The 55,744-nt window shown below is 67.8% G+C and carries 49 protein-coding genes and 1 tRNA gene (2 of these 50 cut by a window edge); 25 read left to right on the forward strand and 25 right to left on the reverse strand.

The genetic code is table 11. The features are described from left to right. From ACP7AB_RS04550 to odhB, 6 genes are all read left to right on the forward strand, one after another. Window positions 1-1,475: the 3' portion of a TonB-dependent receptor gene (locus ACP7AB_RS04550; protein ID WP_425992098.1), read on the forward strand. It extends 733 nt beyond the left edge of the window; 1,475 of the gene's 2,208 nt are visible here — the last part of the coding sequence; its start codon lies off the left edge, out of view; its stop codon occupies window positions 1,473-1,475. Window positions 1,476-1,592: 117 nt separating this feature from the next. Further along, window positions 1,593-3,101, forward strand: a complete 1,509-nt coding sequence (locus ACP7AB_RS04555) for a spinster family MFS transporter (RefSeq protein WP_425992100.1) — start codon at window positions 1,593-1,595, stop codon at window positions 3,099-3,101. A 249-nt stretch (window positions 3,102-3,350) separates the two neighbouring features. Beyond that, the gene (gene sucC, locus ACP7AB_RS04560) at window positions 3,351-4,541 is read left to right on the forward strand and encodes an ADP-forming succinate--CoA ligase subunit beta (protein ID WP_425992102.1); all 1,191 of its coding nucleotides are present in this window, start codon (window positions 3,351-3,353) and stop codon (window positions 4,539-4,541) included. Between the two features lie 53 nt (window positions 4,542-4,594). Further along, window positions 4,595-5,497: a succinate--CoA ligase subunit alpha gene (gene sucD, locus ACP7AB_RS04565; RefSeq protein ID WP_425992104.1), complete on the forward strand. Its 903-nt coding sequence runs from the start codon at window positions 4,595-4,597 to the stop codon at window positions 5,495-5,497. Window positions 5,498-5,853: 356 nt separating this feature from the next. Then, window positions 5,854-8,865: a 2-oxoglutarate dehydrogenase E1 component gene (locus ACP7AB_RS04570; RefSeq protein WP_425992105.1), complete on the forward strand. Its 3,012-nt coding sequence runs from the start codon at window positions 5,854-5,856 to the stop codon at window positions 8,863-8,865. Between the two features lie 81 nt (window positions 8,866-8,946). Next, complete coding sequence (odhB, locus tag ACP7AB_RS04575) at window positions 8,947-10,494, forward strand: 2-oxoglutarate dehydrogenase complex dihydrolipoyllysine-residue succinyltransferase (protein WP_425992107.1); 1,548 nt, start codon at window positions 8,947-8,949, stop codon at window positions 10,492-10,494. 503 nt (window positions 10,495-10,997) lie between these two features. Here odhB and ACP7AB_RS04580 read toward each other — a convergent pair. Further along, window positions 10,998-12,212 carry a CaiB/BaiF CoA transferase family protein gene (locus ACP7AB_RS04580; protein ID WP_425992109.1) on the reverse strand — a complete coding sequence of 405 codons (1,215 nt, stop codon included), beginning with the start codon at window positions 12,210-12,212 and terminating at the stop codon, window positions 10,998-11,000. 2 nt (window positions 12,213-12,214) lie between these two features. Further along, window positions 12,215-12,481, reverse strand: a complete 267-nt coding sequence (locus tag ACP7AB_RS04585) for a DUF6356 family protein (protein WP_425992110.1) — start codon at window positions 12,479-12,481, stop codon at window positions 12,215-12,217. Between the two features lie 141 nt (window positions 12,482-12,622). On the opposite strand from ACP7AB_RS04585, the gene ACP7AB_RS04590 reads away from it, so the two are divergent. Then, window positions 12,623-13,813 carry an acyl-CoA dehydrogenase gene (locus ACP7AB_RS04590; RefSeq protein WP_425992112.1) on the forward strand — a complete coding sequence of 397 codons (1,191 nt, stop codon included), beginning with the start codon at window positions 12,623-12,625 and terminating at the stop codon, window positions 13,811-13,813. Here the strand turns inward: ACP7AB_RS04590 and ACP7AB_RS04595 are convergent. Together ACP7AB_RS04595 and ACP7AB_RS04600 are read right to left on the reverse strand one after the other, a co-directional pair. After that, window positions 13,810-14,922, reverse strand: coding sequence for a 2OG-Fe(II) oxygenase (locus tag ACP7AB_RS04595; protein WP_425992114.1), 1,113 nt, complete (start codon window positions 14,920-14,922; stop codon window positions 13,810-13,812). The two genes, ACP7AB_RS04590 and ACP7AB_RS04595, sit on opposite strands and share 4 nt — an antisense overlap. 106 nt (window positions 14,923-15,028) lie before the next feature. After that, a complete protein-coding gene (locus ACP7AB_RS04600) occupies window positions 15,029-15,490 on the reverse strand; it encodes a nuclear transport factor 2 family protein (protein WP_425992115.1) in 462 nt (153 codons plus the stop codon). A 209-nt stretch (window positions 15,491-15,699) separates the two neighbouring features. On the opposite strand from ACP7AB_RS04600, the gene ACP7AB_RS04605 reads away from it, so the two are divergent. From ACP7AB_RS04605 to ACP7AB_RS04620, 4 genes are all read left to right on the forward strand, one after another. Then, window positions 15,700-16,512, forward strand: coding sequence for a response regulator transcription factor (locus ACP7AB_RS04605; protein ID WP_425992117.1), 813 nt, complete (start codon window positions 15,700-15,702; stop codon window positions 16,510-16,512). 58 nt (window positions 16,513-16,570) lie between these two features. Continuing rightward, entirely contained in the window at window positions 16,571-18,016 is a 1,446-nt protein-coding gene (locus ACP7AB_RS04610; protein WP_425992119.1) for an ATP-binding protein, read from the forward strand. A 30-nt stretch (window positions 18,017-18,046) separates the two neighbouring features. Continuing rightward, window positions 18,047-19,390: a trypsin-like peptidase domain-containing protein gene (locus tag ACP7AB_RS04615; protein ID WP_425992121.1), complete on the forward strand. Its 1,344-nt coding sequence runs from the start codon at window positions 18,047-18,049 to the stop codon at window positions 19,388-19,390. Between the two features lie 519 nt (window positions 19,391-19,909). Beyond that, the gene (locus tag ACP7AB_RS04620; protein WP_425992123.1) at window positions 19,910-20,251 is read left to right on the forward strand and encodes a DUF2794 domain-containing protein; all 342 of its coding nucleotides are present in this window, start codon (window positions 19,910-19,912) and stop codon (window positions 20,249-20,251) included. A 77-nt stretch (window positions 20,252-20,328) separates the two neighbouring features. Here ACP7AB_RS04620 and ACP7AB_RS04625 read toward each other — a convergent pair whose 3' ends face one another. Continuing rightward, complete coding sequence (locus ACP7AB_RS04625; protein ID WP_425992125.1) at window positions 20,329-21,078, reverse strand: Bax inhibitor-1/YccA family protein; 750 nt, start codon at window positions 21,076-21,078, stop codon at window positions 20,329-20,331. A 149-nt stretch (window positions 21,079-21,227) separates the two neighbouring features. Between ACP7AB_RS04625 and thpR the strand changes: the two genes are divergently transcribed. From thpR to mmcB, 3 genes are read left to right on the forward strand one after another with little or no spacing between them, the layout of a single operon-like run. Beyond that, window positions 21,228-21,764 (forward strand): RNA 2',3'-cyclic phosphodiesterase, encoded by a 537-nt coding sequence (thpR, locus tag ACP7AB_RS04630; protein WP_425992127.1) that lies wholly within the window; start codon window positions 21,228-21,230, stop codon window positions 21,762-21,764. A gap of 53 nt (window positions 21,765-21,817) precedes the next feature. Then, window positions 21,818-22,315, forward strand: coding sequence for a GNAT family N-acetyltransferase (locus ACP7AB_RS04635; RefSeq protein WP_425992191.1), 498 nt, complete (start codon window positions 21,818-21,820; stop codon window positions 22,313-22,315). 31 nt (window positions 22,316-22,346) lie between these two features. Continuing rightward, window positions 22,347-22,802 (forward strand): DNA repair putative endonuclease MmcB, encoded by a 456-nt coding sequence (gene mmcB / locus ACP7AB_RS04640; protein WP_425992129.1) that lies wholly within the window; start codon window positions 22,347-22,349, stop codon window positions 22,800-22,802. 273 nt (window positions 22,803-23,075) lie between these two features. Here mmcB and ACP7AB_RS04645 read toward each other — a convergent pair whose 3' ends face one another. Together ACP7AB_RS04645 and ACP7AB_RS04650 are read right to left on the reverse strand one after the other, a co-directional pair. Further along, complete coding sequence (locus ACP7AB_RS04645; RefSeq protein WP_425992193.1) at window positions 23,076-23,621, reverse strand: ActR/PrrA/RegA family redox response regulator transcription factor; 546 nt, start codon at window positions 23,619-23,621, stop codon at window positions 23,076-23,078. A gap of 122 nt (window positions 23,622-23,743) precedes the next feature. Then, complete coding sequence (locus tag ACP7AB_RS04650; protein ID WP_425992131.1) at window positions 23,744-25,222, reverse strand: ActS/PrrB/RegB family redox-sensitive histidine kinase; 1,479 nt, start codon at window positions 25,220-25,222, stop codon at window positions 23,744-23,746. A gap of 49 nt (window positions 25,223-25,271) precedes the next feature. Between ACP7AB_RS04650 and ACP7AB_RS04655 the strand changes: the two genes are divergently transcribed. From ACP7AB_RS04655 to ACP7AB_RS04665, 3 genes are all read left to right on the forward strand, one after another. Beyond that, on the forward strand, window positions 25,272-25,895 hold the full coding sequence (locus tag ACP7AB_RS04655) for an SCO family protein (protein ID WP_425992133.1): 624 nt from the start codon (window positions 25,272-25,274) through the stop codon (window positions 25,893-25,895). Window positions 25,896-26,108: 213 nt separating this feature from the next. Next, window positions 26,109-27,389, forward strand: a complete 1,281-nt coding sequence (locus ACP7AB_RS04660; protein WP_425992135.1) for a polyhydroxyalkanoate depolymerase — start codon at window positions 26,109-26,111, stop codon at window positions 27,387-27,389. Further along, window positions 27,343-28,068: a M48 family metallopeptidase gene (locus tag ACP7AB_RS04665; RefSeq protein WP_425992137.1), complete on the forward strand. Its 726-nt coding sequence runs from the start codon at window positions 27,343-27,345 to the stop codon at window positions 28,066-28,068. Before ACP7AB_RS04660 ends, ACP7AB_RS04665 begins: the two co-directional genes overlap by 47 nt. A 177-nt stretch (window positions 28,069-28,245) precedes the next feature. Here the strand turns inward: ACP7AB_RS04665 and ACP7AB_RS04670 are convergent, their stop codons facing one another. The 3 genes from ACP7AB_RS04670 to ACP7AB_RS04680 form a co-directional block, all read right to left on the reverse strand. Next, entirely contained in the window at window positions 28,246-30,345 is a 2,100-nt protein-coding gene (locus tag ACP7AB_RS04670; RefSeq protein WP_425992139.1) for a transglycosylase domain-containing protein, read from the reverse strand. A gap of 135 nt (window positions 30,346-30,480) precedes the next feature. Continuing rightward, a complete protein-coding gene (locus tag ACP7AB_RS04675) occupies window positions 30,481-31,104 on the reverse strand; it encodes a class I SAM-dependent DNA methyltransferase (protein ID WP_425992141.1) in 624 nt (207 codons plus the stop codon). Next, window positions 31,101-32,075 (reverse strand): alpha/beta fold hydrolase, encoded by a 975-nt coding sequence (locus ACP7AB_RS04680; protein ID WP_425992143.1) that lies wholly within the window; start codon window positions 32,073-32,075, stop codon window positions 31,101-31,103. Before ACP7AB_RS04680 ends, ACP7AB_RS04675 begins: the two co-directional genes overlap by 4 nt. A 132-nt stretch (window positions 32,076-32,207) precedes the next feature. Here ACP7AB_RS04680 and ACP7AB_RS04685 point away from each other — a divergent pair, with 132 nt between their 5' ends. Next, window positions 32,208-33,320: a Rieske 2Fe-2S domain-containing protein gene (locus ACP7AB_RS04685; protein ID WP_425992145.1), complete on the forward strand. Its 1,113-nt coding sequence runs from the start codon at window positions 32,208-32,210 to the stop codon at window positions 33,318-33,320. A 15-nt stretch (window positions 33,321-33,335) separates the two neighbouring features. Here the strand turns inward: ACP7AB_RS04685 and ACP7AB_RS04690 are convergent, their stop codons facing one another. Continuing rightward, a complete protein-coding gene (locus tag ACP7AB_RS04690; RefSeq protein ID WP_425992147.1) occupies window positions 33,336-33,986 on the reverse strand; it encodes a TetR/AcrR family transcriptional regulator in 651 nt (216 codons plus the stop codon). A 185-nt stretch (window positions 33,987-34,171) separates the two neighbouring features. Next, a complete protein-coding gene (locus ACP7AB_RS04695) occupies window positions 34,172-36,019 on the reverse strand; it encodes a cation:proton antiporter (RefSeq protein ID WP_425992149.1) in 1,848 nt (615 codons plus the stop codon). Window positions 36,020-36,184: 165 nt separating this feature from the next. On the opposite strand from ACP7AB_RS04695, the gene ACP7AB_RS04700 reads away from it, so the two are divergent. Continuing rightward, complete coding sequence (locus ACP7AB_RS04700) at window positions 36,185-38,305, forward strand: M13 family metallopeptidase (protein ID WP_425992151.1); 2,121 nt, start codon at window positions 36,185-36,187, stop codon at window positions 38,303-38,305. Window positions 38,306-38,769: 464 nt separating this feature from the next. Here ACP7AB_RS04700 and hisS read toward each other — a convergent pair whose 3' ends face one another. From hisS to ACP7AB_RS04725, 5 genes are all read right to left on the reverse strand, one after another. Next, window positions 38,770-40,287 (reverse strand): histidine--tRNA ligase, encoded by a 1,518-nt coding sequence (hisS, locus tag ACP7AB_RS04705; RefSeq protein ID WP_426046106.1) that lies wholly within the window; start codon window positions 40,285-40,287, stop codon window positions 38,770-38,772. Between the two features lie 136 nt (window positions 40,288-40,423). Then, entirely contained in the window at window positions 40,424-41,668 is a 1,245-nt protein-coding gene (locus ACP7AB_RS04710) for a DUF418 domain-containing protein (protein WP_425992155.1), read from the reverse strand. Window positions 41,669-41,744: 76 nt separating this feature from the next. Next, window positions 41,745-42,302, reverse strand: a complete 558-nt coding sequence (locus ACP7AB_RS04715) for a DUF5671 domain-containing protein (protein ID WP_425992157.1) — start codon at window positions 42,300-42,302, stop codon at window positions 41,745-41,747. Then, window positions 42,302-43,183: a 3-hydroxybutyryl-CoA dehydrogenase gene (locus ACP7AB_RS04720; protein WP_425992159.1), complete on the reverse strand. Its 882-nt coding sequence runs from the start codon at window positions 43,181-43,183 to the stop codon at window positions 42,302-42,304. The genes ACP7AB_RS04715 and ACP7AB_RS04720 overlap by 1 nt, the downstream gene beginning before the upstream one ends. Window positions 43,184-43,303: 120 nt before the next feature. Further along, the gene (locus ACP7AB_RS04725; protein ID WP_425992160.1) at window positions 43,304-43,609 is read right to left on the reverse strand and encodes a YggT family protein; all 306 of its coding nucleotides are present in this window, start codon (window positions 43,607-43,609) and stop codon (window positions 43,304-43,306) included. A gap of 145 nt (window positions 43,610-43,754) precedes the next feature. On the opposite strand from ACP7AB_RS04725, the gene ACP7AB_RS04730 reads away from it, so the two are divergent. The 3 genes from ACP7AB_RS04730 to ACP7AB_RS04740 all read left to right on the forward strand — a co-directional run bounded on the left by ACP7AB_RS04730 (window position 43,755) and on the right by ACP7AB_RS04740 (window position 45,124). Further along, window positions 43,755-43,830, forward strand: a tRNA-Ala gene (locus tag ACP7AB_RS04730). Window positions 43,831-43,928: 98 nt separating this feature from the next. Beyond that, window positions 43,929-44,171 carry a GIY-YIG nuclease family protein gene (locus tag ACP7AB_RS04735; protein WP_425992162.1) on the forward strand — a complete coding sequence of 81 codons (243 nt, stop codon included), beginning with the start codon at window positions 43,929-43,931 and terminating at the stop codon, window positions 44,169-44,171. Beyond that, the gene (locus ACP7AB_RS04740; RefSeq protein ID WP_425992164.1) at window positions 44,168-45,124 is read left to right on the forward strand and encodes a rhodanese-related sulfurtransferase; all 957 of its coding nucleotides are present in this window, start codon (window positions 44,168-44,170) and stop codon (window positions 45,122-45,124) included. The genes ACP7AB_RS04735 and ACP7AB_RS04740 overlap by 4 nt, the downstream gene beginning before the upstream one ends. Before the next feature lie 60 nt (window positions 45,125-45,184). Here ACP7AB_RS04740 and ACP7AB_RS04745 read toward each other — a convergent pair whose 3' ends face one another. The 5 genes from ACP7AB_RS04745 to ACP7AB_RS04765 all read right to left on the reverse strand — a co-directional run bounded on the left by ACP7AB_RS04745 (window position 45,185) and on the right by ACP7AB_RS04765 (window position 48,708). Next, window positions 45,185-45,460 (reverse strand): HPr family phosphocarrier protein, encoded by a 276-nt coding sequence (locus tag ACP7AB_RS04745; protein ID WP_425992166.1) that lies wholly within the window; start codon window positions 45,458-45,460, stop codon window positions 45,185-45,187. Window positions 45,461-45,474: 14 nt separating this feature from the next. Continuing rightward, window positions 45,475-45,879, reverse strand: a complete 405-nt coding sequence (locus ACP7AB_RS04750) for a PTS sugar transporter subunit IIA (RefSeq protein WP_271084494.1) — start codon at window positions 45,877-45,879, stop codon at window positions 45,475-45,477. Window positions 45,880-45,987: 108 nt separating this feature from the next. Next, window positions 45,988-46,410, reverse strand: coding sequence for an HPr kinase/phosphorylase (locus ACP7AB_RS04755; RefSeq protein WP_425992168.1), 423 nt, complete (start codon window positions 46,408-46,410; stop codon window positions 45,988-45,990). Next, window positions 46,407-48,035, reverse strand: a complete 1,629-nt coding sequence (locus ACP7AB_RS04760; RefSeq protein WP_425992170.1) for a stimulus-sensing domain-containing protein — start codon at window positions 48,033-48,035, stop codon at window positions 46,407-46,409. Before ACP7AB_RS04760 ends, ACP7AB_RS04755 begins: the two co-directional genes overlap by 4 nt. Beyond that, window positions 48,004-48,708, reverse strand: coding sequence for a response regulator transcription factor (locus tag ACP7AB_RS04765; RefSeq protein WP_303694605.1), 705 nt, complete (start codon window positions 48,706-48,708; stop codon window positions 48,004-48,006). The genes ACP7AB_RS04760 and ACP7AB_RS04765 overlap by 32 nt, the downstream gene beginning before the upstream one ends. Before the next feature lie 187 nt (window positions 48,709-48,895). On the opposite strand from ACP7AB_RS04765, the gene ACP7AB_RS04770 reads away from it, so the two are divergent. Then, entirely contained in the window at window positions 48,896-50,608 is a 1,713-nt protein-coding gene (locus ACP7AB_RS04770) for a hypothetical protein (RefSeq protein ID WP_425992172.1), read from the forward strand. A 164-nt stretch (window positions 50,609-50,772) separates the two neighbouring features. Here the strand turns inward: ACP7AB_RS04770 and ACP7AB_RS04775 are convergent, their stop codons facing one another. After that, window positions 50,773-51,105: a zf-TFIIB domain-containing protein gene (locus tag ACP7AB_RS04775; RefSeq protein WP_425992174.1), complete on the reverse strand. Its 333-nt coding sequence runs from the start codon at window positions 51,103-51,105 to the stop codon at window positions 50,773-50,775. 99 nt (window positions 51,106-51,204) lie between these two features. Beyond that, window positions 51,205-53,190: a CASTOR/POLLUX-related putative ion channel gene (locus ACP7AB_RS04780; protein ID WP_425992176.1), complete on the reverse strand. Its 1,986-nt coding sequence runs from the start codon at window positions 53,188-53,190 to the stop codon at window positions 51,205-51,207. A gap of 174 nt (window positions 53,191-53,364) precedes the next feature. Between ACP7AB_RS04780 and ACP7AB_RS04785 the strand changes: the two genes are divergently transcribed. After that, window positions 53,365-53,805, forward strand: a complete 441-nt coding sequence (locus ACP7AB_RS04785) for a VOC family protein (protein WP_425992178.1) — start codon at window positions 53,365-53,367, stop codon at window positions 53,803-53,805. A gap of 5 nt (window positions 53,806-53,810) precedes the next feature. Here ACP7AB_RS04785 and ACP7AB_RS04790 read toward each other — a convergent pair whose 3' ends face one another. Next, a complete protein-coding gene (locus ACP7AB_RS04790; RefSeq protein ID WP_425992179.1) occupies window positions 53,811-54,239 on the reverse strand; it encodes a hypothetical protein in 429 nt (142 codons plus the stop codon). 124 nt (window positions 54,240-54,363) lie between these two features. Between ACP7AB_RS04790 and polA the strand changes: the two genes are divergently transcribed. Beyond that, window positions 54,364-55,744, forward strand: the 5' portion of a protein-coding gene (gene polA, locus ACP7AB_RS04795; RefSeq protein ID WP_425992181.1) for a DNA polymerase I. It continues 1,538 nt past the right edge of the window; only the first 1,381 of its 2,919 coding nucleotides appear in the window; its start codon is at window positions 54,364-54,366; its stop codon lies off the right edge, out of view.

Here is a 55,744-nt window from a genome sequence, read left to right on the forward strand (position 1 = left end):
TTCGCTTCGCCTGGGATCGCGTCGAGGATGACTCGGCCCCTCGCCACGGCCACCGCGAAGTGAACTCGACCACCGGCGGCTTCACGCCTCCGGCCGGAATCTATGACACCAATGCCGGCATCCAGGGCAACCAGGAGGTCGAGACCGAGGGCACGTCCGTCACCGTCGAGTACACGGTCAACGACATGCTGACCCTGAAGTCGATCTCGGCCTGGCGCAGTGGTGATACATCCACCGTCATCGACTTCGACCAGTCGCCCCTGCCGACCCTGGACGTTCCGGCCGTCTACGCCGACGAACAGTTCACCCAGGAGTTCCAGGCCCTGATGCAGGGCGACAACTGGTCCGGCGTCGCCGGGCTGTTCTATCTGGACGGCGAATCCTCCGGGGCCTTCGATACGATCGCCGGAAACCTCGGCCTGGTCATCGCGGCTGCGGGTTACGTCAATACGCAGTCGTTCTCGGCCTTCGCCGACTTCAGCTATGATTTCTCCGATCGCCTGCACGCCTCCATCGGCGGCCGCTACACCAAGGACGAAAAAGACGCCCAGGTTCAGCGGTTCTTCTACCTCGGAGCGGCCCGCTCGCCGTTCCAGGGCGGCGCGGTGCGTCCGATCTTCGCCACCCGCACGAACTACATGGCCTCGGACACCTTCGAGAAGTTCACGCCGCGGGTCAGCGTCTCCTACGATCTGACCGAAGAGCTCACCGGCTATGCCTCGATCGGCCAGGGCTTCAAGTCCGGCGGCTGGGACATGCGCGGCGACGCGGCCTTGGTGCCCTCGACCGTCAACGGCTATCAGCCCGAGACCGTCACCACCTATGAGCTGGGCCTGAAAGGCACTGCGTTCGACAACCGCCTGTCGTTCGCCTCGGCGGCCTTCTACTCGGACTACACGGACCAGCAGATCACGACCCAGCAGGTGGCGACGCTTCCGGCTGTCGGCGTGGCCTCGGTCGTCGACAACGCCGGCGCCTCGACCATCTACGGCTTCGAGTTCGAAGGTCGCGCCTTCATCACCGACAGCATCACGTCCAACGTGTCGGTCGGCTATCTGAAGAATGAGTTCGATCAGTTCATCACCCGGATCAGCGGCGCGCCGGTCGACATTTCCAACCTGCGCGAGCCGCAGAACTCACCGGAATGGTCGGCCTTCTGGGGCGTCACCTGGACCGGCGATGTGGCCGGCGGCGAGCTGAACATCACTCCGTCGATCTCCTACCGCTCGGACTATCACCTGTTCGACGCGCCGGATCCGATCCTCGACCAGGACGCCTACACCCTGGTCGACCTGGCCGCGGTCTGGACCGCTCCGAACGGTCACTACCAGGTCGCCCTGACCGGAAAGAACCTGACGGACGAGGAGTACAAGGTCGGCGGCTACAACTTCGCCGGCGCCACCTTCAACAACTCGATCTCGGCCTTCTACGGCCCGCCGCGCACCTTCTCGGCGTCGGTCACCGTCCGGTATTGATCCCCGAATGACGAAACTGGGGCGGCGGTTCGACAGAGCCGCCGCCCTTTTTCTTTTGCAGCCTGCGCAGCCACGGCTACGGTTCGCGCAAGGAACGAGAGTCCACAGGAAACCCAGATGACGGATACGGTCGCAGCAGTCCCGGCGAAGCCCGGCTATCGCTACTACGTGCTGGCGGTCCTGATTCTGGTCTACATGCTGAACTTCCTGGACCGGCAGATCATCGGCATCCTGGCCGCCCCGCTGAAGGCCGAGTTCGGCCTGTCGGACAGCCAGTTCGGCCTGCTGGGCGGCATCGCCTTCGCCTCGGTCTATTCGACCCTCGCCATTCCGCTGGCGGCGCTCGCGGACCGGGCCAGCCGGGTGTGGATCATGACCGGCGCCCTGGCCGTCTGGTCCAGCTTCACCGCCCTGTGCGGCGTCGCCGGGTCGTTCAGCCAGCTTTTCCTGTTCCGCATGGGCGTCGGCGTCGGCGAGGCGGGTGGCGTGGCCCCGGCCTATTCCCTGATTTCCGACTATTTCCCCCCGAACCAGCGGGCGCGCGCCCTGGCCGGCTTCGCCTTCGGCATTCCGCTCGGCACTGCCGCCGGCACCCTGGTCGGAGGCCTGCTGGCCGCGAGCTACGGCTGGCGCACCGCCTTTATCGTGGTGGGCCTTCTGGGCCTCCTGGTCGCCCCCCTGCTGCGCCTGACCGTGAAGGACCCGGTCCGTGGCGGCACGGACGCGGCCCGTCCGCCGCAGACCGCCGCCGAGGCCGCGGCCCCGCCCGTGGTCGTGTCCGACAAGGTCGGTCGCACAGCCTCCCTGATCCTGCTGGGCCTCGGCGCCGGCTGTCTGATCCTGGCCGCGCTCAACCAGTTCGCCGGTCTCGCCGTCGGCAATGCCCTGGTCCTCGCCTTCGGCGGACTGCTGGCCATGGTGATCGGCGTGTCCTTCTGGATCGCCAAGAAGACCGCCTCCATCGTCCTGCCCAAGCGCAGCTTCTGGCTGCTGGCTCTCGGCGCCGCCTCGTCCTCGGTGTGCGGCTACGGCGTCGCGGGCTGGCTGCCGCTCTTCTTCATGCGCAGCTTCGGCCTGACCCTGGCCCAGACCAGCTGGTACTATGCCGGCATCGCCCTAATCGGCGGCATGCTCGGCATCTGGCTGGGCGGCTCCATCGCCGACAAGCTGGCGAAGCGCGGCAAGGGCGCCTACCCGCTGACCCCCGCCATCGCCTTCATCATCTCGGCGCCCTGTTTCATCGCGGCGATGAACTCGCCCTGGCTGATCGGCCTCGTCCTGCCTGGCGGCGGGTCGAACGCCCAACAGCTGATCCTGGCCTTCCTGATCTTCCTGATCCCCACGGGGCTGAACCTGGCCTGGCTGGGCCCGATCACGGCGGCGATCCAGCATATCGCCCCCGCCCCCATGCGCTCGACCGCCTCGGCCATCTTCCTGCTGTTCAACAACCTGCTCGGGATCGCGGTCGGCTTCTATTATTTCGGCTGGATGAGCGACCTGCTGGCGCCGCGGTTCGGCGAGGAGAGCCTGCGCTGGGCTATCTATACCGGCATGGGCTTCTATCTGATGGCGGCTGTTCTGCTGTTCGGCGCCTCGCGCACTCTGAAGCGCGATTGGGTCGACTAGTCCGCCGGTGATTTCGGCTACGGATTCCCTGCCAATTCCGGTGAGTTCGGCTACGCATTGACTGCTGTTTTCGGCGATTTCGGTTACGGCAAACGTCGCAGACCGTGTGAAGACCGCAGTCCCGAACCGCAGAAACCGCAATTCCGATCGGGCCGACGGCGTGGCTTGCTCCGTCAGACGGTTGCACCTGCGAAGCGGCCACGCCTATAAGCGCGGCCAATCCTTCCCAGCGATCGCGGCGGTCTCCCCATGAACATTCACGAATACCAGGCCAAGCAGGTCCTGAAGGGCTTTGGCGCGCCGGTCGCCGAGGGCGTCGCCGTGACCTCGGTCGATCAGGTCGAGGCCGCCGCGCGGTCGCTGCCCGGCCCGCTGTATGTCGTGAAGTCGCAGATCCACGCCGGCGGGCGCGGCAAGGGCAAGTTCAAGGAACTGGGCCCCGACGCCAAGGGCGGCGTTCGCCTGGCCTTCTCGGTCGAGGAAGCCGTGGCGCATGCGAAAGAGATGCTGGGCAACACCCTGGTCACCGCCCAGACCGGCGAGGCGGGCAAACAGGTCAACCGCCTGTACATCGAGGACGGCGCCGACATCGAGCGCGAGCTGTACTGCTCGCTGCTGGTCGACCGCGCGCATGGCCGCATCGCCTATGTCGTCTCGACCGAGGGCGGCATGGACATCGAGGCCGTCGCCCATGACACGCCCGAGAAGATCCAGACCATCGTCATCGACCCGGAAACGGGCGTGACCGAGGCCGACGTCGCCGCCATCAACGCCGCCTATGGCCTGACCGGCGCGGCCGCCGAGGACGGCAAGTCGCTGTTCCCCATTCTCTACAAGGCCTTCGTCGAGACCGACATGGCGATGCTGGAGGTCAATCCGCTGATCGTCATGAAGGACGGCCATCTGCGCGTCCTCGACGCCAAGGTCAGCTTCGACGGCAACGCCCTGTTCCGCCACGACGACATGAAGGCGCTGCGCGACGAGACCGAGGAAGACGCCAAGGAGATCGAGGCGTCCAAATGGGACCTCGCCTATGTCTCGCTGGACGGCAACATCGGCTGCATGGTCAACGGCGCGGGCCTGGCCATGGCGACGATGGACATCATCAAGCTGTACGGCAAGGAGCCCGCCAACTTCTGCGACGTCGGCGGCGGCGCCGGCAAGGAGAAGGTCGCGGCGGCCTTCAAGATCATCACTGCCGACCCGGCCGTCCAGGGCATCCTGGTCAATATCTTCGGCGGGATCATGAAATGCGACGTCATCGCCGAAGGCGTGGTCGCGGCCGTGAAGGAAGTGGGCCTGAAGGTGCCGCTGGTCGTCCGTCTGGAAGGCACGAATGCCGAATTGGGCAAGAAGATCCTCAAGGAGTCGGGCCTCGACATTACCCCCGCCGACGACCTCGACGACGCCGCCCAGAAGATCGTCGCGGCGGTCGGCTGAGGCTGACGCCTCACCACCGACCGTCCCGCTGACCGAATAGCCAGAGCAGACCCATGTCCATCCTCGTCGACAAGAACACCAAGATCATCGTCCAGGGCCTGACCGGCAAGACGGGCGGGTTCCACACCGAACAGGCCCTGGCCTATCACGGCACCCAGATGGTCGGCGGCGTGCATCCGACCAAGGGCGGCCAGACCTGGACCGGGTCGCACGGCGAGACCCTGCCGATCTACGCCTCGGTCGCCGAAGCCAGGAACGCCACGGGCGCCGACGCCTCGGTGATCTACGTCCCGCCGGCGGGCGCCGCCGCCGCCATCATCGAGGCCATCGAGGCCGGGATCCCCTTCATCACCTGCATCACCGAAGGCATCCCGGTGCTGGACATGGTCAAGGTCAAGCGCCGGCTGGAAGACTCCGGGTCGCGCCTGCTGGGCCCCAACTGCCCGGGCATCCTGACCCCGGACGAATGCAAGATCGGCATCATGCCGGGCTCCATCTTCAAGAAGGGCTCGGTCGGCATCGTGTCGCGTTCGGGCACCCTGACCTATGAGGCCGTGTTCCAGACGACCAACGAAGGCCTGGGCCAGACCACGGCGGTCGGCATCGGCGGCGACCCGGTCAAGGGCACCGAATTCATCGACGTGCTGGAGCTGTTCCTGGCCGACCCGGAAACCACCTCGATTATCATGATCGGCGAGATCGGCGGCGGCGCCGAGGAAGACGCCGCCCAGTTCCTGATCGACGAGGCCAAAAAGGGCCGCTCCAAGCCGATGGCCGGCTTCATCGCCGGTCGGACCGCCCCGAAGGGCCGCACCATGGGCCACGCCGGCGCCGTCGTCTCGGGCGGCAAGGGCGATGCGGAATCCAAGATCGCCGCCATGGAGGCCGCCGGCATCCGCATGTCGGAATCGCCGGCCCGCCTGGGCAAGACGCTGGTGGAAGTGCTGAAGGGTTAATCTTTCTCTCCGTGCACCCCGGCGAAGGCCGGGGTCCAGATCGCGGATTCAGGCGGCCTGGATTTCTCGCCGCGCTGCCTGCTTCTGAGGCTCGGCCTTCCATCTGGATCCCGGCCTTCGCCGGGATGCACGGTGAAAGATCAGGCGGGCCGCGCATCGATCGTGCGGCGAAATGACATCAAAGACGCCCTCGGTTCGCGCCGGGGGCGTTTTTCTTTGAGCTTTCAGCGAATTTCTTCGCCCTTAGCCCCGGTTCGGTCATGACCCATAAGGAAACAGCGCCTATATGATCCGCGCCGGCCTCACGCGGATGTGACCGCTCAGAAACCCGAGGCCGAAGCGGGACGACGAATACTATGGCGGACGATGCCGGTCGGCTGAACCAGGTCTTTGCCGAGACCAGCTTCCTCTACGGCTCCAATGCCGCCTTCATCGAAGGGCTCCACGACAAATGGGCGGCTGATCCGTCCAGCGTCTCGGCCGAATGGCGCGGCTTCTTCGACCAGCTTCGCGACACCGCCGCGACCGTGCAGGCCTCCTCGGCCGCCGGAAGCTGGGGCCGGTCGGGGGTCTCCGAGCCGACGGAAGAGACCGGCGTCTTCGACGGCCGTTGGCCCGCGCCGAAGCCCGATCCCAAGGCCAGGCCTGCGGCCGCTGCTCCGGCCGCGCCCGCCGCCGCCTCTCCCGCCCCGTCGGGCGCTTCGGCGGCCGAAGTCCGCGCCGCCGCCCATGATTCCATCCGCGTCCTGATGCTGATCCGCACCTACCGCGTGCGCGGTCACCTGCAGGCGACGCTGGACCCGCTGGGCATCGAGGCGGCGACCAGCAATCCCGAGCTGACGCCGGAGTTCTACGGCTTCACCGAAGCCGACATGGACCGTCCGATCTATCTGGACGGCGTACTGGGTCTGGACACGGGCACCATCCGCGAGGTGATGGCCGTCCTGAAGCGCACCTACTGCGGCAATATCGGCATCCAGTTCATGCATATCGCCGAGCCGGACGAGAAGTCCTGGCTCCAGCAGCGGTTCGAGGGCCCTGACGCCTTCGAGAAGAACGGCTTCACCAAGGAAGGCAAGATCGCCATCCTCAACAAGCTGATCGAGGCCGAGGGCTTCGAACGCTTCCTGCACAAACGCTTCCCCGGCACCAAGCGGTTCGGCCTGGACGGCGCCGAGGCCATGGTCCCGGCCATGGAGCAGATGATCAAGCGCGGCGGCGCCCTCGGTGTCGACGACATGGTCTTCGGCATGGCCCACCGCGGCCGTCTGAACATGCTCGCGGCCGTCATGGGCAAGCCCTACAGGGCCATCTTCCACGAGTTCCAGGGCGGCTCGACCGTGCCGTCGGACATCGAGGGATCGGGCGACGTCAAATACCATATGGGCGCCTCGTCGGACCGCGAGTTCGACGGCAACCACGTCCACCTGTCGCTGACGGCCAACCCGTCGCACCTGGAGATCGTCAACCCGGTCGTTCTGGGCAAGGCGCGCGCCAAACAGGCCTTCGACATCCGCGAGGCCAACAAGGGCCTGCCGGAAAGCCAGTGGGCGCTGGACCGCTCCAAGGTCATGCCGGTCCTGATCCACGGCGACGCCGCCTTCGCCGGTCAGGGCGTGGTCGCCGAATGCTTCGCCCTGATGGGGCTGAAGGGCTACCGCACCGGCGGGACGATGCATTTCGTCATCAACAACCAGATCGGCTTCACGACCTCGCCTCGCAACAGTCGCTCGACGCCCTATCCGTCGGACGTCGCCCTGATGGTCCAGGCGCCCATCTTCCACGTCAACGGCGACGACCCCGAAGCGGTCGTCTTCGCCGCCAAGGTGGCCACGGAATACCGCCAGAAGTTCAAGAAGGACGTGGTGGTGGACATGTTCTGCTACCGCCGCTTCGGCCACAATGAAGGCGACGACCCGACCTTCACCCAGCCGATCATGTACGCGAAGATCCGGTCGCTGCCGTCGACGCGCGAGATCTATTCGAAGCGTCTGGTCGAGGAGGGCGTGATCACCCAGGCCGAGGTCGATGCCGAACTGGCGCGGTTCGAGGCCTATCTCGACGCGCAGTTCGAGGCCGGCAAGACCTTCAAAGCCGACAAGGCCGACTGGCTCGACGGCCAGTGGAAGGGCGTGGGCCTGCCCGACGGCGAGGAGCGACGCGGCGAGACCGCCGTGCCGGAAGCGAAGCTCAAGGATCTCGGGCATCGCCTGACGACCATTCCGAACCAGGTCGACATCCACAAGACGCTGAAGCGGGTCATCGAGGCGCGCCGCGAGATGATCGACACGGGTCAGAACATCGACTGGGCCACCGCCGAGAGCCTGGCCTTCGGCTCGCTGGTGTCGGAAGGCTTCCCCGTCCGTCTGTCGGGTCAGGACTCGATGCGCGGCACCTTCTCCCAGCGCCACTCGGGCATCGTCGACCAGACCACCGAGGACCGCTACGTCCCGCTGAACAACCTCGGCGGCGACCAGGCCCATTTCGAGGTCATCGACTCGGCCCTGTCGGAAGAGGCTGTGCTGGGATTCGAGTACGGCTACGCGCTGAGCGACCCCAACACGATGGTGATGTGGGAGGCCCAGTTCGGCGACTTCGTCAACGGCGCCCAGGTCGTGATCGACCAGTTCATCTCCTCGGGTGAACGCAAATGGCTGCGCATGTGCGGCCTGACCATGCTGCTGCCCCACGGCTATGAGGGCCAGGGTCCGGAACACTCCTCGGCCCGCCTCGAGCGGTTCCTGCAGCAGTGCGCCGAGGACAATATGCAGGTCGCCAACTGCACCACCCCGGCCAACTATTTCCACATCCTGCGTCGCCAGATGCACCGGCCGTTCCGCAAGCCGCTGATCATCATGACGCCCAAGAGCCTGCTGCGTCACAAGAAGGCGGTCTCGACCCTGAAGGATATGGCCGAGGGCTCGTCCTTCCACCGCGTCCTGCACGACGACGCCCAGACCCGGCCGGACGTCTCGGGCATCACGATCAAGGGCGACAAGGATATCCGCCGCGTGATCCTGTGCTCCGGCAAGGTCTATTACGACCTGCTGGACGCGCGCGAGAAGAAGGGGGTCACCGACGTCTATATCCTGCGCCTGGAACAGTTCTATCCGTGGCCGATCAAGTCGGTTTCGACCGAACTGGCCCGCTTCCCCAACGCCGAACTGGTCTGGTGCCAGGAAGAGCCCAAGAATATGGGCGGCTGGACCTTCGTCGATCCGTGGCTGGAACTGACGCTGGACAAGATGGACATCAAGGCGAAGCGCGCCCGCTACGTCGGTCGCCCGGCCTCCGCCTCGACCGCCGCCGGCCTGATGAGCCGACATCTGCAGGAACTCGAAAAATTCACCTCCGAGGCCCTCGCCTGACCCTGCGGAGACTGGCGGTCTCCCGCCTGTCGCCGATCTCGCCTATATGACCGCCACAGACTGAACGACCGGAAACGACACATGGCCGACATCCTGACCCCCGCCCTCGGCGAATCCGTCTCCGAGGCGACCATCGCCAAGTGGAGCAAGAAGGTCGGCGATCCGGTCCGGAAGGACGAGGTCCTGGTCGAGCTGGAAACCGACAAGGTCTCGCTGGAGGTCGTCTCGCCCTCCGACGGCACGCTCGGCGACATCAAATTCGCCGAGGGCGACACCGTGATGCCGGGCGCGATCCTGGGCTCTGTGACCGAAGGCGCCGCCGCCGCGAAACCGGCCGCCGCAGCACCCGCCGCTCCTGCCAGGGCCGAAGCCGCGCCGGCTCCGGCTGCCGCCGCCGCGTCCGCCTCGGTCGACATCACCATCCCCGTCATGGGCGAGAGCGTCGCCGAAGGCGCGATCGGCAAATGGTCCAGGAAGACCGGCGATGCGGTCAAGAAGGACGAGATCCTGGTCGAGATCGAGACCGACAAGGTCGCGCTCGAAATCGCTTCCCCCGCCGACGGCGTCCTGACCATCTCGGTCGACGAAGGCGCGACGGTCACGCCGGGTCAGGTCATCGGCTCCATCTCGGGCTCGGGCGGGGCTGCTGCCCCCGCTCCGGCCGCCGCCGCTGCGAAGGCCGCCAGCGCCAACGCCGGCTCGTCCCAGGTGTCCAACGACACCCTGTCGCCTGCCGTCCAGCGCGTGGTCGCCGAGAACAACCTCGACCCGAAGACCATCGCCCCGACCGGTCCGAAGGGCAACATCACCAAGGGCGACGCGCTCGCCGCTGCGGCCTCGCCCGCCCCGGCCGCCGCGGCCCAGGCCTTCACGGCTCCGGCTCCGGCGCCCGTCGCCGCCGCCCCGGCCGCTGCGCCGCGCGCCGACCAGCCTCGCGAAGAGCGGGTCAAGATGACCCGTCTGCGCCAGACCATCGCGCGCCGCCTGAAGGAATCGCAGAACACCGCCGCCCAGCTGACCACCTTCAACGAGGTGGACATGACCAACGTCATGGCCCTGCGGAACCAGTACAAGGAGGCCTTCGAGAAGGCCCACGGCGTCAAGCTGGGCTTCATGTCCTTCTTCACCAAGGCCGTCGTCGCGGCCCTGAAGGAGATCCCGGCGGTCAACGCCGAGATCGACGGCACCGACATCATCTACAAGAACCACTATGACATCGGCGTCGCCGTCGGCACCGAGAAGGGCCTGGTCGTGCCGGTCCTGCGCGACGCCGACCTCTTGACGCTGGCGGGTATCGAGAAGGGTATCGGCGCGCTCGGCAAGGACGCCCGCGACGGCAACCTGACGCTCGATCAGCTGCAGGGCGGCACCTTCACCATCACCAACGGCGGCACCTATGGCTCGCTGATGTCGACGCCGATCCTGAACGCGCCCCAGTCGGGCATCCTTGGCATGCACAATATCGTCCAGCGCCCGATGGCGGTGGACGGCCAGGTGGTGATCCGGCCGATGATGTACCTGGCGCTGAGCTACGACCACCGCATCGTCGACGGCAAGGAAGCGGTGACCTTCCTGGTGCGCGTGAAGCAGCTGCTGGAAGACCCGGCGCGGGCGCTTCTGGACCTGTAAGCGGTCCACGAGACAGAGACAGGGACGGCGGGGTCGGCAAGGTCCGCGAACTGTCGACCTGGTCGGCTAGCTTCAACCCCCTGTTCAGCCCGATTTTCCCGTTCCGTGCACCCCGGCGAAGGCCGGGGTCCAGATCACAGATTCGGGCCGCTGGGATTTGACACCGGGGATCCTGAGTATCTCAGGTTCGCCCACTGGACCCCGGCCTTCGCCGGGGTGCACGGTGAAAAGAAGTGACACAAACTGACTGCGATCGACCTTCGTCTCCGAGCGATTTTAGGCTGCGCGACTTCTCGTAGGGCACTTCTTTGGGTTGTGCATGTTTGGAGGCGCAGATGCCCATGACACAGGCCGATTCTTCAGAGCCAACACCCGTCGAATTCATCGCCAAGATTATCGACGAAGGTGACTCTCAGATCGTCGTCTTCCCCAAAGGTGTCACCTTACCCTTCAAAAGGGTCAGCTTCCGGAAGGATGGTGATCGAGTAATACTCGAAAAGGCCTCACCGCCAGTGGTCGTTTGGCTTTCCAGGCTGCGCTGGCTGAATCGAAGATAGCACGGCGTCCGTATCCGCCCCCAGGCGAGGCGGCGCCGCGTCGTAGCGCACCGGGGTTTCCGACAACCGGATCGGCGAGGCCACGGTTCGCGTCGGCGCCGACAGGTCTGCCCGCTCCAGCATGATCTCCAGCCCGCGATGCTTCGCCTGGGGCTCGTCGAAGACCTGGTCGATGGTGTTGACGGGGCCGCAGGGGACGCCCGCCGGCTCCAGTCGCGCCATCAACTCGCCCTTGGTCCAGCCCGAGGTGACGGCCGAGAGGGCCGCGACCAGTTCGATCCGATGCTCGATCCGCCCGGCGTTGCCGGCATAGCGTTCGTCGCTCGCCAGGCCCTCCAGGTCCAGCACGCCGCACAGGTTCCGGTACTGGCCGTCGTTGCCGACTGCGATCACCACCATGCCGTCCGAACAGGGGAAGGGCTGATAGGGGACGAGGTTGGGGTGGGCGTTGCCCATCCGGGTCGGGGCGACGCCGGAAACGAAATAGTTCGTCGCCTGATTGGCCAGCATGGCCGCCTGGACGTCGAACAGGGCAATGTCGACGTGCTGGCCCTGACCGGTCGCCCGCGCATGCAGCAGGGCGGCGAGAATGGCGTTGGAGGCATAGAGGCCGGTCGCCAGATCGACGACGGCGACCCCGACCTTCATCGGTTCGGCGCCGGGCGCCCCGTCCGGCTGGCCGGTCACGCTCATCAGACCGCCCATGGCCTGGATCATATAGTCGTAGCCGGCCTGACCCGCGCGCGGGCCGGTCTGGCCGAAGCCGGTGATCGAGCAATAGACGAGCTTCGGATGGGTCGCTGCGAGCGAGGCGTAGTCGAGGCCGTATTTCTTCAGGCCGCCGACCTTGAAGTTCTCGACCACGACGTCGCAGGTCGCGGCCAGTTTGCGGATGGTTTCAGCGCCTTCGGGCGAGGCGATGTCGAGTTCGACGGACTTCTTGCCCCGGTTGGCGCACAGGAAATAGGCGCTGTCGCCGCGCGTGCCGTCGGTCTTCGTGGTGAAGGGCGGGCCCCAGGCGCGGGTGTCGTCGCCGACCCCGGGGCGTTCGATCTTGATCACCTCGGCGCCGAGGTCGGCCAGGGTCTGGGTCGCCCACGGTCCCGCCAGAACGCGTGACAGGTCGAGGACGCGGACGCCCGCCAGGGCTTGAGGCGCCATTGCTAGAGCCCGGGATCGAAGGCGCCGGCGTCCCGCATCCGGGTCTCGCGGGCGATCTCGGCGCGATAGCCCAGTTCGTCGGCCATCCGCTTGATGTCCGCGGACACCGTCGTCTTGTGCAGGCCGGGAACCACGGCGTGGATGAAGGCGCAACCGGACAGCTTCGCCAGCCGCAGGCCCATGCGCGTGGCCACGCCCGCGTGGTGCGCATAGGTTTCCTCGACCTCGCGCGGGTGGTCGACGAACAGGGATTTCAAGGCGCGGATCATCTGGACAGCCTAGCTTGAGACGAGGCTCGTCTCTACCCGTCGCGCGCATTCTGGCCTAAACCGGCGCTCGAAACAGGGTCGGCGCGTCACGCGCGCGTGACAGGCCCCACAAGACGCAACCAGCGATCAGAGGACGATCCCATGGCCGACGGCGCCGCATCCGTGACCCAGACCTTCAAGTGGGACGACCCGTTCGACATGGAGAGCCGGCTGACGGAGGACGAACGCGCCATCCGCGACGCGGCCCGCACCTATGCCCGCGAACGGCTGTTGCCGCGCGTGGTCGCCGCCTTTCGGGACGAGGTCTTCGACCGCGCCATCATGACCGAGATGGGCGAGATGGGCTTCCTCGGCGCCATGCTGCCCGAACAGCACGGCGGCTCGGGCGTCAGCCATGTCGCCTATGGCTTGATCGCGCGCGAGATCGAGGCCGTCGACAGCGGCTATCGCAGCGCCATGTCGGTGCAGTCGTCCCTGGCCATGTATCCGATCTACGCCTTCGGCTCCGAAGAACAGAAGATGCGCTTCCTGCCCCGGATGGCGGCGGGTGAACTGGTCGGCTGTTTCGGCCTGACCGAAGCGGACGGCGGGTCGGACCCGGCGTCGATGAAGACCAATGCCGTGGCGGTCGACGGGGGCTACACGCTGAATGGCGGCAAATACTGGATCACCAACTCGCCGATCGCCGACCTCGCCATCGTCTGGGCCAAGCTCGACGGCGTCATCCGGGGCTTCATCGTCGAGCGTGACATGGAGGGGTTCACCACCGGCAAGATCGGCGACAAGCTGTCTCTGCGCGCCTCGGTCACCGGCGACATCGGGCTGAACGACGTGTTCGTGCCCGAGGCCAATCTGCTGCCGGGGGTCAAGGGTCTGCGCGGGCCCTTCTCCTGCCTGAATAAGGCGCGCTACGGCATCAGCTGGGGCGCGATGGGCGCCGCCGAGTTCTGTTTCCATGCGACGCGCGACTATGTCGGCGAGCGGATGCTGTTCGGCCGGCCCCTGTCGTCGCGCCAGCTGGTGCAGAAGAAGCTGGCCGACATGCAGACCGAGATCTTCCTCGGGCTGGAGGGCGCCTATGCCTTGGGTCGGTTGCTCGACACCGGCGCCTGGGTTCCCGAGGCCATCTCCCTGATGAAGCGCAACAACTGCGGCAAGGCCCTGGCCATCGCCCGCGAGGCCCGCGACATGCACGGTGGCGCGGGGATCACCGGTGAGTTGCATGTGATGCGCCACGCGATGAACCTGGAGACGGTCAACACCTATGAGGGGGCGCATGACGTGCATGCGCTGATCCTCGGACGCGCGATCACGGGCGAGAGCGCTTTCTAGGGCGGCGAGACCGGGGTCGTCTGCGAGGAAGACGGTTCGGAAGCCGCCGGATCCGATGCTGCGACCTCGGCCGCAGCCTTGAGATTCGCCTGACGGATGCGTGCGCCGTCCTCGTTGTAGAAGAAGGGCAGGAAGGCGTAGCGCGTGCCTCGTGTGACCGACGTCGCCTCGTGCACCAAGGAACAGGAGAAGATCACCGCTCCGCCGGTCGGCGGTCGATAGGTGCGGCGGCCGAATTCCGGAAACCGGAGATCGCCGCCCTCGAATTCTTCGGCGTTCAGATTGATGGAACAGGCGAACTGCCGGTGCGCCGTGCCCGGCGTGGTGTTGTCGCGGTGCGGGCGAAAATAGCCCCCGTCGCTCTCGTCATAGCTGGCGACGATGTAGCGCTCGATTCGCGTGGCCTTGAACATGAAGGCCTTCTCGATTTCCGGCAGCAGGCAGGCCGTGATCCGTGCTCTCAGGCGCTTGCGGAGCTCTTCGTCGTCGATCGGGGCGTCGGACCGCTTCTTGAAGTCGTCCACCACCAGCCGGACCTCGCCGTCGACCTTGCGCATGACGCCGGACGCCGAGCCGCCGTGGGTCTTGTAGACCGCGATCAACTCGCGGCAGAGCGCGGGCTCGAGGATGCGCGGCACGATGAGCACCGGCGCATGCAGGGGAACCCCGGCATGGTCGTCCTGACTCTGGCATCCGGCCAGAAAGCCGAAGACCCAGTCGGCCTGGGACAGCGGCGCCGAGATCAGGACGCGCAGGCTGGGATCCAGCACCACCCATTGACCCTCGGAGCCCTGCTCTGCGGGCGTGAGGCCGAAGCCCCGCGCGATCGCTCCGTCGCCATCGAGAAAATAGCGCAAGCCGGGCAACTGCTGCGTCTGGGCGTCGAAACAGGCCTGATCCCCGGTCACTCCGAAAAACAGACGCGTGCGGTCGTCGAACAAACGTCGATGGTTCTGGACCGTCGCCAGTGCCCGCATGGCGACGTCGGGATCAGCCGGGAGAAAGGCCATGAGCACGAAAAAGCCGCCGACACGATTGAACGTGTAGTCGGGCCGCCTGTGCGTCCGCCCCTGGAAGTTCGGCGCTGGCGAGCCCGGACGCAATGGCACTGTCTTCTCCTTCGGCGAACGTCCGGCGGTATATCGTTCTGACCCGCCGCCAGGTCCAGGAAATAGTCGCGTCCCCCGCGGGTGGCGCTTCTAGTGGGTGGCGCTTCTAGTGGGTCTCGCACCCGGTCATGCGCTGGCTCCAGCTGATGCCCGCGATGGTCCAGACGCCGTCCTTCCTGACCATGTCGAAATGGTTGGCGCCGCAGTGGACGACCGCGCCGTCGACCTTGAACAGATAGCGGCCGAAGACCGAGGCCACATCGCCGTCGATGGCGATGATCGGGTCGGGCATGACCTCCTCGAACCGCTCGGCGCCGGGACGCAGGCCGGCGGCGAACTCGGCGCCCGTCAGACGGCGGATCGAGCGGGTTCCGTCGGGCCGTTCCAGCGCCACGATCATCCGGGCCTCGGGATCGAAATGGGGGGCCAGAAGGCTCCCGTCGCGCGCCGCCAGCGCTGCGAAGGTGGCCTTGACCGGGGCCATGACAGCGACCGCCTCGGCCGAGGCCGGGTCGGCGGGCGTGGTGGCCTGGAGCGCGAGGGCAGCGGCGAGGGCGAGCAGGGTCATGGCGATCGTCCCGTCCGGCGCCGGGTCGCGCCGAACGCGATGCTATCACGCCGCCCGGACCCGACAAGCCGCGCCCCACGACCCTGTCTCGTCAGGAAGGATCAGCGGCGCGGGCGGGCCGAAAGCCCCAGGATCAGAGGGCCGGGCCGGTTTGTTCTGGCGACCGTGCAGACTAAGCTGGCGGGAAGTCGGGTCGGGGAAACAGGCGTATGAGCAGCACGGACATCGAACAGGCGGCGGACACCGATCCCTTCGCGGCCCTGGCGGAGGTGTTCGCGGGCCGTCGCGCCCTGGTGCTGGAGGACGATCCGGCCCTGGCCGAACATGTCTCCGACCGCCTGCTGCGCGCTGGATTCGAGGCCGTGGACTGTGTCGATGCGGGCGAGCAGGCGCTGAGCGCGGCCGCGGCCCATGCCTATGACATTCTAATTCTCGACCGGCTGACCAAGGGGCTGGACGGTCTGGAGACGCTGAAGCGGCTGCGCACCTCGTCAGGTCCGTCCTCGGACGCCCCCGCCCTGATGCTGACCGCCCTGACCGGGGAGCGCCAGCGGGTCGAAGGCCTGCTGGGCGGGGCCGACGACTATCTGTCCAAGCCGATCGGCGACGAGGAGCTGTTGGCCCGGATCGCGGCCCAGCTGCGTCGCGTGGCCCGCCGCGCCAAACCGGCCAACGCCGACCTGATCAACGGCCCGTTCCGCCTGTCGCCGGGCGCCCGCACCGTCAAGCTGACGGTCGAGGGGACCGAGCGGCTGATCGACCTGTCGCCGCTCGAGTTCGCCATCGTCTCGGAGCTGATGACCGCGCGCGGCCAGCCGGTGACCAAGACCATGCTGTGGGACCGCTGCTGGGTTGAATGGACCTTCCTGCCCGACAATTTCGTCAACATCATCGACGCCCGCATCTCGGCCCTGCGTCGCCGGCTGAAGGAACAGGCGCCGGAGCTGGGCGAGGACCTGCACCCCCTGATCGTCTCGGCCCGCAGCCAGAGCCTGATCTTCCGCGATCTCGACGCGGCGTGACCAGCAAAAGTGTCAGCGGTTTTGCGCCCGGGTCACGCCTTGGGAAATGGGTGAGCCTTTGAGTCGACTGGCCGCGATCTGGAAAAGGATCCAGCCGTCCGGCCTCATGGCCTGGATGGCGCGCCGGACCCTGACCCAGCTCGCCTCCGGTCTGGCCATCCTGGCGGCCGTCGCCCTGACCGGATCGCTGGTGGTGACCGGGCAGGCGGCGCGGCTGGACCAGCGCCAGCAGGCGGCCCTGTCGGCGCTCGACGACTTCGGCGCCATGGCGTCGAAGCTGCCGGCCGACACCTCAATGGACGCCTCGGCCATGACCGAGGGCGATGCCGCCTATATGTCGGCCTTCCTCAGCGCCTTCCAGGACGGGCCGACCCGGAATGTCACAACTTTGGAACAGACCTGTCGCACCGGCCAGGGCGGGGCGGGCGTGCGCTTCATCCGCGCCCCGGTCGGCAAGCCGGCCGGGCTGCTGGCGCTGGAGACCGTGCGGGCCGAGCGGATGACGCGGCTGGGCGACGGCGTCTTCCTGATCCGGCTCGAGGCCGGCCAGCTCTGCCTGACGCGCAGCGTCGACGTCATCGTGGTCAAGCGGCCGATCGGGTCGCTGTCCATCATCGTCGGCCGGGTGGTCGATCCGGCCGGTGTCGCCTGGCGCTGGGCGGTCCTGGCGGTGGCCCTGACCGGCGCCCTGATCCTGGTGTCCGGCCTCACCGCGGCCCTGTTCGCCCGCCAGCGCCTGACCAGCGCCATCGCCGAGGTCAGCCTGGTGCTGGACCGCGCCGCCCTGGGCGACTTCTCGCGCCGCGCGCCCGATGTGGCTGTGGCGCCGGAGCTGACGCAGCTGTCAAACCAGGTGAACCGTACCCTGGACCGGCTGGAAGAACTGTTGAGCTGGCTGCGCGATTCCGCCGACCAGCTGGCGCACGATTTCCGGACCCCGCTGGCCCGCGCCTCCGTCCGTCTCGACAAGCTGATGGAGACCGAGGATCCGGTCGAGCGGAAGCGGCTGGGCGAGGCGGCGGGGCGGGACATCGCCGAGATCACCCGGGCCATGAACGAGGCCATGGCGCTGCGCGACGGCGAGGCCTGGCTGTTCGAGAGCGTGCGGCTGGATGTGCTGGCCGAGGCGGCGGTGGAACTCTATCAGCCCATCGCCGACATCCGCGACATCCGGATCGTCGCCGAGGGGGAGCCGGTCTCGGTGCTGGGCGTGCGGTCCCTGCTGCAGCGCGCCGTGGCCAACCTCGTCGACAATGCGGTGAAGTTCTCGCCCGACGGCGGCGTTGTGACCCTGCGCGCCTGGGAATGCGATGAGGGTCCGTGCCTGTCGGTCGGCGATCAGGGGCCCGGCATGTCCGGCAGCCAGCCCGCCATGCCGCGCGCCAAGGACAGTCATGGCATGGGACTGGCCTTCGTGCGGGCGATCCTGCGTCGCCACGGCGGCCGGATGACGATTGATGACGCGCGCCCCGGAGCCATCGTCACGGCAAGGTTCTCACGCTAGGCTCCGACCAACCATTGGGGATACACCATGATGCGCCTTCGCCTCCTGACCGGTTCGGCCCTCGCCCTGACGCTGCTCGGCGCCGTCGGCGGCGTCGCCCAGGCCCAGACCGCGCCGGAGTTCCCCATCCCCTACGACAGCCGCCGCGGCGTGTTCAGCTTCGCGACCGGGCTGGAGCGGTCCCTGCCGGCTGTGGTCCAGGTGACGACGCTCGGCATGTCGGCGGGGCCGACCACCGGCGAGACTGAACCAACCCCCGTCTCCAGCGGCTCCGGCGTCATCATCGACGCCGCCAACGGCATCATCGTCACCAACCATCACGTCATCGAGGACGGTCAGAAATTCCGCGTCGACATGACCGACGGACGTCTGGTCGACGCCACCCTGATCGGGTCCGACAAGGCGACGGATATCGCGGTCCTGCAGATCCGCGCCCCGGGCCTGTCGCAGGTGGAGACGGTGGATTCCGACACCCTGCGTACGGGCGACCTAGCCTTCGCGGTCGGCTATCCGCTCGGCCTCGACCAGACCCTGACCATGGGCGTGATCTCGGGCCTCGGCCGGTCCGGCATGGGCGACGCGGTCGAGGACTATATCCAGACCGACGCGGCCGTGAACTCGGGCAATTCGGGCGGGCCGCTGCTGGACAGCCGGGGCCGGCTGATCGGCATCAACACCTCGATCCTGTCGGGCGACATCGGTGGCGGAAACGACGGCATCGCCTTCGCCGTCCCGACCCGCATCCTGCTGTTCGTGGTCGAACAACTGCGCGCCAACGGCGAGGTCACGCGCGGCCGCATCGGCGCGACCCTGGGCTCGCTGAACGCCGAGCGCGCTGTCGAGGCGGGCCTCGGCTTCGTGCGCGGCGCCATCGTCGAGGATGTCCTGCCCGGCTCTCCGGCCGAGCGCGCCGGCCTGCAGCGCGGCGACATCATCACCCGCATCCAGAACCGCCCGGTCGCCAACGCCGGCTCGGTGCAGGCCACGGTGGGCATCGCACCTCCGGGAACCCGGATCGCTCTCGTCTATTTGCGCGACGGGCACGAGGCGACCACGGCGCTGAACGTCGAGGTCCTGTCGACCGATCCGGTCCAGGTCGGCTCGACCTCGCTCCAGGCCTACGGCGCCAATTTCCGCGACGTGAAGTCCTCTGACGGGATCAGCGCATCGGGCGCCCTGGTCGTGGCGGTCGAGGGCGGTTCAGCTGCGGCCCAGCAGGACCTGCGCGCCGGCGACCTGGTCACCGCCGCCAACGGCATGTCGGTGACGGGCTTTTCGGAGCTGGGGCGTGCGCTCGGCACCGGCGGTGGCGCGACCCTGACGGTCCAGCGCAGTGGCGAAGAGGTCGAGATCGTCATCCCCGCGGCGGACTGAGGCGGCTTCTCGATCCGTGCCCCCCGGCGAAGGCCGGGGTCCAGACGGCGAATGCCGATGGTCGTGGTGAAGACCAGTGCGTGATCCCTGCTGACCGAGTCCGTGATCTGGACCCCGGCCTTCGCCGGGGTGCACGGAGTATGGGTAAGCCCGCGCTCAAGCAGTGAGCGACCGCGTCGCGAGCGATAGCGCCCAAACAACAATGCTGTGTGGCGCTACGCGCCACACAGTAAAACGCCCGCCTTGCCGGAGGGGGGAGGGAGGCAGGACGGGCGTCTCGCTTTGGAGGAAGCGTCGGCCTGGCGAAGCCTAAATACGGCAACATCCAGGGGGGCTGGGGGGGCTGTTCAGGATCCGGGACGCTTCCGAACTCCGTCAGGCCGACGCTCACTGTTTCGCTGTCCAACCGGGCCGACGAAGGACCGAAACGGGGCCATTTCGTGTCGTGGATAATTTGTTGGTCAGGCGAGGCGTCGGGCGGCGCTGGCGTTTGTCCGAACCGCGCCTAGATTGATTGCAATGACCTTCGATTCCTCCTCCGCTGAAGGCGGTCCGCAACCGTCGTCCGTCTTCTTCGAGCGGCGCGAGCTGGACCTGATCCTTCGGGTCTACGGCCGCATGGTGGCCCAGGCCGAATGGCGCGACTATGCCATGGTCGGGGGCAGGGAGGCGGCCGAGTTCGCCGTCTTCCGCCGCTCCGGCGACGCCCCCGCCTATCGCATCGAGAAACGCCCGGCGCTCCAGACCCGCCAGGGCCAGTGGTCGGTCATCGGCGAGGGCGGCGTCGTCCTGAAGCGCGGTCGCGAGCTGCCGCAGGTGCTGCGCGTCTTCGACAGCCGCAAATTCCAGGTGGTGGAATAGCAAAAAGCCCCGGCCTTTCGACCGGGGCTTTCGATTGTTCAGCCTGTGCGCGCCTTGCGGAGGCTCGCGGCCTGAGCCTAGTTCCGGTTACCGCCCATGAAGGCCAGCAGGAACTGGAACAGGTTCACGAAGTTGATGAACAGGCTCAGCGCGCCGAAGCCGGTGGCCACGCCCATCGCCGCGTGATCGCCGCCAAGCTGGTAGTAGGTCATCTTCAGACGCTGGGTGTCGTAGGCGATCAAACCCGAGAAGATCAGCACGCCCAAGCCCGAGATGATCAGGGCCATCGTCCCCGACTGCATGAACATGTTCACGACCGAGGCGATGATCAGGCCGATCACGCCCATGATCAGGAACGACCCCATGGCCGTCAGATCCTTCTTGGTCGTGTAGCCGATCAGGCTCAGCGCGCCGAAGGCGGCGGCCGTCACGAAGAAGGTGGAGGCGATCGAACCGCCCGTATAGCGCAGGAACAGGACGCCCAGCCCCGCGCCGATCGAGGCGACGACGGCCCAGTACAGCAGGTTCACGCCGCCGGCCGTGGGGTTCTTCATGAAGAACATCGAGCCGAACAGCAGCACCAGAGGCAGGAACTGGACGATCATGCCCAGCACCGTCATGCCGACGCGACCGTCAGGTCCCACGGCGAACAGCAGTTGCTGCACCGCCGGCACATTGCCGGTGGCGTAGGCGAGGGCGCCGGCGACCACGAGGCCGAGGGCGAGCTTGTTGTAGACGCCCAGCATGAAGCTGCGCAGGCCCGCGTCCACGGCCATGTCGGCCTTGGCCGGAGCCGGCGTCGAGTAGCCGTTTCTGAAGTCGCTCATCGCGAGTGTCTTCTCCCATTGAGGCGACGGGAAATTCCCGGCGCCGAAGCCGGAAATATCGGGCTCTGCGACCCCCTGCGCAAGGGATCGATCGCCGCAGGGGTTCCCGACGCTTTCCGGCCTTCACGCGAGCCGCTACGAACGGTCGCATGCTGCGACTGTTCACCGCCGTTCCGATCCCCTTCGACGTGGCCGAGACGCTCGGCCGCCGCCAGACCGGCCTGCCCGGCGCAAAATGGCGGGGGGCCGAGGCGCTCCACGTTACCCTGGCCTTCTACGGCGGTGTGGACGAGCGCCGCGTCGACGATCTGGCCGCCGAACTGGCCCGGATCCCGGGCGGCGTCTTCGATATCGAACTGAAGGGCGTGGGCGCCTTCGGCGATGCGCATCGCAGCCACACATTGTGGGCGGGGCTGGAACCTTCGGAGCGACTCAACGTCCTCGCGGGTCGCTGCAAGTCGGCGGCCGAGCGCGCCGGCGTCACCATGGAGCCCCGACTCTATCGCCCCCACCTCACCCTCGCCTACCTGAAGACCCAGACCAATCCGGACCGGATCGGGGCCTGGATCACCAACCACAACCTGCTGCATTCCCCGCCGATCCGCGTCGATCGCTTCGGCCTGTATTCCAGCGTTCTGAGCGACGACGGCAGCCACTACGAACTGGAACGGGAGTATCCGCTGTGACTGCGCCCGGCCCCACGATCAAGACCGAACGCCTGATCCTGCGCCCGCCGGCGATGGAGGATTTCCCGCGCTGGTGCGATTTCCAGGGCGACGCCGAGACGACCCGTTTCATCGGCGGTCCCAAGAGTCCGGCCGAGGTCTGGCGGGTCCTGATGTCGGTCGCCGGAGCCTGGGCCCTGACCGGCGAAGGCTTCTTCTCGGTGATCGAGAAATCGACCGGCCAGTGGATCGGCCGCATCGGCCCGTGGAACCCGCACGGCTGGCCCGGGCCGGAAGTGGGCTGGAGCCTGCACAGGGACGCCATGGGCAAGGGCTATGCGCTGGAGGCGGCCGTGGCGACCATGGACTACGCCTTCGACGTGCTGGGCTGGGACGACGTCATCCACTCCATCCATCCCGACAATATCGCGTCCCAACAGCTGGCCGCGCGCCTGGGCTCGGCCAATCGCGGCCGGGGTCGACTGCCGCCGCCGTTCGAGGAGTCCTGCGTCGATCTGTGGGGTCAGACAAGAGCGGAATGGGCCGTGAACCGGAAGCGGTTCACGGCTTGAAGGCGGAACGCAACCGGAACATAAGTGTCGGATGCCCGCCGCTGCTGTTCATCTCGAACTCGTCTTCAGCCGTCCGGAGACCACCCTGGGCGTCACGCGCGGGGCTGCGAGGCTGCTGGCCGACATGGGCTATGCCCCGCTGCTGGAGGTATGCCTGCCGAACGGCCGTCGCGCCGATGTCATGGCTCTGGGACGCAAGGGCGACATCGTCATCGTCGAGGTGAAGTCGGGGATCGCGGACTATCGTGTCGATCGCAAATGGCCGCAGTACGCCCCCTTCTGCGATGCCTTCTTCTTTGCGGTGGCTCCCGAGTTTCCGGAAGGGGTGCTGCCGACTGAGCCGGGTCTGATCGTCGCCGATGCTTTCGGCGGGGCCGTGGTGCGGGATGCGCCTGTGCTGACCCTGGCTCCGGCGAGGCGGAAGGCGCTGACGATCGCCTTCGGGCGTCTGGCGGCGATGCGGACGGTGCGAGACCCTCTCCCATAGGGAGAGGGCGGTGCAGAACAGGATTCAATCGACATTCGGCCTTGTCATCCCGGAAATCGCGCTGGCGATTATCCGGGACGAAAAGCCATCTGTTCGTCCCTCCCGGAAGACGCGAAGCGGCTGTCCGGGAGACAGCAAAGGGCGGTCGGGCTTTCTCCCGGACAATCGCCGACGCGATTTCCGGGAGTCTGACGCTCAGCGTTCAGCGTCCCGGCTCTCCGCTTCGCTGCGACCGGGATGACAAGCGTCTGGAACGCTGAATGCCGATTGAGCCTACCTCGGAGCCCGCTTGGCCAGGATGCGTTGCAGCGTCCGGCGGTGCATGCCGAGGCGGCGCGCAGTCTCGGAGACATTGTGGTCGCACAGCTCGTAGACCCGCTGGATATGCTCCCAGCGCACCCGGTCGGCGCTCATCGGGTTCTCGGGCGGTTCGGGCGAGTCGCCGGTGGCGAGCAGGGCCTTGACCACGTCGTCGGCGTCGGCGGGCTTGGACAGATAGTCGACGGCCCCGGCCTTCACCGCCGCCACGGCCGTGGCGATGGCGCCGTAGCCGGTCAGCATGACGATACGGGCGTCGTCGCGGCGCTCGCGAATGGCCTCGACGACCTTCAGGCCGTTGCCGTCCTCAAGCCGCATGTCCAGCACGGCGAAGGCCGGCTGATAGGTCCGGAGGAGCTCGGTCGCCTCGCCGACCGATCCCGCCGTGGTCACCTGGAACCCACGAGCCTCCAGCGCCCGGCCCAGACGCGTGCGCAGCGCCTGGTCGTCGTCCAGCAGCAACAGGGAACGGTCCGGGAGCCCGGCGATGCGGTCTTCCATATTGCCGGAGTTGAGAGGCGGGGTGGCAGTCGTCATGGCGGGAGTTTCTCCTGCCCCACCAAGTCGGCTTCCCGCGCCGACGGGTCAAGCGGTGCGGCGATGGATCGCAGGCCGGCGTGTTCTCACGGGACCAGTTCCAGCGCGCGACGGTCCCAGCGCACGGTGACACGTGCGCCCCGGTTGATCCCCGGCCCGCCCTCGCCCTGACCGACGATCACCTTGCCGCCGGTCCGTTCCAGAAGGGTCCGCGCGATGAAGAAGCCCAACCCCATACCGCCCTGGCTCGGAACGATGTCGGGCTCCGGCGGAGGCGGCGCAGGGGTCTTGCCGCGCCGGGGCGGTCGTGCGGCGGCGGCCAGTCGCGCGGCCAGGGCCTGACGCGACTTGCCGAGCGGACGGCTGGTCACATAGGGCTCGCCGAGACGCGGCAGGATCTCGGGAGCGAAGCCCGGGCCGTCGTCCAGGACCTCGACCGTGATCCACTGTGCGTCCGCCGTCGCCCGGACCCGGACCGTCGAGGCGGCGAAATCGGCCGCATTCTCGACCAGTGCGGACAGGCCGTGGACCACTTCCGCCAGTCGCTTCACGCGCGGCTCCGCCAGGCCCCCGCGCGTGTGGACGGCCACCTTGATGTCGAGGTCGAAGCCCAGATGCGGATCGACCACCTCGTTCAGCAGGGCCTTCAGCCCGATCTCCGTATAGAGGGGGTCGCCGTCCTCGGGTCGTTGCGACAGCCGCTTGAGGATCTCGCGACAGCGTTCGGCCTGCTGCAGCATCAGGCGCGCGTCCTCGGCGATCGGCCCGTCGGCCGGCGAGGCGCGCAGCAGCTCCTTGGCCACCACCTGGATCGTCGCCAGCGGGGTGCCCAGCTCGTGCGCCGCCGCCGCCGCCAGGCCGCCCAGCGCCGCCAGCCTCTGTTCCCGTTGAAGCACGTCCTGGGTCGTGGCCAGCGCCAGCTCCAGTTTCTCGGCGTCCGCTGCCACCCGCCAGGCGTAGGCGGCGGTGAACACCACCCCCGTCGTCAGGGCCAGACCGATGCCGAACTTGTAGAGAACCGGCAGGTCGATATCCGCTCCGTTTTGCCAGGGCAGGGGCATGGACCAGAAGAACAGGGCCGTGGTCGAGGCCAGCACCATCAGGCCCAGTGTCAGGGCCTGACGCCCCGGCAGGGACGCGGCCGCCACCGTCACCGGCGCGACCAGAAGCAGGCAGAAGGGATTTTCCAGCCCGCCGGTAAAGGCCAGCAGGGCCGACAGCTGCAGGATGTCGAAGCCCAGATGGATGCCGGTCTGGCGCCCGTCGGGCAGGCGGCTGTCGACTCTCTGCAGCCGACCCATGGCCAGCAGGTTCACGATCACGCTGGCCAGGATGACCAGCAGGCACTGCCATCGCGGCAGGGGGAAGTGGAACATCGTGTCCAGCACGATCAGGGTCGCCGTCTGGCCCACGATCGCCAGCCAGCGCAGGATGATCAGCGTCCTGAGCGACAGGCCCCGGCTGCGGCGCGGCAAACTGGCCCAGTTCGGCGGCGCCGGCGGAAACTGCGACATGACGTCCTCGGGGGAGGCGTCGGGATCGGGACGGACTTCGCTCTGGTTCACACGGCGTCTATAGACCGGTCGCGCGCCCCTGTCGGCCCGGAGAGACACGATGCCACGCCGTTCCATCTTCCTGTTCGCCGGCGCCTGTTGCGCCATCGCCATCGCTCTGGCGACCGTGACGGTGATCGTCGTCACGGGACGGGACCGCGCCCAGGCCGTCGCCGAGGGGACCGCGACGGGTCAGCCGGCCGTCGGCGGTCCGTTCCAGCTCGTCAGCCAGGACGGCCAGGCGGTCGACCAGACGATGCTGGACGGCCATTGGAGCCTGGTCTTCTTCGGCTTCACCTACTGCCCGGACTTCTGCCCCACGACCCTGACCTCGCTGGAGGCGACGCGCGCCCTGCTGGGGTCGGCCGCCGACAACCTGCAGATCGTGTTCGTCTCGATCGACCCGGAGCGCGACACGCCCCGGGCGCTGAAGGACTATCTGTCGTCCGACGGCTTCCCGCCCGGCGTCATCGGCCTGACCGGCACGCCGGAACAGGTCGCCGACGCCGCCAAGGTCTATCGCGCCTATTTCCAGAAGGTCGGCGACGGCGAGGACTATACGATGAACCACTCCCTGACGGTCTATCTGATGGGCCCCGACGGCCAGTTCCGCTCTGCCCTGGGCCACGATCTGGGCCCGGAACGCTCGGCCCAGCTGATCCAGCGGGTCATGGCGCGGGGCTGACATTCCTCCCCCATCGGGGGAGCCATCGACCGCGAAGCGGTGGAGGGGCCAGCCCCACGCACCGCGTCTGGATCGGCCCCCTCCACCCCAGCGCAAGGGCGCTGCGGTCCCCCTCCCCCTGCGCTTCGCTTTGGGGAGGAATATAAATCCTTTTGCAGTGCAGCGCGTTCTATGATGGCATCACCGCTTCGGCGGGGCCGATCACAGGATTTCATGCTCTACTCCCTCCACGAGCTCGCCTATCAGTCGGCGCAGCCTTTCCGGCTCGGGGCGCAGTTCGCCCGCAAGTTCTGGACCTCGCCCTTTAACCCGGCCTCGCAGACGGCTGTCGGACGCACGGCCTATGCCTCGGCCGAGCTGTTCGAGAGCGTCACGCGCCGCTACGGCAAGCCGGCCTGGGGCCTCGAGGTCGTCACCATCAACAACCAGCCGGTGCGCACCACCGAACAGGTCATCTGGCAGAGCCCCTGGGTTCGCCTGGTGCGGTTCGCGCGCAACGTCGGCGACCTGAAGCGGGCCAGGAAGCCGGTCGCGGCGCCCAGCGTGCTGATCGTCGCGCCTCTGTCCGGGCACTACGCGACCCTGTTGCGCGGCACGGTCGAGACCTTCCTTCAGGATCACGACGTCTATGTCACCGACTGGGTCAACGCCCGTCAGGTGCCGATGCTGGAAGGCCGTTTCGACTTCCACGACTACATCGACCACGTCCGCACCATGCTGGCCCAGATCGGCCCGCGCGCCCACGTCGTCGGCGTCTGTCAGCCCGGCCCGCCTGTGCTGGCCGCCGCCGCCATCATGGCCGCCGAAAACGATCCGAACCGCCCGGCCTCCATGACCTTCATGGGCTCACCGATCGACGCGCGCCTGTCGCCGACGGTGACGAACCAGCTGGCCGAGGCCAAGCCGTTCGCCTGGTTCCAGTCGAACATGATCCACACCGTGCCCTGGCCCTACCCGGGCTTCGGCCGGGAGGTCTACCCGGGCTTCGTCCAGCTCTACAGTTTCATGTCCATGAACGAGCAGAGACACACCGACGCCCACCGGGAGTATTTCCGCCACCTGGTCGCCGGCGATGGCGACGAGGTGGAGAAGCACGAGGAATTCTACGACGAATATCTGTCGGTCCTGGACCTGACCGAGGAGTTCTATCTCCAGACCATCGACATCGTCTTCCAGTCGCACCTGCTGCCACGCGGCCTGCTGGAGCATCGGGGCGCACCGGTCGATCTGACGAAGATCACCGACATCGGCCTGATGACCGTCGAGGGCGAAAAGGACGATATCTCAGGCGTGGGCCAGACCCAGGCCGCGCATACGTTGTGCACCAACATCCCCGACGACCGACGGGTGCTTTACGTCCAGCCGGACGTCGGCCACTACGGCGTCTTCAACGGGCGGCGGTTCCGCGAGGAGATCTACACCCGCACCCGGGACTTCATCGCGGCCAATGAAAAGCTCTGCGCAGTACCAGACCGGTCAGCGGCTGCCGCTTGAGGGCGGCCACGCCCTTCGCCTGAGCGTCAATCCGCGCGCCCGGCGCATCTCGATCCGCATCGATACGCGCAAGGGTGAGGCCGTGGCCATCGCCCCGTCGGAGCGGCGGCTGGCCGATGCGGTGGCTTTCGCGCGCACCAAGTCGGCCTGGATCGCCGAGCGGCTGGCGGCGCGGCCCGGTGGCACGGCGATCGAACCCGGCGCAGTCATTCCCTATCGCGGCGGCACGGTCCCGCTGGAGGCTGCGGGCGGCGCGGGGGCGGCTCGGCTGGTGGAAGGCCCGGACGGGCTGCGCATCGTTTCGGGCGGCGAGGGCGAAGCGTTCGCCCGGCGCGTCGTCAACCTGCTGAAGCGGGCGGCGCGAGAAGCGCTCCAGACCCAAACCGATTTCCATCTTCGTGCCCTGGGCCAGAGCCCCGTGACCCTGACCATCAATGACCCGGCGTCTCGCTGGGGTTCGTGCAGTCCGGTGTCGCGCTCGATCCGCTATTCCTGGCGGGTGATCATGGCCCCGCCCGAGGTGCTCGACTATCTGGCCGCCCACGAGGTGGCCCACCTGGTCCATGCCGACCACAGCCCGGCCTATTGGTCGGTGGTCAAGGGGCTGGTCGGCGACCATCGTCCGTTCCGCGCCTGGCTGCGCGACCACGGGGCGGCGCTGCACGCCGTGGGGCGGTAGGCCTGTTCTCCCTCCCACCTGGGGGAGGGTGGCTGAGCCGAAGGCGAGGTCGGGTGGGGGCGGCCGAGCGAGCCAAACATCAACAGCTTCATCGCATCGCCAGCCGTTCCCACCCGGTCGCTTCGCGACCACCCTCCCCCGAGGGGGAGGGAAAGCAGCGCATCTGCCTCTGAAGACTCAGAAGAACAGCGGGTTGTTCTCTTTTTCCGGCCGAGCCTCGGGTTCGGGGCGCTGGTCCGGCGGGTCGTCGCGCCGGGGACGCTCGACGGGCGCGGGGTCGCGGCGGGGTTCCGCGACGGGCGCGCGCGGATCATAGGGCTCGCCCTGGTTCGGGTCGACACCGCCCGGCAGGACGGTGGAATCGCCGTAAGGGTCCTCCGCGTCGCCGATCAGGTCGCCGATCGGGTCAGGTGCGACCCAGCCGTCGGGCATGGGCGGGCCGTTAGGAATCGGCTGGACGTTCAGGCGCGGCAGGGCCGCCTCCATGAAGCCCTTCCAGATCGCCGCCGGGGCCGCACCGCCGGTCACGCCGCGCATGGCGGTGTTGTCGTCCTTGCCGACCCAGACGGCGGTGACGAAGCCGCCGGTGTAGCCGACGAACCAGGCGTCCTTGTAGTCCGAGGTCGTGCCCGTCTTGCCCGCGATGTCGCGGCCGGAGATCGCCGCCGACCGGGCCGTGCCGCTCGTCACCACGCCCCGCAGCATCTGGTTCATATAGTAGAGCGACGGATTGTTGATCGCCTGACCGGCCGCCGCGTCGCGGGCGCCGCGCTGATAGATGACCCGGCCCTGGGGGGTGCGGATGCGGCTGATGCCATAGGCCTCGACCCGACGGCCGCCATTGGCGAAGGCGTCATAGGCGGTGGCCATGTCGATCGGCGAGACCTCGACGGCCCCCAGGGCCATGGCCGGCTCCAGTCCGATGCGTGAGGAGATGCCGAGGCGGCGCGCGGCCCGGGCCACGCTGTCGCGACCGATCTGGTCGGCGACATAGGCGGCGACCGTATTGGTCGACTGGGCCACGGCCTGGGCCAAGGTCATCTCGCCAGCGAAGGTGCCGGAGTAGTTGCGCGGGCTCCAGTTGCCGATACGGACAGGCTCGTCGACCACCGGGGTCTGCGGCGTATAGCCGGCCTCCATGGCCGCCAGATAGACGAAGGGTTTCCACGCCGAGCCGGCCTGACGGCGAGCGTCGACGGCGCGGTTGAACTGGCTGTCCGCATAGGAGGCGCCGCCAATCATGGCGCGCACCCGGCCGTCGCCGTCCAGGGCCACCAGGGCCGCCTGCTCCACGCCGCGCGAGGCGTCGCGATCGAGAATGCGGCGGACATTGCGTTCGGCCGCCGTCTGCAGGGTCAGGTCCAGGGTCGTCTCGACGATCATGTCCTCGGTCGGCTCGCCGACGAGGCCGCGGATCTCCTTGTCGAGCCAGTCGACGAAATACTGGGCGTGCTGGGTCGCCAGCGTCCGCGACACGCGGACCGGCTCCAGCACGGCGGCGGCGCGTTGTTCGGGCGTGATCACCCCGGACTGCGCCATCTCGTCCAGAACGACCGTGGCGCGAGCGGCGGCGCGCTCATGCTCCGAGACCGGCGAGTAGCGCGACGGAGCCTTCAGCAGGCCGGCCAGAAGCGCGGCCTCGCCGACGGTCAGGTCCTTGGCGCCCTTGTCGAAATAGCGTTGCGATGCGGCCTCGATGCCATAGGCGCCGGCGCCGAAATAGACGCGGTTGAGATAGAGGGCGAGGATCTCCTGTTTGGAGAATTTCATCTCCAGCCAGACGGCCAGCATCAGTTCCTGCACCTTGCGGCGCAGGTTCTGGTCAGGAGTCAGGAACAGGTTCTTGGCCAGTTGCTGGGTCAGGGTCGAACCGCCCTGGACAATCCGGCCGGCGCGCATATTGGCCGCCATGGCCCGGGTCATGCCGATCGGATCGAACCCCGGATGCCAGTAGAAGCGCTGGTCCTCGATGGCGATGAAGGCGGCCGGAACATAGTCGGGCAGGGCCTCGAGATCGGCGGGCGGCGCCTGCTGCGAGCCGCGCGTGGCGATCAGGGCGCCGTTCCGGTCCAGATAGGTGATCGAGGGCTGGCGATCGATGCCGTAGAGGGCCGAGGTGTCCGGCAATCCGCGCGCGAAGACGGCGAAGAAGACCACCAGGAAGATGACGCCCCAGACGGCCAGCACCGAGCCCCAGTAGAGGACCTGCTGCAGCCGGGTGCGCGCCGGTCTGGCCCCGCCGCCCGCATTCCTGTTTCCGAACCCCGGACCGGCCATCGACATCCTCAGAAACCCCGGCCGTCATAGCCGTTCGCATCGCCTACCAAAACGCCGTTGTGGTGAACGGCGCGTGAAGACTTCACGTCAGCGTGATGGTCCTTTCGGCCGAAACGATGGCGCGGGTCTTAACGATCATCCATCGCGACGGGCGAGCCAGACCGAGCCGTCGTCCGCCCGGAGGCCGGGTTCAATCCAAAACCCGTGCCCGGCGAGTTCCGCTTCGTAGGCCTCGGGCTCCAGACTGCCGTGATAAAGGGGCTCGCCTCGCCATTCGCCCATGGCGTGGCCGAGGCGAGGGCCGGACGAGAACATCACCACAGACCTCGGCGCGCAGTGGGCCAGGAGAGCTGGCAGGGCCAGCCGCTGATCCTCGGGCGAGAGATGGAACAGGCTGTGCCAGGCGAGAACGCCAGCGAAGGTCTGGCCGAGCTTCAGCGTGCGCATGTCGGCCTGAAGGAAACGGCCGGCCGGCAGGTCGGCCGCCGCGTGGGCGGCGAGCCGGGCCGAGGAGTCCACGCCCGTGACCGGGAACCCTCGATCCAGCAGGGCCGCCGCCATCGGCCGCCCCGAGCCGCAGCCGACGTCGAGCACCGTGTCGCCCGGCTCCAGAGAGGCGATGAAGCGATCCAGCCAGAGCCGGTCGGCGTCGTTCAGAACCGTGCCGCGATCGGCGATCCAGTCGCTGGACCGCCGATCGTAGAGGTCGACGATGTCGGCCGCAGCATCGAAGACGCCGGGGGCGACCGGATCGCTCATTCGGCGAGGAAGGCGTCCAGCCGGGCATGGAAGGCCTCGGGCTGGTCCAGGAAGATGAAGTGGGCGCTGTCGTCGATCCGCTTCAACGCCACGCCCGGCAGGCCGGCGAAGGAGGCCTGGTAGATCATGTCGGTGATCTCGTTGGTCATCCGGGCGTCGTTGAACTTCACGTACAGGACCTCGGTCGGGGCTGTAATGCGGGCCAGTTCGGGCCGCAGGTCGGTCAGGATCAATTCCCGGAACGAGCGCGAGGAGACCTGCTGGTCACTGGTCGCCCCGTCTTCCAGCGGACCGGCGCGCTTCGATTCCGTGTTGATCATGCCGGTAATCGAGGCGGCGCCGCGGGCGTAGTAGTCGGCGGGGGCGGCGGTCGCCATGCCCTGATAGACCTGCTCGGCGACAGGCGCGATGCTCTCGGCCGTGGCGCCGGGCGCGCCGAACATGGCCCCCATGAAGGGCACCATGTCGACGACCATCAGCTTGCCGACCGCGTCCGGATGGCGGGCGGCGAGCATCATGCCGATCGTGCCGCCCATCGAATGGCCGACGACCACCGGCCTATCCAGGCCCTGTTCGGAGATGTAGCGGGCGATTTCCTCGGCCACGGGCGCGGCGACGGGTCCCTCGGCGTTGCCCTCGACCGGCGCGCCGGCGAAGCCCTGGATATGGATGCGGTGGACGCGCCATCCGCTGCCCAGATGATCGACCGTGCCCTGCCACACCTCCGGCGAGGAGCTGAGGCCGGGAATCAGGATGATGTCGCGCACGCCCGGGCCGGTTTCGCCGTCCACGCGGACGTGCATGCGGGTCGACTCGAAGTCGGCGTGGTGATGGCTGTGGTCGGCGTGCTGGGCATGACCGTCCTGGCTCAGGGACTCCATCATGTCCTCGGCGCGGGCATCGCCGACACCGGCGAAATTGGCCAGGAGGCCGAGGGCGGCGACGAGGCCGGTGAGTATCTGGCTGTCCATGATGCGTCTTCCTGACTTTGGCCGGACGATGCGCCGGCCTTTCCGACCCTAGTCGTCGCAGTTGGCGACATCGGATGCGTTCGGCAAGGCGGGAGAATGACGAAAGCTCCGGCGACGTCTAGACTGACGCCCATGAACCCTGCCGAAAGCCCCGCCGCCGTTCCCGAGGCGAAAGCCCCGCCCGCAGCCTTCGGCAAGGGGTTCGTGCTGGACACCTGGTATTTCGTCGCCTTGTCGCGCGATGTCGCAGAGGCCTCGCTGACGCGCCACGAACTGCTGGGCGAGCCGGTGCTGGTCGGGCGGACGCGCGCGGGTCAGGTCTATGCGATGCGCGACATCTGTCCGCACCGCGCCGCGCCCCTGTCGGCCGGCCGTCTGGTGCAGAAGCCGGGCGAGCCCGAGACGGTCGAGTGCTGCTACCATGGCTGGCGCTTCCGCACCGACGGGGTCTGCGCCGCCATCCCGTCGCTGGTGGACGAACAACCGTTCGAGGTCGAACGGGTCCGGGTGCGGTCCTATCCGGTGGTCGAGAGCCAGGGGATGGTGTTCGTCTTCGTCCACGCCGATCCCCGCTCGGACGCCGAGCCCGATCATCCGCCGCCGACCTTCCCCGGCGTCGTCGGCGGGGAGGCGAAACTGGTCGAGTGGATGGATTTCGACAGCCATATCGACCACGCGGTCGTCGGCCTGATGGACCCCGCCCATGGGCCCTATGTGCATCAGCAATGGTGGTGGCGCTCCGAGCAGTCGATGCACGAGAAGTCCAAGGCCTTCGAGCCGCGGGAGCTCGGCTTCGCCATGGTCCGTCACGCGCCGTCGTCGAACTCGCGCGCCTACAGGATCCTGGGCGGGGCGCCCGCCACGGAGATTAGTTTCCGCCTCCCGGGCTATCGCTGGGAACATATCCAGGTGGGGGAAAAACAGGTCCTGGCCCTGACCTGCCTTACGCCGGTGACGGAAACGAAGACGCGGATCACCCAGATCTTCTGGTCCGACCACTGGGTGTTCGGTCTCGCCAGGCCCTTCCTGAGGATGGGAGTCTCCGCCTTCCTGAAGCAGGACGGCGGGATGGTGAACCTGCAGAACGAGGGGCTGCGCTACGACCCCGCCCTGATCTGGATCGACGACGCCGACAGACAGGCGAAATGGTACCAGCAGCTCAAGCGCGAATGGCAGAAAAGCCGCGCTGAGGGGCGCGGCTTCTCCAATCCGGTCAAGCCGGCCATTTTGAAGTGGAAGAGCTGAAGGCTCTTCCCGGGACTATTTCGTGCTGACGCCGGCCAGCAGGGTGTCGACCTGGCGGCCGATATGGCCGGCCAGCTGGTCCACGGTCCAGCCGTCATAGGCGGCACGGCGGTAGTTCGACAGATAGGCGTCCCAGGTCAGCTCGGTCAGCAGGGCGATATCGGCGTCCTGCCTGATCTCGCCGGCGCCGATCCCGGCGCGCAGGATGTCGGAGATGACGTCGGTCAAGCCTTGCGTCGCGGCGCGCTGGCGGGTCTCGGCGGCGACGGGCTGGAACCACGAGCGGGCGACGATGGCCTGGAACAGCGGCAGCTGGTCGATCGAGCCGTGGTAGCCGGCGGTCAGGGCGTTGACGAGGCGATCACGGGTCGAGCCGTTGCCTGCGCCGTTGAGCATGACCTGGCCCAGACCGGCCATGTCCTCGGTCAGGACGGCCTCAAACAGTTCAGCCTTGTCCTGGAAGTTGGCGAACACCGCGCCGGTGGACATGCCCGCGCCCTTGGCGATGTCGCGGATGGTGGCGGGATCGTAGCCGCGCTCCGCGAACAGGCCGCGAGCGGCGTCCAGAACCTTCTGGCGCGTGCGCACCTTGGCGGCCTGGCGGCGATTCAGCCGGGGCTGCGCTTCGAGGTTGGAGGGGGTGGCGGTCGACGCGGACTCACGCATGAACACGAATACTCTGTGGCTGACGCTTCACGGCGGGGGTCCGCGAAGGAGATGGACAGAAGGGGCAGACACTGGGTCGGTCACGTCACGGATACGGACGTGAGATAGCGACCCGTGCAACGCCGAGCCCCGGGAGAGGCGCGCTTTCATCACGGAACGATGACCAAAATGGGTCGTGTTTCTGGTTAAGGCCTGGGGCCGGCCCGGAGCGCCCGGGTCTTGCGATTGCGCCGGGCCTCGGGGATCGCCGCCTGGAACACCGCCCGGTATTTGTCGCGACGCTCGTGGATCGAGGCCAGGACGAGCCCCATCGGCACGCCCAGGTCGACCAGGGTGTTCTCCGCCAGCTGAAGGCTGGCTTCGGTGGTCTCCGGCACCGCGTCAGTCACGCCCAGGCCATAGAGGCGCGCCGCATGGCGGTCGTCCCGGGCGCGTGCGATGACGATCAGATCGTCGCGCAGGGCGCGGGCGGCGATCACGACATCGTCGACCTTGGTCGGGGCGTCCATGGTGACGACCAGGGCCTTGATCGTGTCGATGCCGCACAGGGACAGCATCTCCGATCGGGCCGCGTCGCCGTAGGAGACGTCATAGCCGTCGCGTCGACCGGCGGCCACGGCGGCCGGATCGGTGTCCACCGCGATGAAGCTCTGGCCGTGCTCCTTGAGCATTTCGGCCACCAGCCGACCGACGCGGCCGAAGCCGACGATCAGGACGGCGGCGTCAACCATCCCCACATCGCGCACCGGACCCAGGCCGAGCGCCGGATCCCCGGCCAGAGGAACGGAATTCGCAGGAGCGCCTGCCAGCCTCTGTCCCAGCATCGCCATGAGCGGAACGGCGAACATGCTGATGGTGGCGGACACCAGCACGCTCTGGGTGAAGGCCGGGGAGGCGAGACCTTCCACCATTCCGGTATTCAGGATGACAAAGGCGAACTCGCCCGCAGGCCCCAGGACCAGGGCCGTCTCGATCGCCGAGCGTGCGCCCACACCCCACAGCCGGGCCAGCCCGAAGATCAGCCCGACCTTGATCGCGATAATGGCCAGCGCCAGGCCGAACACACCCAGAGGATTGGCGGCGACCGCATCCAGATCGAGACCGATTCCGACCCCCACGAAGAACACCCCCAGAAGCAGGCCCTTGAAAGGCTCGATGTTGACTTCGATCTCGCGGCGATACTCCGTCTCCGCAAGCAACAGGCCGGCCACAAGGGCCCCCAGGCTCATCGACAATCCAGCCGCCTGTGCCGCCACACCCGCGCCAACCACGATCAGCAAGCACAGGGCGACAAACAGCTCCTGCCGTCCGCCGCCGGATTTGGATCTGCTCTTGGCGACCGACCGGAACAGGGGACGCAGCGCCAGCCTGCCGAACATGACCAGGAGCCCCAGGCCGATGGCTGCGGGCGCGAGGGTCAGCAGCGCCGGCCCGAGGACGCCAGGCTGAACGTCTCCGCCGCTGATCGCCAGCGTGGCCAGCACGGTGACTGTGATCAGGATCGGCGCGACGGCCAGGTCCTGGGCCAGGAGCGCGGCGAAGGTCGTCCGCCCGACCGCGCCCTTCATGCGGTTTCTTTCGGCCATGACCGGCAGGACGACCGCCGTGGACGACAGCGCCAGTCCCATGCCCAGAACCGCTGAGCCCGCCAGGGGCTGGCCCAGCAGGATGAAGCCCCCGGCCAGAACGGCGGAACAGAGGACGACCTGCATCAGGCCGAAGCCGAAGACGAGCCGGCGCATCGCCTTCAGCCGTTCCCAGGACAGCTCCAGCCCTATCATGAACAGCAGAAAGGCGACGCCCAGTTCCGACAACTGGGCCAGCTGGTCGGCGTCGTCGATGGTCAGCCAGGACAGCCAGGGGACCACGTCCGCGAACCGGCCGAGCCCGTCCGGCCCCAGCAGCACGCCCGCCGCCAGGAAGCCCAGCACGGGGCTGATCTTCCAGCGATTGAACAGGGGTACGACCACCCCCGCCGCCGCCAGGAACACGACCAGGTCCTTGTAATCGCCGCCGCCGTGCCCGCCTGCCATTCGATCTCCTCGATGAGTGATCGTCACCTTAAAGGCGCAGCGTGGCGAGCGCCGAGCCGGGTTTCATGAACTTTTTTTAAGGCGACAGCCCGTGGGCCGGGCGTAGGGTCCGCGCCGAGCGCGCGACAACGGCGCGGCGACGATCCGAAACCCCAGGAAATCCTCATGAAGTCTCTGCTTATCGGCGCGGCCCTCGGCGCGCTCCTGCTGCCGGCCGCCGCCTCCGCCCAGGACCACGACCACGGCTGTATCGACGAGGCCTGCACCATCCAGTCGATCTTCCAGGAGGGCGATGCCGCCTTCACCGGTTATCGCGGCACCGAGACGCCGCACTACGGGACCTGGGGCTTCGACGCCTCCGGCATGGACCGGTCGGTGTCGCCGGGAGACAATTTCAACCGCTTCGCCAACGGCCTGGCCCTGGATCGCACGGTGATCCCGGCGGACCGCTCCAGCTACGGCATCTCCTTCGGCCTGCTGCGCGAGCTGTCGGACAACCGGGTCAAGGCGATGATCGACACCCTGGTCGCCCGCACTGACCTGCAGGCCGGCACAGACGAGCAGAAGATCGCCGACGCCTATCGGTCCTATATGGACACGGCCCGGATCGAGGCGCTCGACGCCCGGCCGCTGCAGCCCTTCCTGACCGCCATCCGCGCCGCCGACAGCCATGAGGCCCTGGCCGCCTATATGGGCCAGACGATCGGCGGACTGGGCGGCTCCTTCTTCGGCACCGGGATCACGACCGACCAGAAGGACCCGGACCGCTACGTCGTCTCGACCAGCCAGTCGGGTCTCGGCCTTCCCAACCGCGACTACTATCTGTCGCCGCTCTTCGCCGAGAAGAAGGTGAAGTACGAGGCCTATGTGGCCCAGATGCTGGAGATGATCGGCTGGGCCGATCCCGCGGGGACCGCCGCCGCCATCGTGGCCATGGAAACGAAGATCGCCGAGGCCCACTGGACCCCGGCCGAGAGCCGCGACCGCGACAGGACCTACAACGAATATACGATCCAGCGTCTGGCCGCCGACGCGCCGGGCTTCGACTGGGCCGGCTATTTCGGAGCCGCGCGCCTGGGCGACATTCCGCGCCTGATCGTGCGCCAGAACACAGCCCTGCCGAAGATCGCCGCCATCTATGCCGAGACGCCGGTCGCGACGCTGCAGGCCTGGCAGGCCTTCCAGACCGTGGACCGCGCCGCGCCTCGCCTGTCGCAGCGGTTCTCGGACGCCCAGTGGGAGTTCCGCTCGCGTGAACTGTCGGGCGCCCTGGAACAGCGCAGCCGAGACAAGCGCGGCATCAGCTTCGCCGACGGCGCCCTGGGCGAAGCGGTCGGCCGCCAGTATGTGGCCGAATATTTCCCGGCCGAATCCAAGGCCCGGATGGAACAGCTGGTCGCCAACCTGCGCACGGCGCTGAGCCAGCGCATCGAGGGCTACAGCTGGATGAGCGCCGAGACCAAGGCGGCGGCCCAGACCAAGCTGGCCAAGTTCACCGTCAAGATCGCCTATCCCGACCGCTGGCGCGACTATTCGGATCTGGAGGTCCGCGCCGACGACCTGTTCGGCAACGGCGAGCGGGCAAGCCGCTTCCGCTGGGAATACGACCTCGCCCGCCTGAATGCGCCGGTCGACAAGACCGAGTGGGGCATGACGCCCCAGACGGTGAACGCCTATTACAACTCGACCAACAACGAGATCGTCTTCCCGGCGGCGATCCTGCAACCGCCGTTCTTCGACCCGGAGGCCGACCCGGCCATCAACTATGGCGGCATCGGCGCGGTGATCGGCCACGAGATCGGCCACGGCTTTGACGATCAGGGCCGCAAGTCGGACGGCGACGGCGTGCTGCGCGACTGGTGGACCCCGGCCGATGCGACAGCCTTCAACGCCCTGACCACCCGTCTGGGCGCCCAGTACGGCGCCTATGAGCCCCTGCCCGGCCACTTCATCAATCCGGGCCTGACCATGGGTGAGAACATCGGCGACGCCTCGGGCGTGGCCGTGGGTCTGGAGGCCTATCAACTGTCCCTGAACGGCGCCGAGGCTCCGGTTCTGGACGGCTTCACCGGCGACCAGCGCTTCTTCCTCGGCTGGGCCCAGGTCTGGCAGTCGAAGTCGCGCGAGGACGCCCTCAAGAACCGCATCGCCACCGACTCGCACTCGCCCGACGAGTTCCGCGTCATCGGCCCGCTGCGCAATGTGGACGCCTGGTACGAGGCCTTCGAGGTCCAGCCGGGCACGCACTATTACCTGGCGCCGGAAGAGCGGGTTCGCATCTGGTAGGCGGGCGCCAAACCGACCAAGGGCGACGATCAAGGTCGCCAGGATGACCAAGAGGCCGGAGCTCACCGCTCCGGCCTTTTTCATGCGCCCCCTCGCCCCCACCTCCGTCATCCTTGGACGAAGCGAAGCGGAGATCCGAGGACCCAGCATTCCGGGCGGGAGGCGCGCCCGTCGCTATCACGTAGCTGGGTCCTCGGGTTCGCTGCGCGCCCCGAGGATGACGGAGAGACTGGAAGGCGTCGCGCCAACCTCCAGACGTGAAAAAGCCCGCTGCGGGGGATACATCGCAGCGGGCTTTCACGCTCTCTAAGGAGCGGACGTTTCCTCCCCGAAACGCCTTCGATCAGCGGCTGCGCCTTGTCAGCGCCGCGCCGTTCGAGTGGGTGGAGATGACGCCACGGGGCTGTTCAAGTCAATCAAACCACAGGCGAAAACGGGTGGTTTCATGACTGAACATCGATAAGTCATCCGATGGGCGGCGTCATTCTCGAAGAAGCTTCGATAATCGTGCGAATGGTTCGCACGAGGTCTCCGCGAGCGACGGTCTGCTGGCCCGGACGCTCGGCCTTCCAGGCCTCGTTGTCCGCCAGACCGGCCGCCGCCGCGCGCCCGGCGTCGAGATCCTTGATGGTGACCTGGCCGCCGGCGATCTCGTCGCCGCCCAGGAGGACGACGGCCGGAGCGTTGCGCCGGTCGGCGTATTTCATCTGGGCCTTCATGCCCGCGCGACCGAGATAGAGTTCGGCGGCGATGCCGGCGCGGCGCAGTTCGGACACGGCGTCGAGGTAGGCCTGCATGTCGTCCTGAGAGAAGACGATCACGACCACCGGGCCGCGCGCCGTCTCCGGAGTCCGGCCCGCCGCGCGCAAGGCGGAGGCCAGGCGCGAGACGCCGAACGAGAAGCCGGTCGCCGGGGTCGACTGGCTGGTGAAGCGAGCCACCAGATCGTCATAGCGACCGCCGCCGCCGATCGAACCGAAGCGGACCGGCCGACCCTTGTCGTCGGTGGTGTCCAGCAGAAGCTCCGCCTCGAACACCGCGCCGGTGTAGTATTCCAGACCGCGCACGATGGTCGGGTCGAACCGGACCGTCGCCTGGTCGACGCGCATGGCGGTCAGGGCGCGGTCGATCCCGGCCAGCTCCTCCAGAGCCGCTTCGCCGGCGGCCCCGAGGCCGCCCGAGCGGGCGATGGCGTCGAGTGTCTCGGCGCGCGTGCCTTCGGACGCCGATCCGAGGAAGGCCTCGATGGTCGCGGCCACGCCGAGCGGCAGGTTGGCGCCCTTCGTATAGTCGCCGCTGTCGTCCAGACGGCCCTCGCCCAGCAGGGCGGCGACGCCCTCCCAACCGAGGCGGTCGAACTTGTCGATGGCGCGAAGGGCGGTCAGCCGCTGGATCGGATCGGTGATCCCGCCGGCCTCGAACAGGCCGTCGAACAATTTGCGGTTGGAGACGCGGACCACGGCCTGACCCTCGGCGAGGCCCGCGGCCTGAAGGCCCTCGCAGGCCATGGCGATGATCTCGGCGTCAGCCTCGGGGCGGTCGGAGCCGACGGTGTCGGCGTCGCACTGGACGAACTCGCGGAAGCGACCGGGTCCGGGCTTCTCGTTGCGCCACACAGGTCCGAAGGCGTAGCGGCGATAGGGTTTGGGCAGGGTCTCCCAGGTCTGGGCCGCGAACCGGGCCAGGGGTGCGGTCAGGTCGTAGCGCAGGGCCATCCACTGATCGTCGTCGTCCTGAAGGGCGAAGACGCCCTCGTTCGGACGGTCGGCGTCGGGCAGGAATTTTCCCAGCGCATCGGCGTATTCGAAGGCGCCGGTCTCCAGCGGCTCGAAGCCCCAGCGCTCATAGACCTCCGACACCTGGCGCACGATCCGGCGTTCGGCCGCGACCTCGGGCCCGCGCCGGTCGGCGAAGCCTCGCGGGCCTCGGGCTTCGGGGCGGATGGGGTCAGGCGTTTCGGCAGCGGAGGAGGCGTCGGTCATGGGCGGCGTTCTAGAGTGACGAGTGGCGAGTGGCGAGTGGCGAGTTCAAGGCGCTCTTCCACCGCTCGGCGTGACCGGGGACGCGCGATGGTCCAGAGCGGACCTCGCCACTCGTCACTCCTCACTCGCCACTGCCCTACTTCCGGATCGGCACCATCCGTCCGTAGGTCAGGCAGCGCCAGATCCACTCCAGCGGTCCCATGGTGAAGACCGACAACCAGAGCGGCGACCAGATGATCTGGGCGGCCCAGATCGCGCCGACCACCATCCATATTTCGGCCGGACCCTGCTGGCCGAACCACATCGGGCCCCACGGCGCGTAGTAGAGGGTGACCATGATCAGGGTCTGGGTCAGGTAGTTGGTGAAGGCCATGCGACCGACCGGCGCCAGCCAGGCGACCAGAGGCCTGAGGCCGAAGCGGACCAGCAGGATCAGGATGCTGGCGTAGAAGAGGGTGATCAGGAAGGCCGCGCCGCCGGCGGCCGCCGCCAGGCCCCTGGTCGGATCGGCCTCGCCGGCCATCGTGTCCTGCCAGCCCCAGACGGCGAAGGCCGCCAGATTGGCGCCGCCGACCAGGATGATCAGAAGATAGGTCCACAGCGGCGCGCGGCCGTGCAGATAGCCGGACTTGAACAGGCCCAGACCCAGCATCATCAACGGCACAGTCACCGGGATCAGGAACGGGCTGGCCATCAGCTGGAAGGTCGCCCAGACCTCGATGTTCTCCATGAGGCCGGCCGGCCAGCCGGAGCGGTAGAGGGCCAGGGCCTCGGCGATGGCTTCGGGGGTCGCCACCGGGCGGGCGGCCTCCATCTGGGCGGCGACCTCGGCCGGCAGATTGGCCATGCCCCAGGAGGCGACCGCAGCGACAACGGCCCACAGCAGGGTCAGGCCGCCGCCGATCCAGAGCAGCCGGCGAGCGCTCCACGAGCGCATCATCATCATCAGCAGGCCGCAGTAGGCATAGTGCAACAGGATGTCGCCGTACCAGAGCACCACGCCGTGGAGGAGGCCGAACAGGCCCAGCCACAACAGACGTCGCCAGAGCAGCGCGCCCCGCGCCTCGTCGGACTTCTCGCCGCCGACGAGGAAGATCGAGACGCCGAACAGCATGGTGAAGAGGGTGCGGAACTTGTCGTGGAAGAAGACGTCTGTGACCCACACCCCGATCAGATCGGCCTGGCTGGTCGCGCCCGGAGGCGGCGCCTCGGACATCATGACCTGGAAAGGCCAGGCGAAGGCGATGGCGTTGACGGCGAGGATCCCGAGGATCGCCCAGCCGCGCAGCACGTCGAGCTGGAAAATGCGGTCCCTGGTCTCGGTCGGCGCGAGACCTCGGGCGGCGGTCCGAGGCTGAACCTCGAGTGCGGGCATGGCCATTATGCTTCCCCCAAAGCAATCATCCGACGGTTCTAACGCAATGCTGTCAGGCGTAAACCGCTCGATGGCCGCAGGGTCAGTGGCCGAGAACGCCCAGACGGCCCTTCACCTGCTCCGGCGCGGGGATGAAGGCGATGAAGGCGGCGCAGAGGCCGGCCCACAGGGCGTAGCTGACGCCGACCAGGATCGCGACCGGCAGGCCGGCGACGCCATAGATCAGCAGGGTGGTTTCGGTGGCGCCGACCCCCTGGCCGAGGTCGCCCGACTGGACCCAGCCATAGACCATCATGCCCAGGGCGAGCACCGTCTGGGCCGCAGCGGCCAGCAAGCCCCCATACAGCATGAAGCGCCACACGACGCCGAGGCGCGAGGCTGGGCGACCGCGACGGTCCCGCTCGCGCCGGATCGACCACAGGCCGGTCGGCACGGCGACCATGCCGATCAGCAGAACCGTCAGCCGCCAGTCGATGTCCCGACCCGGAATCCAGTTCTGCGGCGGCCAGACCAGCAGCGTCAGGATCAGCGGCGGCCACATGACGCCCGCCAGCGCGGCCAGGGGAATTGCCGCGCGGGTCCGGCGCCAGATGACCGGAGCCTGACCGGGAAGATCGGCGGGGGTGTCGAACCGGGCCATCAGCGGGTCGGGACCGGAACGTCGCCGGAATAGTCGTAGAAGCCGCGTCCAGACTTGCATCCCAGCCAGCCGGCCTCGACATATTTCACCAGCAGCGGGCAGGGTCGGTATTTGCTGTCGGCCAGCCCGTCATAGAGCACGTTCATGATGGCCAGGACGACGTCCAGACCCATGAAGTCGGCCAACTCCAGCGGCCCCATCGGATGGTTGGCGCCCAGCTTCAGCGCCTTGTCGATCGAGGCGACGTTGCCGACGCCCTCGTACAGGACGTAAATCGCCTCGTTGATCATCGGCACCAGGATGCGGTTGACGATGAAGGCGGGGAAGTCCTCGGCGTTGGTGGTGGTCTTGCCCAGGCTCTCGGCGAAGGCGACGGCGGCGTCGTAGGTCGCGGCCGAGGTGGCGATGCCGCGGATGATCTCCACCAGTTTCATCACCGGGGCCGGCTTCATGAAATGCAGGCCGATGAACCGGTCCGGCCGGTCCGTCGCGGAGGCCAGCCGGGTGATCGAGATCGAGGAGGTGTTGGAGGCCAGCAGGGTGTCGGCGCCCAGATGGGGGACCAGTTCGGCGAACACCGCCTTCTTGGTCGCCTCGTCCTCGACGGCGGCTTCGATGACAAGGTCGGACTTGCCGGCCTCGGCCAGGGTCTTGACGCCGGAGATGTTGGCGAGGGCCGTATCGGCCTGGGCCTGGGTCACGCCGCCGCGCTCGACCTGGCGGGCCAGGGAGGCGGCGATGACGCCCAGCGCCATGGGCAGCCGCTCGGCGGCCACATCGTACAGCCGCACCTGATATCCGCCCAGGGCCACGGCATGGGCGATGCCGACACCCATCTGGCCGGCGCCGATCACGGCGACTGTCTTGATCGTGGAGGTCATCTAGTCGTGGTCATAAGCGGCGTCTCGCCCGGGCGGAGGCACCTTAAGAGCGTCCGGGCGCGGCGCAAGGCTGGAATGTCGCACTGCGGCGCCTGCGCCACGCCCCGGGGCGCGCCGACATCACCCCAGCAGGGCGATGATCGGGCCGGCGGCCATGTTGTTGAAGGCGATCCGCGCGAAATTGAGCAGCAGCAGCACGACGATCGGCGAGATGTCGATGCCGCCCAGCGTCGGTATGATCCGCCGGAACGGCTCCATCAGGGGCCGCGTCACCGCGTCGAGGAATCCGGCCAGCTGGTTCACGAAGCGGTTGCGGTGGTTGATCACATCGAAGGCGAACAGCCAGCTGAGGATCGCCGAGCCGATGATGAACCAGGTCATCAGGCTGATGATGGCGTTGATGAGCCAGACGATCGCCATTCCCATGCGGGGAACTCCTTCAAGAAATGAACGTCGCTTCTAGCGGGCCAATCGCCCGAGGCCAAGGATTCCCCGGAGGGGCGGCGTGCGGCCCGTTGACACCGCGCCTTGCGCCCGCCTATGTCCCGCGCTCGCCTGTCACCCGGAAAACGGGGCCGTAGCTCAGTTGGTAGAGCGCGTCGTTCGCAATGACGAGGTCAGGGGTTCGACTCCCCTCGGCTCCACCATCCTACTTCGCCCTTCGCGCTTCGTAGGACAGGTCCCCTTCTTTCCGTGCGCGAAGTAGGATGCCCTCCGAAGCCTTGGCGAAGGAGGGCTGCTCCCAATGCGATATGTTTATCTGCTTCAGAGCATTGATCATGACGACGAGCGCTATGTCGGAATGACCGACGACCTGAAGTCTCGCCTGGCCGCCCACAATGCGGGGCAATCGCCGCATACGTCCAAATTCAAGCCGTGGCGGCTGGTGACCTACCTGGCATTTACCGACCCCGCCAAAGCCCAGGCGTTTGAACGCTATCTCAAAGTTGGCTCTGGCCACGCCTTTGCTCGAAAGCGTCTCTGGTGACCGACCCCGATATCCGCGTCGCGGCCCTGTACCGGTTCGCCGCCGTCGCCGAGCCAGCCCGCCTGCGCGACGATCTTGAGCAGCTGTGCAGCGAGGCCGTGCGGGGCACTCTTCTCGTGGCGCATGAGGGGGTGAACGGGACGATCGCCGGACCGTCCGCGGCCGTGGATCGAGTCATCTCAGGCCTGACCGCCCTGCCCGGCTTCGCCGAGACGGACGTCAAATATTCTTCCGCCGAACGAATGCCGTTCCATCGGCTGAAGGTGCGGGTGAAGCCGGAGATCGTCACCCTGGGTCTGCCCGACCTCGAGCCGGCCGTGAACGCCGGGACCTATGTGGCGCCCGAGGACTGGAACGCCCTGATCGCCGATCCGGACACGATCGTGATCGACACCCGTAATGACTACGAGGGCGAGGTCGGGGCGTTTGTCGGGGCGGTGCAGCCGAACACGCGGTCGTTCCGGGACTTTCCGGGGTGGTTCCGGACCGAGGGGCGCGCCCTGCTGGCCAGGAAACGGGAGATGGGGCCGAACCCGCCGAAGGTGGCCATGTACTGCACCGGCGGCATCCGCTGTGAGAAGTCGACGGCCTTTCTGAAGTCAGAGGGGGTGACCGACGTCTTCCATCTGCAGGGCGGGATCCTGCGCTATCTGGAGACGGTGCCGGAAGCCGGGAGCCTGTGGAAGGGCGAATGCTTCGTCTTCGACGAACGGGTCGCGGTGGGGCATGGGCTGGCGGAGGGGACGCACACCCTCTGCCGGGGCTGCAGGATGCCGGTCAGTCCGGAGGGGCGGACGTCGCCGCTCTATGTCGAGGGCGTCTGCTGCGAGCGGTGCCACGGTGCGCGGACCGAAGAACAGCGCGAGGCGGCGCTGGAGCGGGATCGTCAGGTCAGGATCGCGAAGCGGCTGGGCATCGCCCACATCGGGGTGTCCCCGCCTTCGCGGGGATGACCGGGCGCCAGAGGGGCTCAAGCAGCGAGCGACCGCGTCGCGAGCGGTAGCCCCAAACAGTTATGAGTCTTCGTCGAACTTGCGGGAGACTAGGTCGTTGAGGGCGTCGATGGCGTCCCGGGCGTCTGAACCCTCGGCCGTGATCTCGATCGAACAACCGTTTCCGGCGCCGAGCATCAGCAGGCCCATGATCGAGCGTGCGTCCACCGTGACGCCGTCGCGGGTCACCTGGATCTCGGCCTCGAAGCTGGAGGCCAGTTTCACGAATTTCGCCGAGGCCCGGGCATGCAGGCCGCGCGTGTTGCAGATGTTCGCGGTCGCCTTCGCGGTCGGCATGGTCTCGCCCAAAACTACTTTTCGCCCGCCAGGACCCAGGAGGCCACGGAGATGTATTTGCGACCCGCGTCCTGGGCATGGGCCACGCAGGTCTCCAGGGTCTCGCGGCCGCGTACGCTGGCCAGTTTGATCAGCATGGGCAGGTTGAGCCCGGCGATGACCTCGGCGTGGGTCTGTTCCATCACCGAGATGGCCAGGTTCGAGGGCGTGCCGCCGAACATGTCGGTCAGGAGGATGACGCCCGATCCGTCATCGACGGCGGCGGCGGCGTCGACGATGTCGCGGCGACGCCGTTCCATGTCGTCCTCGGGCCCGATGCAGATGGCCGCGACCCCGCGCTGGGGGCCGACCACATGCTCCATGGCGGACAGGAATTCGGACGCGAGTCCGCCGTGGGTGACGATCACCAGGCCGATCATGCCGAGCCGATCATGAAAGCGACTGCAACGCTGGGTATCCCCTATGCGGTGGATCGGAAGCCCCCGCTCCGACCCAAGCGGGCCTAGATAGGCCAAACCGATCTGCGATTAAAGCCGGTCGATGGCGAGCGCCAGAGTCACGGCCGCCGAGGCCGGGCGGACATCCACGATCAGGCGCGGCAGGCGGACGCCGGCGAGGGTCTCCCATTGCGGTTCGGGCAGTCGTTCCGGCGCCGCCTGGACGCAGTCGACCAGCAGGACGATGCGCGCCAGGGGCCGGAAAACGGCGTCCAGAACGTCCAGGCCTCGTGCCTCGATCCGTCCGGCGATGCGTTCGGGGGCGGAGGCGAACAGACGGCCGTCGGAGGCCCAGATCCAGGCATAGTCGTCGGCGACCAGCCGCCAGCCCGCGTCGATCAGGCGCAGCGCCAGATCGCTCTTTCCGGCCCCCGACGGGCCGCGCAGCAGGACGCCCTGCCAGCCGCCCGAGGCGTACCGGGCGACTGCGGTGGCATGGACAGGCTGGCTCACGGTCTACGCCCGACGGCGGGCAGGGCGACGTCAAACCGCGCGCCTTTGACAGAGCCCGAGGCGTCCAGCCGGTTCGTGGCCGTGACCCGGCCGCCATGCGCCTCGACGATCTGGCGCACGATCGACAGACCGAGGCCCGAGTTGGAGCCGAAGGCCGTGCCCCGGGGCCGGGAGGTGTAGAAGCGCTCGAACACCGTTTCCAGGTTCTCGGCCGGGATACCGGGGCCGTCGTCCTCGACGGCTATCCGCAGGGGCAGGAGGGTGTCGGTCTCGTCCCGACGCACCGCGATCCGCACGGTCGCGCCCGTCGGGCTGAAGGAGCGGGCATTGTCGATCAGGTTGCGGAACACCTGGCCCAGCGGCCCGTCGCGCCCCATGACCCGCGCTGGCGCATCGACGGCGAGGTCCAGCGTCACCGGCGCCTCCCCGGGCTTTCCGGTGGTTTCGTAGACGCTGACGATCTCGGTCAGCAGGGCCGCCAGATCGACGGGGCGCGGCCGGTCGCGCGACAACTCCGCATCCAGGCGCGAGGCATTGGAGATGTCGGTGATCAACCGGTCCAGCCGCCGTACATCCTGTTGCAGGACGGCGGTCAGCCGATCGCGCTTGTCCTTGTCCTGAACCAGATCGAGGGTTTCCAGCGCCGAGCGGATCGAGGTCAGGGGGTTCTTGATCTCGTGCGCCACATCGGCCGCGAACCGTTCGATGGCGTCCATCCGCGTCGACAGGGTGTCGGTCATGGATTCCAGCGACCGGGCCAGGTCGCCGATCTCGTCGCGGCGATCCTCCAGGTCCGGCAGGGAGATGGCGCGCGCGCGCTGCAGCCGGACCTGGTCCGCCGCCGCCGACAGCCGCATGACAGGGCGGGCCACGAACAGATGCAGCAGCAGGGAGGCCAGCAGGTTCACCCCCAGGGCCACCAAGGCGAACGGCACCAGCGCGCGCCGCTGGGCGTCCAGGATCTGGTCGACGTCTCCGGCCTCCAGCGTCAGGACGCCCAGCACCTGCTGCACATGGCGGATCGGCAGGGAGACGGACACGACCCGGTCACCGTTCTCCGACCGCCGCACCGCGGCCTGGGGATCGCCCGCCAGAGCCGCAAGAATTTCTTCGTCCAGCGCCGCATTGGCCCGTTCGAGGTTTGCGGCCGCCCTGGCGTCGACGGGGTCGGGCGCCGCCGGCGTGCCGGCCGGGCGCGCCGGCGGCAGGGGGTGCCCCTCGATCGTGTCGGACACGTCGAAACTGTCGGCGATCAGGACGCCGTCGCGGTCAAAGATGCGGGCGCGCTGGCCCGCCGGCACGAACCGGTCGATCAGGACCTTGGCCGACTGGGTCGGGTTCAGTTCCGGGATCGGCTCGCCGCGGGTGTAGTCCTCGTCGCTCAGCACCTTGGCCAGCAGTTCAGCCTGGCCCAGCAGGGATTCCTGCCGCGTCTTGATCAGCCCGGTGCTCCATTCGTTCAGCGCCAGGGCCCCGCCGAAAAGGATCAGCAGGCTCAGAAGGTTCAGCGCGAGGATCAGCCCGCCGAGCCGCGACCCGCCGAACCGGACCAGGCGGCGGCGCGGCGGCAGCTCCTCGGACGGCTCCGAAGCGTCAGCTCTCGCGGTATCGATAACCGACGCCATACAGGGTCTCGATCGCGTCGAACTCGGGATCGACGACCCGGAACTTCTTGCGCATCCGCTTGACGTGGCTGTCGATGGTGCGGTCGTCGACATAGACCTGATCGTCGTAGGCGGCGTCCATCAGATTGTCCCGGCTCTTCACGAAACCGGGGCGCTGGGCCAGGGCCTGCAGCAGAAGGAACTCGGTGACGGTCAGCTTGACCGCCCGACCGTCCCAGGTGCTTTCGTGCCGCGCCGGGTCCATGACCAGCTTGCCGCGCCGGATGGCCTTGCCGGAAATCTCGGCCGAGGGTTCCGGCTCGCCGCCGTCGCCGCCCGAGCGGCGCAACAGGGCCTTCACCCGTTCGATCAGAAGGCGTTGGCTGAACGGCTTGTGGATGTAGTCGTCGGCGCCGAGGTTGAAGCCGAGGATCTCGTCGATCTCCTCGTCCTTGGACGTCAGCATGATGACCGGGATCTGGCTGGTCTGGCGCAGGCGACGCAGCACCTCCATGCCGTCCATCCGGGGCATCTTGACGTCCAGGATGGCCAGGTCCGGCGGCGAGGCCTCCAGCGCCTCAAGGCCCGTGGCGCCATCGTGGTAGGCGACCACCTTGTGACCGTGGCTCTCCAGAGCCAGCGACACGGAGGCGACGATGTTCTCGTCGTCGTCCACCAGGGTGATGTTGGCCAATATGAAGGTCTCCTCGTCTGATCCTGACCGAAGTCGGGAGCGTTTGAACGCACGACAAGCGTAACCGTTCGCCCGCGATCACGGTGACTTTACGGCCACAGTCGCCCCAGCGCCAGATTTCGTTCGCGAAACGGGAGCTTAAAGCCTTGGGGCCTAACCTGAGGCCAAGACCGCAGAAAGCGACCCGATGGCCGGACCTGTCCACTACGAGCTCTATATCCGCAAGACGGCGCCCGCGCCGTGGTCGCTGATGCTGGCGACCGAAGAGCGCAAGCACGCCGTCGATACCGCCGAGGAAATCCTGAAAGACAAGCACGCCGTGGCGGTGCGGGTCACCAGGGAGACGCTGGATCCGGACACGATGGAGTTCAGCAGCCACACCGTCCTGACCAAGGGCGTGCCGGAAGCGCCGAAGAAGCGCCTCGTCAACGCCGATGAAGAGCGCTCGAACTGCCTGGGCCCGCAGGACCTCTACGCACCGCACGCCCGCGAGCTGATCGGACGGGTGCTGGAGGACTGGCTGGGGCGCAACGGCATCACCGTCTTCGAGCTTCTGCACCGGCCGGATCTGGTCGAAAAGCTCGAGGCGTCCGGCGTCGAACTGCAGCACGCGATCCAGAAGGTCGTCATTCCCGAGAGCCAGGCCACGGGTCAGGCCTCGCATGAGCTGATCCGTCACTATCAGAAGCTCGTCGGGCAGGCGATGGAACGGGTGATGTCCGCCGGGCGCAAGGGAACCTTCCCCGACCTGGCCAACCGGTCGCTGGCCGATGTGGCCGAGAAGCTGGCGGGCGCCTCGGATCGCGCCTTCATCATGGGCGGGGTCATCGCCGGCGCGCTGGCCGGCGCCCGCGGGGCGCGGCCGCGTCTCGACCGGCTGATGGACCTGGCCGATCGGGCGCCGGGCGAGGGCGCGCCGCGCGCCATGGTGATGGTCGCGATCGAACAGATCCTGTGCGAGCAACTGGGCGCGCGGACCAACCTGTCGGAAATCCTGGGGCCCGCGCTGGACCAGGGCGGCAGCCTGGCCGCCGTGGTGCGGATGGTCGCGCCGCGCGAGATCGAGATGCTGATCCGTCACGATCCGCGTATGGCCCTGCTGATGCCGTCGGTCGACGGTCCGGCGGCCCGGCTGGGGGCCCGGATCGAGGCCGGGGAGTACCCGATCCTCGCCGCGTCCCTGGCTCGTATGGTGTTGCGCGAACTGGTGGGACAGCGCCGCCTGCGTCCCGCCGATGCGCCCGGCGAGATCGACATCCTGCGCGCGCTCGCCATGTCGCTGACCGCCACGGCCGGCCGGCTGCTGACGCTGGACGAGGTCCAGACCGCCTTCACCGAACGGTCCAAGAGCCTGGTCACCGCCGACTTCGTCCAGGCCTATGTCGTGCCCTGCGAGACCGTCCTGTGCGAGGCCGAACAGCTGACGCGCCTGTGCGAGAACGTCACCGGCACTGCGAACAAGCGTTCGGCGGCGCGCTGGCTGTCCGCCTGCGTCACCTCGCTGCGCTTCGAGAGCGAGATGCGCCTCAACGGGCCGACCGCCTCCAGGAAGCTTCAGATCCTGGCCCAGCTGAATCGATCGGTGAAGGCGGCCGCGCTTTCTGAGCACGACACCGAACAGATCATGACCTCGATCGGCCATGTCGGCGGCGTGGTCGAGGCCGAAGCCAGGCTGACCGTCCAGCTCGCCCGGGCGGCCGCGCCGGTGCAGCAAAAGCTGTCGGCCCTGCTGCGCCTCGCCGCCGGCGAGACCGCGCCGCTGGGTCCGGCCGCAGACCGGGCCAAGGCCGAGGCGATCAAGCTGTTTCGCGCACCCGACTCCCGGGCCGCCCTGACCGCCGCGCCGGAAAGCCTTGCGCCGCTGAAGGGCCTGATGAAGGCGGCGGGGTTGGCGGCCTGAATCGATCTGGCTCCTCCCGGCGCCGCAGGCGTGGGGAGGAGACAGCGAGCCTCTTCGCGAGCTGACGGAGGGGTTCTGAGTGGCGGCAAGACCCCGTCCGTCTCCTCCGCTTCGCTACGGATCCCCCTCCCCATCGCGTCGCGACGGGGAGGCGACGCTCGACCTCAGTCGAAGATGTCGAAGATGCTGTCGCGCTTCTTCTTTTTGTAGCGATTGTCGTCGTCGTCGCGATAGCGCGGCTGTTCGCGATACTGCGGCTGCTGCGGGGCCTGGCCCCAGGGCTGGCTCTGCTGGGGCGGCGGCGCATAGGCCTGGGCCTGGGCCTGGGGCGGGGGCGCGGCGGCCACGGCATTGGCGGCGGCGCTCTCCATCAGCTTCTCGAGCTCGCCGCGGTCGAGCCAGACGCCGCGACAGCTGGGACACATGTCGAACTGGACGCCGTTGCGATCCAGTGTCTGCATCTGGGTATTGTCGTTGGGGCACATCAGAAGGGGCATCGACGATCTCCTAGGCCACAGACCTGACCCGCAAATGGAACCTCTGTCCAGACGCGCCAAGCGGGGCGGGGTGTCGCAGCCCCGCCCCGATCGATGCGATCAGTCTTCCGACAGCACGATGATGCGGTCTTCGGGCAGGTAGTCGAGCGCCTCGGACTTGGGCGGATTGACCACCACCCCGCCCATGTTGCGGTCGTCGCCGGCCTCGCTCTCGCGCTTGCGGCGATAGCCGATGGCGGTCTCGCCGCGCTGACGGGCGGCCTCGGCGATCGTGTAGAAGGTCACCGGCCCGGACAGGTCCACATAGTCGCCGACCGGGCGCATGTAGATTTCCGAGCCGTCCTCATCCAGCAGGTCGTCGAAGATCGAGCTGAGGTATTCGTTCTCGGACGCCTGGGCCAGCATCAGGCTGACCAGTTTGTTGGACACGACGAAATCGTCGGCGCGGGTGACCTCGGCCAGTTCGCGGTTGCGGATGTCGATCATCTCCGAGACCACGCTGATGTGGGTGCCCAGCCGCTCGGAAAGTTTCCGCAGATGCAACAGGGTGATCAGCGTCCGGGTGTCGGCCGACTGGGCCTCCATGGTGTCGGAATAGCCCAGCACCATGATGGAGTCGTAGCTGACCGGGTCCAGCGCCTCGATCGAGGCCGAGTGGCTGGTGTCGATGGTCTTCGAGGTGACCTTCATATGGGTCGACCCGAGCGGCATGGAGGCGATCTCCTCGGCGAAGCCGGGGGTGTCGCCGGCCACCACGAGGGTCGAACCGGGGCGCACGTATTTCGACAGCTCATAGGCGATCATCGGACCGCGACGGTTCCAGCCGATGATCAGGGTGCGTTCAGCCTTGCGACGCACCACCTTGGGCTTGCGGATCGCCGAGGCGTCGATGGCGTCCTCGGGCAGCGGGGTCAGTTTGATGGCCGCGTCGTCCTCGGCGATGATGATCGCGCGCGAGCCGGCGACGATGATCTCGTCCATCGGCGGGTTCATCCGCACCCGGCCGTCGGGATAGCGGATGCCGATCAGGGCGGAGTCCTCATAACCCATGACGGCGTCGCCATAGGTCACGCCGGTCAGCTCCTCGAGCTCGGTCGTGTAGATTTCGCAGCCGTCGAAATCGAGCAGCTCGGAATAGACGGCCGAGAGTCCGGCCTGGCGGCTGGACTGGACCACGATGCGCGAGATCAGGTCGTCGGCGAGCACCAGCTGGACCTCGTCGCCGCCGACGATGCGGGCGACCTCGGCGTTCTTGGCGTCACGCAGCTCGGCGGCGATCTGATAGCGGGCCTCGCGGCGCTTGGGATCGTTGGTCAGGGCCAGGACCGTCTTGATCACCTGGCTGTCTGGATCCTCGGCGCCCTCCGGCGACACCACGATGATCGAACGGCAGGCCTGGGGATTGACGATCGAGAGGTCGAACAGGTCGGTCGGATCGCCCGAGCGGCAGATGATCTGGGTGTTCTTGAGATCGGACACCTTGTCCGTGATCTCGTCCTCCATCTCGACCTTGTCCTTGTTGGCCATGATGACGATGCGCGGGTTCTTCCGGCTCTCGTTGGCGATGACCAGTTCGGAGATGATGTCGAAGATCGACGCCGACCAGTTCAGGATGATGGTGTGATCGGTTTCGAGGACGCGCGAGCGGCCCTTGCGGGCCTCGTCGATCTTGGCGTCCAGGCCCGCCGAGATGATCGAGATCAGGGCCGAGAAGACCAGGATGCCCATCAGGGTCACGAACAGGGTCAGGAAGCGGAACGGCCAGCCGGAGTCGCCGCCCATCGTGCCGGCGTCCATCGTCCGCATCAGCGACTGCCATGCGGCTTCGAAGAAGTTGAAGCCGCCGTCCGGGCCCATCCGGCTGATCGCCAGGATGGTCGCGGCGATCACGATCACCACCAGGGTCACCAGGCTGAGCCAGCCGACCAGGGCGACCGGTCCGCCGGCCATGGATTTGTCGAAGCCGTACTTCAGCCGTTCACCGAGACTGACGTCGCCGACCTGCTGTCCCTTGGTGGTGTTCGGTTTGGCGGCGGCGCCCTTGCCGGCGCTGCGCGCCGCGTTGGCGCGAGTGAGCGATCCCATGTAGCGGCTGAATATCCCTGGTTGTCCGCCCGCCCCCTGGCCGACGGCTGCGTCCTGCGACAATTCGCGCACGGACGTTGAGCTGCCACGCTTAGAGCGCTTTTCCGGCCTTTGGAAGCTGACGATTCCCGACTAGAAGGCGGGCCTCTCCCCCTCTCAGCCTGAGGCGATCTCATGCGCTATCTGCACACCATGGTTCGGGTCGCCGACCTGGACGCCTCCCTGCATTTCTGGACCACCCAGCTGGGTCTGGAGGAGGTCCGCCGGATCGAGAACGAGCAGGGGCGTTTCACCCTCGTCTTCCTGGCCGCGCCGAAGGACAAGGACCGCTCGGCCGCCGAGCGGGCGCCCGAGGTCGAGCTGACGTATAATTGGGACCCGGAAACCTATACCGGCGGCCGGAATTTCGGCCACCTCGCCTACAAGGTCGATGACATCCATGCGACCTGCCGGCGGCTGATGGACTCGGGCGTGGTCATCAACCGCCCGCCCCGCGACGGCCGGATGGCGTTTGTCCGATCGCCCGACGGCATCTCGATCGAACTGCTGCAGGAGGGCGAAGCCCTGGCCCCCGCCGAACCGTGGACGTCGATGCCGAACGTGGGAACCTGGTAGGGGCCTCAGCGCCCGTAGGCGACCCGGTGCAGGGTCCAGCCCGCCGCCGCCCCGGGGATGGCGAGAGACGCCGAAAAAGCCCATGGCTCCCAGGCCATTCCAGGCTCGCCGGCCGCCAGCAACAGGGCGACCGCAGCGAGAAAACACAGGGCGGCCCCGCCCAGAACGGCGTCTGTTCGGGTTGTGCGGCCCAGTTTCGCCAGAACCAGCCAGACGGGCGTGCCGATCACGACAAGGCCGGCGATGAAGACGACGAAGGCATAGAGGAAGGCGACCGGAGTGATCCACAGCCCTCCGAGGATCTCGTCATACATGCCGTTCAGCCGCTGAACGACGACCCCTGTGGCGGCGAAGCCTGCCGCCACAATGGCCGCGCCCACAGCGGCTGCAGCAGGATAGGCGAGACCCACCGAGATCCAGCTTCGTGTCTTCATGCGCCATGCTCCCGACGGACGTCCTGCCCTGCGCAGACGACGCCCTTCTCCGCGGCCGGTCAAGCTTTCCGCTTCTGACGGCGCGGCCCGTGACGCGGGCGACCCTGCCCCCTATGTTCGCGCCATGTCCGACGCCCTGGCTGACGCCCCCGACACCGACCGCCCCCTGACCCAGGACGGGCCCGCCGTCCGGCTGTGGCTGATCGACGCCTCGGCCTACATCTTCCGCGCCTACCACGCCCTGCCGCCCCTGACGCGCAAGTCCGACGGCCTGCCGGTGGGCGCGGTCCAGGGCTACTGCAACATGCTGTGGAAGCTGCTCAAGGACATGAAGGGCGCCGATGGGCCGACCCACCTCGCCGCCATCTTCGATCACTCCGACAAGACCTTCCGCAACACCCTCTACGACCAGTACAAGGCCAACCGTTCGGCCCCGCCGGAGGACCTGATTCCCCAGTTCCCGCTGGTGCGCGAGGCGACGGCGGCGTTCGGGGTCCACTGCGTCGAACTGCCGGGCTACGAGGCTGACGACCTGATCGCCACCTATGCCTGCAAGGTGCGCGACGCCGGCGGCGAGTGCGTCATCGTCTCGTCCGACAAGGACCTGATGCAGCTGATCGGGCCCTCGGTCGTCATGTGGGACCCGATGAAGGATCGCCGCCTGGCCGAGGAGGCGGTGATGGAGAAGTTCGGCGTCACGCCGGACAAGATGATCGACCTGCAGGCCCTGATCGGCGACAGCGTCGACAACGTCCCGGGCGCCCCGGGCATCGGCCCCAAGACCGCCGCCCAGCTGCTGGACGAATACGGCGATCTCGACACCCTGCTGGAGCGGGCCGGGGAGATCAAACAGCCCAAGCGGCGCGAGACCCTGATCAACTTCAGGGACCAGATCCTGCTCAGCCGCCAGCTGGTCACCCTGGCCTGCGACGCCCCTGCGCCCGAGCCGATCGAGGACTTCAAGGTGCGCGATCCCGATCCCGCGACCCTGGCCGCCTTCCTGGAGACGATGGAGTTCCGGGGGCTGCTGCGCCGGGTCGGCGACGGCAGGCTTGAGGGACACGACGGGTCGGCCTTCGCGCCCGCCCGGCCCGCGCCCCTGACCGCCCCGGTCATCTCGCCCCGCTATGCGCCCCAGGCCATTCCGGAGGGGGTCGAGAAACAGGCGGTGGACCATGAGGCCTACCGTTGCATCCAGACACTGGAGGAACTGGACGCCTTCATCGCGCGGGCGACGGAGGCGGGGGTCGTGGGCTTCGACACCGAGACCGACGCCCTGTCGGCGACCCACGCGGGGCTGTGCGGGATCAGCCTGGCGATCGGGCCGAACGACGCCTGCTATGTGCCCCTGACCCATGAGCACGAGCCGGTCGCGGACGGGGGCGGACTGGACTTCGGCGACGCCGCCGAGACGAGGCCGCCGCTGGATCAGCTGGACAAGGCCACCGTTTTAGACCGGATGAAGATCATTCTTGAGGACCGCTCCGTCCTCAAGGTCGTGCAGA

This window comes from Brevundimonas sp. TWP3-1-2b1 (assembly GCF_049896165.1).
GTDB lineage: Bacteria > Pseudomonadota > Alphaproteobacteria > Caulobacterales > Caulobacteraceae > Brevundimonas > Brevundimonas subvibrioides_B.

What these genes read in the sequence shown, in the direction of transcription:
- ACP7AB_RS04555 (WP_425992100.1), top strand. Translation starts at nt 1,593, where the DNA reads ATGACGGATACGGTCGCAGCAGTCCCGGCGAAGCCCGGCTATCGCTAC.
- sucC (WP_425992102.1), top strand. Translation starts at nt 3,351, where the DNA reads ATGAACATTCACGAATACCAGGCCAAGCAGGTCCTGAAGGGCTTTGGC.
- sucD (WP_425992104.1), top strand. Translation starts at nt 4,595, where the DNA reads ATGTCCATCCTCGTCGACAAGAACACCAAGATCATCGTCCAGGGCCTG.
- ACP7AB_RS04570 (WP_425992105.1), top strand. Translation starts at nt 5,854, where the DNA reads ATGGCGGACGATGCCGGTCGGCTGAACCAGGTCTTTGCCGAGACCAGC.
- odhB (WP_425992107.1), top strand. Translation starts at nt 8,947, where the DNA reads ATGGCCGACATCCTGACCCCCGCCCTCGGCGAATCCGTCTCCGAGGCG.
- ACP7AB_RS04580 (WP_425992109.1), bottom strand. Translation starts at nt 12,212, where the DNA reads ATGGCGCCTCAAGCCCTGGCGGGCGTCCGCGTCCTCGACCTGTCACGC.
- ACP7AB_RS04585 (WP_425992110.1), bottom strand. Translation starts at nt 12,481, where the DNA reads ATGATCCGCGCCTTGAAATCCCTGTTCGTCGACCACCCGCGCGAGGTC.
- ACP7AB_RS04590 (WP_425992112.1), top strand. Translation starts at nt 12,623, where the DNA reads ATGGCCGACGGCGCCGCATCCGTGACCCAGACCTTCAAGTGGGACGAC.
- ACP7AB_RS04600 (WP_425992115.1), bottom strand. Translation starts at nt 15,490, where the DNA reads ATGACCCTGCTCGCCCTCGCCGCTGCCCTCGCGCTCCAGGCCACCACG.
- ACP7AB_RS04605 (WP_425992117.1), top strand. Translation starts at nt 15,700, where the DNA reads ATGAGCAGCACGGACATCGAACAGGCGGCGGACACCGATCCCTTCGCG.
- ACP7AB_RS04615 (WP_425992121.1), top strand. Translation starts at nt 18,047, where the DNA reads ATGCGCCTTCGCCTCCTGACCGGTTCGGCCCTCGCCCTGACGCTGCTC.
- ACP7AB_RS04620 (WP_425992123.1), top strand. Translation starts at nt 19,910, where the DNA reads ATGACCTTCGATTCCTCCTCCGCTGAAGGCGGTCCGCAACCGTCGTCC.
- ACP7AB_RS04625 (WP_425992125.1), bottom strand. Translation starts at nt 21,078, where the DNA reads ATGAGCGACTTCAGAAACGGCTACTCGACGCCGGCTCCGGCCAAGGCC.
- thpR (WP_425992127.1), top strand. Translation starts at nt 21,228, where the DNA reads ATGCTGCGACTGTTCACCGCCGTTCCGATCCCCTTCGACGTGGCCGAG.
- ACP7AB_RS04635 (WP_425992191.1), top strand. Translation starts at nt 21,818, where the DNA reads ATGGAGGATTTCCCGCGCTGGTGCGATTTCCAGGGCGACGCCGAGACG.
- mmcB (WP_425992129.1), top strand. Translation starts at nt 22,347, where the DNA reads ATGCCCGCCGCTGCTGTTCATCTCGAACTCGTCTTCAGCCGTCCGGAG.
- ACP7AB_RS04645 (WP_425992193.1), bottom strand. Translation starts at nt 23,621, where the DNA reads ATGGAAGACCGCATCGCCGGGCTCCCGGACCGTTCCCTGTTGCTGCTG.
- ACP7AB_RS04655 (WP_425992133.1), top strand. Translation starts at nt 25,272, where the DNA reads ATGCCACGCCGTTCCATCTTCCTGTTCGCCGGCGCCTGTTGCGCCATC.
- ACP7AB_RS04660 (WP_425992135.1), top strand. Translation starts at nt 26,109, where the DNA reads ATGCTCTACTCCCTCCACGAGCTCGCCTATCAGTCGGCGCAGCCTTTC.
- ACP7AB_RS04665 (WP_425992137.1), top strand. Translation starts at nt 27,343, where the DNA reads ATGAAAAGCTCTGCGCAGTACCAGACCGGTCAGCGGCTGCCGCTTGAG.
- ACP7AB_RS04670 (WP_425992139.1), bottom strand. Translation starts at nt 30,345, where the DNA reads ATGGCCGGTCCGGGGTTCGGAAACAGGAATGCGGGCGGCGGGGCCAGA.
- ACP7AB_RS04675 (WP_425992141.1), bottom strand. Translation starts at nt 31,104, where the DNA reads ATGAGCGATCCGGTCGCCCCCGGCGTCTTCGATGCTGCGGCCGACATC.
- ACP7AB_RS04680 (WP_425992143.1), bottom strand. Translation starts at nt 32,075, where the DNA reads ATGGACAGCCAGATACTCACCGGCCTCGTCGCCGCCCTCGGCCTCCTG.
- ACP7AB_RS04685 (WP_425992145.1), top strand. Translation starts at nt 32,208, where the DNA reads ATGAACCCTGCCGAAAGCCCCGCCGCCGTTCCCGAGGCGAAAGCCCCG.
- ACP7AB_RS04690 (WP_425992147.1), bottom strand. Translation starts at nt 33,986, where the DNA reads ATGCGTGAGTCCGCGTCGACCGCCACCCCCTCCAACCTCGAAGCGCAG.
- ACP7AB_RS04695 (WP_425992149.1), bottom strand. Translation starts at nt 36,019, where the DNA reads ATGGCAGGCGGGCACGGCGGCGGCGATTACAAGGACCTGGTCGTGTTC.
- ACP7AB_RS04700 (WP_425992151.1), top strand. Translation starts at nt 36,185, where the DNA reads ATGAAGTCTCTGCTTATCGGCGCGGCCCTCGGCGCGCTCCTGCTGCCG.
- hisS (WP_426046106.1), bottom strand. Translation starts at nt 40,287, where the DNA reads ATGACCGACGCCTCCTCCGCTGCCGAAACGCCTGACCCCATCCGCCCC.
- ACP7AB_RS04710 (WP_425992155.1), bottom strand. Translation starts at nt 41,668, where the DNA reads ATGGCCATGCCCGCACTCGAGGTTCAGCCTCGGACCGCCGCCCGAGGT.
- ACP7AB_RS04715 (WP_425992157.1), bottom strand. Translation starts at nt 42,302, where the DNA reads ATGGCCCGGTTCGACACCCCCGCCGATCTTCCCGGTCAGGCTCCGGTC.
- ACP7AB_RS04720 (WP_425992159.1), bottom strand. Translation starts at nt 43,183, where the DNA reads ATGACCTCCACGATCAAGACAGTCGCCGTGATCGGCGCCGGCCAGATG.
- ACP7AB_RS04725 (WP_425992160.1), bottom strand. Translation starts at nt 43,609, where the DNA reads ATGGGAATGGCGATCGTCTGGCTCATCAACGCCATCATCAGCCTGATG.
- ACP7AB_RS04735 (WP_425992162.1), top strand. Translation starts at nt 43,929, where the DNA reads ATGCGATATGTTTATCTGCTTCAGAGCATTGATCATGACGACGAGCGC.
- ACP7AB_RS04745 (WP_425992166.1), bottom strand. Translation starts at nt 45,460, where the DNA reads ATGCCGACCGCGAAGGCGACCGCGAACATCTGCAACACGCGCGGCCTG.
- ACP7AB_RS04750 (WP_271084494.1), bottom strand. Translation starts at nt 45,879, where the DNA reads ATGATCGGCCTGGTGATCGTCACCCACGGCGGACTCGCGTCCGAATTC.
- ACP7AB_RS04760 (WP_425992170.1), bottom strand. Translation starts at nt 48,035, where the DNA reads ATGGCGTCGGTTATCGATACCGCGAGAGCTGACGCTTCGGAGCCGTCC.
- ACP7AB_RS04770 (WP_425992172.1), top strand. Translation starts at nt 48,896, where the DNA reads ATGGCCGGACCTGTCCACTACGAGCTCTATATCCGCAAGACGGCGCCC.
- ACP7AB_RS04775 (WP_425992174.1), bottom strand. Translation starts at nt 51,105, where the DNA reads ATGCCCCTTCTGATGTGCCCCAACGACAATACCCAGATGCAGACACTG.
- ACP7AB_RS04780 (WP_425992176.1), bottom strand. Translation starts at nt 53,190, where the DNA reads ATGGGATCGCTCACTCGCGCCAACGCGGCGCGCAGCGCCGGCAAGGGC.
- ACP7AB_RS04785 (WP_425992178.1), top strand. Translation starts at nt 53,365, where the DNA reads ATGCGCTATCTGCACACCATGGTTCGGGTCGCCGACCTGGACGCCTCC.
- ACP7AB_RS04790 (WP_425992179.1), bottom strand. Translation starts at nt 54,239, where the DNA reads ATGAAGACACGAAGCTGGATCTCGGTGGGTCTCGCCTATCCTGCTGCA.